The organism is Burkholderia sp. AW49-1, from assembly GCF_053427845.1.
This window is the reverse complement of the sequence record NZ_JBSAXF010000009.1, coordinates 113017-167723: the sequence shown is the minus strand read 5'-3', so window position 1 is coordinate 167723 and position 54707 is coordinate 113017. Positions and strand designations below refer to the sequence as shown.

Annotated in this window: 58 protein-coding genes and 1 tRNA gene (2 of these 59 only partly in view); 23 read left to right on the top strand and 36 right to left on the bottom strand. The window is 66.8% G+C overall.

Annotated elements, in window-relative coordinates; translation table 11 throughout:
* The 5 genes in view from ACV22W_RS16615 to ACV22W_RS16595 are tightly spaced (at most 12 nt apart) and all read left to right on the top strand, a layout consistent with a single transcriptional unit that may run on beyond the window.
* A protein-coding gene (locus ACV22W_RS16615) for a glycosyltransferase family 4 protein (protein ID WP_448020509.1) crosses the window boundary here: on the top strand, window positions 1–159 show its 3' end. The gene continues 918 nt to the left of window position 1, outside the view; only the last 159 of its 1077 coding nucleotides appear in the window; the start codon falls outside the window, past its left edge; its stop codon occupies window positions 157–159.
* An 8-nt stretch (window positions 160–167) separates the two neighbouring features.
* On the top strand, window positions 168–1424 hold the full coding sequence (locus ACV22W_RS16610) for a glycosyltransferase (protein ID WP_448020508.1): 1257 nt from the start codon (window positions 168–170) through the stop codon (window positions 1422–1424).
* Window positions 1421–2386: a UDP-glucose 4-epimerase family protein gene (locus tag ACV22W_RS16605; RefSeq protein WP_448020506.1), complete on the top strand. Its 966-nt coding sequence runs from the start codon at window positions 1421–1423 to the stop codon at window positions 2384–2386. Before ACV22W_RS16610 ends, ACV22W_RS16605 begins: the two co-directional genes overlap by 4 nt.
* A 5-nt stretch (window positions 2387–2391) precedes the next feature.
* Complete coding sequence (locus tag ACV22W_RS16600; RefSeq protein WP_448020504.1) at window positions 2392–3408, top strand: MraY family glycosyltransferase; 1017 nt, start codon at window positions 2392–2394, stop codon at window positions 3406–3408.
* Between the two features lie 12 nt (window positions 3409–3420).
* Window positions 3421–5313, top strand: a complete 1893-nt coding sequence (locus tag ACV22W_RS16595) for a polysaccharide biosynthesis protein (protein WP_448020502.1) — start codon at window positions 3421–3423, stop codon at window positions 5311–5313.
* Between the two features lie 100 nt (window positions 5314–5413).
* Here the strand turns inward: ACV22W_RS16595 and ACV22W_RS16590 are convergent, their stop codons facing one another.
* Window positions 5414–6316, bottom strand: a complete 903-nt coding sequence (locus ACV22W_RS16590; RefSeq protein ID WP_448020500.1) for a hypothetical protein — start codon at window positions 6314–6316, stop codon at window positions 5414–5416.
* A 660-nt stretch (window positions 6317–6976) separates the two neighbouring features.
* Here ACV22W_RS16590 and ACV22W_RS16585 point away from each other — a divergent pair.
* The gene (locus ACV22W_RS16585; RefSeq protein WP_448020498.1) at window positions 6977–9304 is read left to right on the top strand and encodes a protease pro-enzyme activation domain-containing protein; all 2328 of its coding nucleotides are present in this window, start codon (window positions 6977–6979) and stop codon (window positions 9302–9304) included.
* Between the two features lie 89 nt (window positions 9305–9393).
* Here ACV22W_RS16585 and ACV22W_RS16580 read toward each other — a convergent pair whose 3' ends face one another.
* Genes ACV22W_RS16580 through ACV22W_RS16560 form a run of 5 tightly spaced genes read right to left on the bottom strand, consistent with a single transcriptional unit; the run spans window position 9394 to window position 14822 of the window.
* Window positions 9394–10500 (bottom strand): MraY family glycosyltransferase, encoded by a 1107-nt coding sequence (locus ACV22W_RS16580; RefSeq protein ID WP_448020496.1) that lies wholly within the window; start codon window positions 10498–10500, stop codon window positions 9394–9396.
* 27 nt (window positions 10501–10527) lie between these two features.
* On the bottom strand, window positions 10528–11550 hold the full coding sequence (gene galE / locus ACV22W_RS16575) for a UDP-glucose 4-epimerase GalE (protein WP_059530331.1): 1023 nt from the start codon (window positions 11548–11550) through the stop codon (window positions 10528–10530).
* Between the two features lie 14 nt (window positions 11551–11564).
* Window positions 11565–12701 carry a glycosyltransferase family 4 protein gene (locus tag ACV22W_RS16570; protein WP_448020494.1) on the bottom strand — a complete coding sequence of 379 codons (1137 nt, stop codon included), beginning with the start codon at window positions 12699–12701 and terminating at the stop codon, window positions 11565–11567.
* Between the two features lie 43 nt (window positions 12702–12744).
* Window positions 12745–13569 (bottom strand): glycosyltransferase, encoded by an 825-nt coding sequence (locus tag ACV22W_RS16565; protein WP_059530325.1) that lies wholly within the window; start codon window positions 13567–13569, stop codon window positions 12745–12747.
* Window positions 13566–14822 carry a lipopolysaccharide biosynthesis protein gene (locus ACV22W_RS16560; RefSeq protein ID WP_448020491.1) on the bottom strand — a complete coding sequence of 419 codons (1257 nt, stop codon included), beginning with the start codon at window positions 14820–14822 and terminating at the stop codon, window positions 13566–13568. Before ACV22W_RS16560 ends, ACV22W_RS16565 begins: the two co-directional genes overlap by 4 nt.
* Window positions 14823–15064: 242 nt before the next feature.
* Here ACV22W_RS16560 and ACV22W_RS16555 point away from each other — a divergent pair, with 242 nt between their 5' ends.
* The 4 genes from ACV22W_RS16555 (at window position 15065) to waaA (ending at window position 19953) form a co-directional block, all read left to right on the top strand.
* Window positions 15065–16459 carry a phosphomannomutase/phosphoglucomutase gene (locus ACV22W_RS16555; RefSeq protein WP_059690756.1) on the top strand — a complete coding sequence of 465 codons (1395 nt, stop codon included), beginning with the start codon at window positions 15065–15067 and terminating at the stop codon, window positions 16457–16459.
* A 177-nt stretch (window positions 16460–16636) separates the two neighbouring features.
* Entirely contained in the window at window positions 16637–17632 is a 996-nt protein-coding gene (gene waaC, locus ACV22W_RS16550; protein ID WP_059530317.1) for a lipopolysaccharide heptosyltransferase I, read from the top strand.
* Window positions 17633–17675: 43 nt separating this feature from the next.
* Window positions 17676–18560 (top strand): Kdo hydroxylase family protein, encoded by an 885-nt coding sequence (locus tag ACV22W_RS16545; RefSeq protein WP_059605588.1) that lies wholly within the window; start codon window positions 17676–17678, stop codon window positions 18558–18560.
* 37 nt (window positions 18561–18597) lie between these two features.
* Window positions 18598–19953, top strand: a complete 1356-nt coding sequence (waaA, locus tag ACV22W_RS16540) for a lipid IV(A) 3-deoxy-D-manno-octulosonic acid transferase (protein ID WP_448020489.1) — start codon at window positions 18598–18600, stop codon at window positions 19951–19953.
* Between the two features lie 60 nt (window positions 19954–20013).
* On the opposite strand, the gene ureG is transcribed toward waaA, so the two are convergent.
* The 16 genes from ureG to hemN all read right to left on the bottom strand — a co-directional run bounded on the left by ureG (window position 20014) and on the right by hemN (window position 34806).
* Window positions 20014–20661, bottom strand: coding sequence for an urease accessory protein UreG (gene ureG, locus ACV22W_RS16535; protein WP_059820176.1), 648 nt, complete (start codon window positions 20659–20661; stop codon window positions 20014–20016).
* A 14-nt stretch (window positions 20662–20675) separates the two neighbouring features.
* On the bottom strand, window positions 20676–21356 hold the full coding sequence (locus ACV22W_RS16530) for an urease accessory protein UreF (protein ID WP_059530307.1): 681 nt from the start codon (window positions 21354–21356) through the stop codon (window positions 20676–20678).
* On the bottom strand, window positions 21343–21975 hold the full coding sequence (ureE, locus tag ACV22W_RS16525; RefSeq protein ID WP_448020487.1) for an urease accessory protein UreE: 633 nt from the start codon (window positions 21973–21975) through the stop codon (window positions 21343–21345). The genes ACV22W_RS16530 and ureE overlap by 14 nt, the downstream gene beginning before the upstream one ends.
* Before the next feature lie 18 nt (window positions 21976–21993).
* On the bottom strand, window positions 21994–23700 hold the full coding sequence (gene ureC / locus ACV22W_RS16520) for an urease subunit alpha (protein ID WP_448020486.1): 1707 nt from the start codon (window positions 23698–23700) through the stop codon (window positions 21994–21996).
* Between the two features lie 28 nt (window positions 23701–23728).
* Window positions 23729–24034, bottom strand: a complete 306-nt coding sequence (locus ACV22W_RS16515; protein ID WP_448020485.1) for an urease subunit beta — start codon at window positions 24032–24034, stop codon at window positions 23729–23731.
* Between the two features lie 14 nt (window positions 24035–24048).
* The gene (gene ureA / locus ACV22W_RS16510) at window positions 24049–24351 is read right to left on the bottom strand and encodes an urease subunit gamma (protein WP_006048588.1); all 303 of its coding nucleotides are present in this window, start codon (window positions 24349–24351) and stop codon (window positions 24049–24051) included.
* 236 nt (window positions 24352–24587) lie between these two features.
* Window positions 24588–25463, bottom strand: a complete 876-nt coding sequence (locus ACV22W_RS16505) for an urease accessory protein UreD (RefSeq protein WP_448020483.1) — start codon at window positions 25461–25463, stop codon at window positions 24588–24590.
* 185 nt (window positions 25464–25648) lie between these two features.
* Window positions 25649–26341: an urea ABC transporter ATP-binding subunit UrtE gene (gene urtE / locus ACV22W_RS16500; protein WP_448020482.1), complete on the bottom strand. Its 693-nt coding sequence runs from the start codon at window positions 26339–26341 to the stop codon at window positions 25649–25651.
* Between the two features lie 4 nt (window positions 26342–26345).
* Window positions 26346–27203, bottom strand: a complete 858-nt coding sequence (gene urtD / locus ACV22W_RS16495; RefSeq protein WP_059530295.1) for an urea ABC transporter ATP-binding protein UrtD — start codon at window positions 27201–27203, stop codon at window positions 26346–26348.
* A complete protein-coding gene (gene urtC, locus ACV22W_RS16490) occupies window positions 27200–28387 on the bottom strand; it encodes an urea ABC transporter permease subunit UrtC (RefSeq protein ID WP_448020481.1) in 1188 nt (395 codons plus the stop codon). The genes urtD and urtC overlap by 4 nt, the downstream gene beginning before the upstream one ends.
* Window position 28388: 1 nt before the next feature.
* Window positions 28389–30008, bottom strand: a complete 1620-nt coding sequence (gene urtB, locus ACV22W_RS16485) for an urea ABC transporter permease subunit UrtB (protein WP_448020479.1) — start codon at window positions 30006–30008, stop codon at window positions 28389–28391.
* Window positions 30009–30129: 121 nt separating this feature from the next.
* Window positions 30130–31437: an urea ABC transporter substrate-binding protein gene (gene urtA, locus ACV22W_RS16480; protein ID WP_059699402.1), complete on the bottom strand. Its 1308-nt coding sequence runs from the start codon at window positions 31435–31437 to the stop codon at window positions 30130–30132.
* Window positions 31438–31985: 548 nt separating this feature from the next.
* Complete coding sequence (locus ACV22W_RS16475) at window positions 31986–32309, bottom strand: rhodanese-like domain-containing protein (protein ID WP_006758748.1); 324 nt, start codon at window positions 32307–32309, stop codon at window positions 31986–31988.
* A gap of 14 nt (window positions 32310–32323) precedes the next feature.
* Complete coding sequence (locus ACV22W_RS16470) at window positions 32324–32980, bottom strand: protein-L-isoaspartate O-methyltransferase family protein (protein ID WP_448020477.1); 657 nt, start codon at window positions 32978–32980, stop codon at window positions 32324–32326.
* Between the two features lie 104 nt (window positions 32981–33084).
* Window positions 33085–33342: a hypothetical protein gene (locus tag ACV22W_RS16465; protein ID WP_059448113.1), complete on the bottom strand. Its 258-nt coding sequence runs from the start codon at window positions 33340–33342 to the stop codon at window positions 33085–33087.
* A 72-nt stretch (window positions 33343–33414) separates the two neighbouring features.
* A complete protein-coding gene (gene hemN / locus ACV22W_RS16460; protein ID WP_448020476.1) occupies window positions 33415–34806 on the bottom strand; it encodes an oxygen-independent coproporphyrinogen III oxidase in 1392 nt (463 codons plus the stop codon).
* Window positions 34807–34976: 170 nt separating this feature from the next.
* Here hemN and ACV22W_RS16455 point away from each other — a divergent pair, with 170 nt between their 5' ends.
* From ACV22W_RS16455 to ACV22W_RS16445, 3 genes are all read left to right on the top strand, one after another.
* Entirely contained in the window at window positions 34977–35294 is a 318-nt protein-coding gene (locus ACV22W_RS16455; RefSeq protein ID WP_448020475.1) for a YkgJ family cysteine cluster protein, read from the top strand.
* A 141-nt stretch (window positions 35295–35435) separates the two neighbouring features.
* The gene (locus tag ACV22W_RS16450; RefSeq protein ID WP_448020473.1) at window positions 35436–36017 is read left to right on the top strand and encodes a DUF1439 domain-containing protein; all 582 of its coding nucleotides are present in this window, start codon (window positions 35436–35438) and stop codon (window positions 36015–36017) included.
* A gap of 77 nt (window positions 36018–36094) precedes the next feature.
* Window positions 36095–36925: an undecaprenyl-diphosphate phosphatase gene (locus tag ACV22W_RS16445; RefSeq protein ID WP_448020472.1), complete on the top strand. Its 831-nt coding sequence runs from the start codon at window positions 36095–36097 to the stop codon at window positions 36923–36925.
* A gap of 110 nt (window positions 36926–37035) precedes the next feature.
* Here the strand turns inward: ACV22W_RS16445 and trmB are convergent, their stop codons facing one another.
* Both trmB and ACV22W_RS16435 read right to left on the bottom strand, forming a co-directional pair.
* Window positions 37036–37803: a tRNA (guanosine(46)-N7)-methyltransferase TrmB gene (trmB, locus tag ACV22W_RS16440; protein WP_059530270.1), complete on the bottom strand. Its 768-nt coding sequence runs from the start codon at window positions 37801–37803 to the stop codon at window positions 37036–37038.
* A gap of 132 nt (window positions 37804–37935) precedes the next feature.
* Window positions 37936–38010, bottom strand: a tRNA-Gly gene (locus ACV22W_RS16435).
* 290 nt (window positions 38011–38300) lie between these two features.
* Between ACV22W_RS16435 and ACV22W_RS16430 the strand changes: the two genes are divergently transcribed.
* Window positions 38301–38645, top strand: a complete 345-nt coding sequence (locus tag ACV22W_RS16430) for a cupin domain-containing protein (RefSeq protein ID WP_059466993.1) — start codon at window positions 38301–38303, stop codon at window positions 38643–38645.
* Window positions 38646–38944: 299 nt separating this feature from the next.
* Here the strand turns inward: ACV22W_RS16430 and ACV22W_RS16425 are convergent, their stop codons facing one another.
* The 4 genes from ACV22W_RS16425 to ACV22W_RS16410 are packed head-to-tail and all read right to left on the bottom strand — an operon-like array spanning window position 38945 to window position 39949.
* A complete protein-coding gene (locus ACV22W_RS16425; RefSeq protein WP_059530263.1) occupies window positions 38945–39151 on the bottom strand; it encodes a hypothetical protein in 207 nt (68 codons plus the stop codon).
* 9 nt (window positions 39152–39160) lie between these two features.
* Window positions 39161–39373: a 30S ribosomal protein S21 gene (gene rpsU / locus ACV22W_RS16420; RefSeq protein WP_059530260.1), complete on the bottom strand. Its 213-nt coding sequence runs from the start codon at window positions 39371–39373 to the stop codon at window positions 39161–39163.
* 34 nt (window positions 39374–39407) lie between these two features.
* Window positions 39408–39617, bottom strand: a complete 210-nt coding sequence (locus ACV22W_RS16415) for a hypothetical protein (protein WP_059530257.1) — start codon at window positions 39615–39617, stop codon at window positions 39408–39410.
* A 47-nt stretch (window positions 39618–39664) separates the two neighbouring features.
* Window positions 39665–39949 carry a hypothetical protein gene (locus tag ACV22W_RS16410; protein ID WP_448020469.1) on the bottom strand — a complete coding sequence of 95 codons (285 nt, stop codon included), beginning with the start codon at window positions 39947–39949 and terminating at the stop codon, window positions 39665–39667.
* 243 nt (window positions 39950–40192) lie between these two features.
* On the opposite strand from ACV22W_RS16410, the gene ACV22W_RS16405 reads away from it, so the two are divergent.
* The gene (locus tag ACV22W_RS16405; protein ID WP_448020468.1) at window positions 40193–40351 is read left to right on the top strand and encodes a hypothetical protein; all 159 of its coding nucleotides are present in this window, start codon (window positions 40193–40195) and stop codon (window positions 40349–40351) included.
* A gap of 79 nt (window positions 40352–40430) precedes the next feature.
* Window positions 40431–41591, top strand: a complete 1161-nt coding sequence (locus ACV22W_RS16400) for an enolase C-terminal domain-like protein (RefSeq protein WP_448020466.1) — start codon at window positions 40431–40433, stop codon at window positions 41589–41591.
* Between the two features lie 240 nt (window positions 41592–41831).
* On the opposite strand, the gene ACV22W_RS16395 is transcribed toward ACV22W_RS16400, so the two are convergent.
* Window positions 41832–42587, bottom strand: coding sequence for a DeoR/GlpR family DNA-binding transcription regulator (locus ACV22W_RS16395; RefSeq protein ID WP_448020464.1), 756 nt, complete (start codon window positions 42585–42587; stop codon window positions 41832–41834).
* A gap of 81 nt (window positions 42588–42668) precedes the next feature.
* On the opposite strand from ACV22W_RS16395, the gene ACV22W_RS16390 reads away from it, so the two are divergent.
* Both ACV22W_RS16390 and ACV22W_RS16385 read left to right on the top strand, forming a co-directional pair.
* Window positions 42669–43274, top strand: coding sequence for an NUDIX domain-containing protein (locus tag ACV22W_RS16390; RefSeq protein ID WP_059530245.1), 606 nt, complete (start codon window positions 42669–42671; stop codon window positions 43272–43274).
* A 79-nt stretch (window positions 43275–43353) separates the two neighbouring features.
* A complete protein-coding gene (locus ACV22W_RS16385) occupies window positions 43354–44229 on the top strand; it encodes an SIR2 family NAD-dependent protein deacylase (RefSeq protein WP_448020463.1) in 876 nt (291 codons plus the stop codon).
* Between the two features lie 37 nt (window positions 44230–44266).
* Here the strand turns inward: ACV22W_RS16385 and ACV22W_RS16380 are convergent, their stop codons facing one another.
* Entirely contained in the window at window positions 44267–45478 is a 1212-nt protein-coding gene (locus tag ACV22W_RS16380; RefSeq protein WP_448020461.1) for a S53 family peptidase, read from the bottom strand.
* Window positions 45479–45879: 401 nt separating this feature from the next.
* On the opposite strand from ACV22W_RS16380, the gene crcB reads away from it, so the two are divergent.
* Together crcB and ACV22W_RS16370 are read left to right on the top strand one after the other, a co-directional pair.
* Window positions 45880–46266 (top strand): fluoride efflux transporter CrcB, encoded by a 387-nt coding sequence (gene crcB, locus ACV22W_RS16375; RefSeq protein ID WP_059530237.1) that lies wholly within the window; start codon window positions 45880–45882, stop codon window positions 46264–46266.
* A gap of 24 nt (window positions 46267–46290) precedes the next feature.
* A complete protein-coding gene (locus ACV22W_RS16370; protein WP_059530233.1) occupies window positions 46291–46641 on the top strand; it encodes a DUF190 domain-containing protein in 351 nt (116 codons plus the stop codon).
* A 9-nt stretch (window positions 46642–46650) separates the two neighbouring features.
* Here ACV22W_RS16370 and ACV22W_RS16365 read toward each other — a convergent pair whose 3' ends face one another.
* Window positions 46651–47214, bottom strand: coding sequence for a YggT family protein (locus tag ACV22W_RS16365; RefSeq protein ID WP_448020460.1), 564 nt, complete (start codon window positions 47212–47214; stop codon window positions 46651–46653).
* Window positions 47215–47290: 76 nt separating this feature from the next.
* Entirely contained in the window at window positions 47291–48220 is a 930-nt protein-coding gene (locus tag ACV22W_RS16360) for a Rossmann-like and DUF2520 domain-containing protein (protein ID WP_448020458.1), read from the bottom strand.
* A gap of 514 nt (window positions 48221–48734) precedes the next feature.
* Between ACV22W_RS16360 and ACV22W_RS16355 the strand changes: the two genes are divergently transcribed.
* Entirely contained in the window at window positions 48735–49031 is a 297-nt protein-coding gene (locus ACV22W_RS16355) for a hypothetical protein (protein ID WP_059467009.1), read from the top strand.
* Between the two features lie 103 nt (window positions 49032–49134).
* Here ACV22W_RS16355 and ACV22W_RS16350 read toward each other — a convergent pair whose 3' ends face one another.
* Together ACV22W_RS16350 and ACV22W_RS16345 are read right to left on the bottom strand one after the other, a co-directional pair.
* Window positions 49135–49806 carry a LysE family translocator gene (locus ACV22W_RS16350; protein ID WP_448020457.1) on the bottom strand — a complete coding sequence of 224 codons (672 nt, stop codon included), beginning with the start codon at window positions 49804–49806 and terminating at the stop codon, window positions 49135–49137.
* 34 nt (window positions 49807–49840) lie between these two features.
* A complete protein-coding gene (locus ACV22W_RS16345; RefSeq protein ID WP_448020456.1) occupies window positions 49841–51397 on the bottom strand; it encodes a UbiD family decarboxylase in 1557 nt (518 codons plus the stop codon).
* Here ACV22W_RS16345 and ACV22W_RS16340 point away from each other — a divergent pair.
* Both ACV22W_RS16340 and ACV22W_RS16335 read left to right on the top strand, forming a co-directional pair.
* Window positions 51369–51563, top strand: coding sequence for a hypothetical protein (locus ACV22W_RS16340; protein WP_448020455.1), 195 nt, complete (start codon window positions 51369–51371; stop codon window positions 51561–51563). The two genes, ACV22W_RS16345 and ACV22W_RS16340, sit on opposite strands and share 29 nt — an antisense overlap.
* Before the next feature lie 430 nt (window positions 51564–51993).
* The gene (locus ACV22W_RS16335; protein ID WP_448020454.1) at window positions 51994–53121 is read left to right on the top strand and encodes a transglycosylase SLT domain-containing protein; all 1128 of its coding nucleotides are present in this window, start codon (window positions 51994–51996) and stop codon (window positions 53119–53121) included.
* A gap of 109 nt (window positions 53122–53230) precedes the next feature.
* Here ACV22W_RS16335 and ACV22W_RS16330 read toward each other — a convergent pair whose 3' ends face one another.
* Together ACV22W_RS16330 and nusB are read right to left on the bottom strand one after the other, a co-directional pair.
* A complete protein-coding gene (locus ACV22W_RS16330) occupies window positions 53231–54427 on the bottom strand; it encodes a pyridoxal phosphate-dependent aminotransferase (RefSeq protein WP_448020452.1) in 1197 nt (398 codons plus the stop codon).
* Between the two features lie 65 nt (window positions 54428–54492).
* Window positions 54493–54707, bottom strand: the 3' portion of a protein-coding gene (nusB, locus tag ACV22W_RS16325; protein ID WP_059530215.1) for a transcription antitermination factor NusB. Its footprint extends 223 nt past the window's final position; the window shows 215 of its 438 coding nt (coding positions 224–438); its start codon lies beyond the right edge, outside the window; its stop codon occupies window positions 54493–54495.

The following is a 54707-nucleotide window of genomic DNA, read 5'->3' as shown; positions in this document are numbered from 1 at the left end:
CCCCGCTCGGTGGAAGAGATGGCGGAACAGATCCGCGCGGTATGGGACGACAGCGCGCGATTCGATGTCGCGCTCGGCGCTGGCTTGAACCGCGCTCGCTCCTTTTCGGAGTCCGCGGTGCGTCCATCAATCCAGGATTTTTGGGCGCGTCTTTCATGAGTCGGGACATGAAGAAACTGCTGGTGCTGACCCCCCGGTTTCCATACCCGGTGATCGGCGGCGACAAATTGCGGATCTATCACCTCTGCCGGGTGCTGGCCCGCCATTACTCGCTGACGTTGCTGAGCTTGTGCGAGACCGAGGAGGAACTGCACGCGGAACTGCCTGACGACAGTGTTTTCGATCGCGTCGAGCGAGTCTACCTGCCGCGCTGGCGCTCCTACGTCAATACGTTGCTCGCGTTGCCCACGCGAACACCGTTACAGGTGGCGTACTACCGGAGCGGTGCCTTCGCGGCGGCTGTCTCCCGACTGCTGCCGTCGCACGACGGCGCATTGGTCCATCTCGTGCGTTGCGCAGAATACGTGCGGGGGGCGGACAAGCCGCGCATGCTCGAAATGACTGACGCGATCTCGCTCAATTACAGCCGCGTCAAGCAACTCAGGAACGCCCGCGGACTCAAGTCGCGCGTGTTCGGCATCGAGGCGAAGCGCCTGCTCGACTACGAGCGTGCCATCGTCCGCGATTTCGACCTGTCGGTGCTGGTGTCGAAAACCGATCGAGACTATCTGTTCCCCGACTCGCCTTCAAGTGACGTGATGGTTTGCTCAAACGGTGTGGACTTGTCGGCGCTACCGCTTACGCTGCGAAGCATGGCGAGCCGGATACTCATCTTCATCGGCGACATGCGCACGGTCCAGAATCAGGACATGTGCCACTTCTTCGCGGAGGCCGTGCTGCCGTTGCTGCGCAACCGTGCCGATTATCGGTTCCGGATAGTAGGGTCCATCGCACCTGCGCTGGCCGAGCGGTTTCGCGCGTACGATGGCGTGGAGGTTACCGGCCGGGTCGCGTCGGTCGCGGAGGCAGCGTCCGACGGAGCCATCGGCGTGTGCCCGATGCGCATCGGCGCTGGCGTGCAGAACAAGATCCTTGAATACATGGCGTTGGGGTTGCCGGTCGTCACCACGTCGTTGGGGCACGAGGGCCTGGGCGCGAAGGCCGGCGAGGACCTGCTGATCGCGGATACGCCAGAGGAATTTGTCGAGCGCATCGAGCAGCTTGTTGCCGACGACGCTTCCGCGGTCGAAATGGCTCGGCATGCGCGGACCTTTGTCGAGCGCGAGCACGGATGGGAGCGGATGGTCGCGCCGCTCGTCGAGAAGGTTGGTGTGCTGTTGGCCACCCCGGCGCCGCTTCGCAATCATGGAAATGCCACGTCGGCGTGCGATGGCGCCGGCCAATCGGGCAGGAGGATGCGATGATGCGTCTCGTCGTCACCGGCGCGAACGGCTTCGTCGGCCGTGCAGTCTGTCGTCGCGCGCTGGACGCCGGCCATACCGTCACCGCGCTGGTTCGGCGACCTGGCACATGCGTCGACGGCGTGCGCGAATGGGTCCACGGTGCTGCCGATTGGGACGGCCTCGACGAGAGCTGGCCCGTCGACCTCGCCGCCGATTGCGTGATCCATCTCGCTGCACGCGTGCATGTGATGCACGACAAGGCGCCCGATCCCGATGTCGCATTTGACGCGACCAATGTCGCGGGTACGCTGCGTCTTGCGGAAGCCGCACGCAAGCACGGCGTGCGCCGAATCGTATACGCGAGCAGCATCAAGGCGGTCGCCGAGAGCGATGGGGAAGCGCCGCTGTCCGAAAGCACCCATCCCGATCCACAAGACGCATACGGCCGTTCGAAACTCCGTGCCGAGCAGCAACTCGCGCGCTTCGGCGCGTCTGCCGGACTCGACGTCGTCGTCGTGCGTCCACCGCTCGTCTACGGCCCGGCCGTCGGCGCCAATTTCTTGAGCATGATGAACGCAGTCGCACGTGGCATGCCGTTGCCGCTTGGCTCCATCACCGCTCGCCGCAGCATCGTCTATGTCGACAACCTTGCCGACGCGCTGTTGCGGTGCGCGATCGATCCGAGGGCGGCTGGCGAGTGTTTCCACGTCGCCGATGACGATCCGCCATCGATCACGGATCTGCTGCGCCTGGTGGGTGACGCTTTGGGCAAGCCGGCGCGGCTTCTGCCGGTACCGGTGGCGGCACTACGCGCGCTCGGCAGGCTGACCGGCCGCAGCGCGGCAATCGACCGCCTGACAGGCAGCCTTCAGCTCGACACGGGCCGGATCAAGCGCGTGCTCGGCTGGCAGCCGCCCTATACGACTCGCCAGGGCCTCGAAACGACGGCGGCATGGTATCGTTCGCGCGATACACAACAATAGTCGACATGCTTTTCCCGATATCCACGTGGCCTGCTACGGTCGCGGTGGCGCTGGCCGCCACCCTCGCATCGACGGCCATCCTGCGCGTGTTGCTCGCGACCGGCCTCGCATGGCGCCTCGCCACCGACATTCCAAACGACCGTTCGCTCCATTCCTTGCCGACGCCGCGCGTCGGCGGCTGGGGCATCGTGCCGGTCTGCGTCGTCGCGCTGCTGACGCTGGCGCCGTGCCTCTGGCTGATCGCAGTTGCAGCCGCGGGGCTCGCTGCGTTGTCCCAGGTCGACGACCGGCGCGGCTTGCCGGCCCGGGTCCGGTTCTCGGCGCATCTCGCGGCGGTCGTCGGACTGATCGCCGTTTTTCCGGCCGACGCGCCGTGGTGGCTGCTCGTGGGCGTCGGTTTCGTGATGGTCTGGCTGACGAACCTGTACAACTTCATGGATGGCGCCGACGGCCTCGCAGGCGGCATGGCGCTGTTCGGCTTCGGTGCATACGCCGCTGCGGCGCTCACCGGCGCGAATCCGTCCCCCGATCTCGCGGTGGCCGGCGCAGTGGTGGCCGGGGCAGCGTTCGGCTTTCTACTGTTGAACTTTCATCCGGCGCGTCTGTTTCTCGGCGACGCGGGCTCCATTCCGCTCGGTTTCCTCGCCGGCGCGCTCGGCTACTGGGGCTGGCGTACCCACGTGTGGCCGATCTGGTTCCCGGCACTGGTGTTCGCCCCCTTTATTGCTGACGCATCTGTAACACTTTTGAGACGTCTGTTACGTGGCGAAAAGTTCTGGCAAGCGCATCGGGAGCATTATTATCAAAGGATGGTCCGGGCGGGCGTAGGTCATCGCCGGACTGCTCTTTATTGGTACCTCATCATGCTCGCGGGCATAATCGTTGCCGTGTGGGCAAAGGGCCGCCCGGAACGGGAGCAATGGCTGTCGTTCTTCGCGTGGTACGGCGTCCTGGCATGCATCGGATTGGTGATCGACATGCACTGGCGTCGATTTCAGTCGGCCGCCGAAAACAACTCTTGAGGTCTCCCGCCAATGTTGCGATCCAAAGCATCGTGGCTGTCGCTGAGTGCTTTCCTGTTCGACCTGACGGCGGTTGTCGCGTCATGGTTGTTCGCTTATCTCGTTCGTTTCAACGGCAGCATTCCGTCTGATTTTCTCGGCGGTGCGCTGACCGCGCTCGTGTGGGCGTTGCCCGTCTACGCGCTGATGTTCCATCTGTTCGGCCTGTACCGCGGCCTGTGGGTGTTTGCGAGCCTGCCCGACCTGATGCGCATTTCCAAGGCGGTCGCTGGTGGCGGCGTGATCGTGATGATCGGCGCGGTGATGTTCCAGCCAGTTCCGATCATTCCGCGCTCGGTGTTGATCGTGTCGCCGCTTATGCTGTTTCTCGCGATGGGCGGCGCCCGCGCGCTGTACCGCGCGACAAAGGAGTTTTATCTGTACGGCGGGCTGGTCGGGCAGGGCAAGCCGGTGCTGGTGCTTGGTGCCGGCACGGCGGGCGCGAGTCTCGCGCGCGAGCTGTCGCGCTCGGGGGAGTGGCGTCTGGTCGGCCTGCTCGACGACGATGTCACGAAGCACGGGCGAGAGATCTATGGCTACAAGGTGCTCGGTTCGTTCAACGACCTGAAGCACTGGACCGACGCAATGAAGGTCGAATACGCAATCATCGCGATTCCGTCGGCATCCGTCGAAACGCAGCGTCGCGTTGCGACGCTCTGTGTGCGGGCGGGCGTGAAGGCGATGGTGCTGCCCTCGCTGACGGCGCTGATGCCGGGGCAGGGGTTCCTGTCGCAAGTGCGCAATATCGACCTCGAGGATCTCCTTGGACGCGATGCGGTGACGATCGACACGCCGCACGTCGAGGCGTTGCTGCGCGGCCGCGTCGTGATGGTGACGGGTGCGGGCGGCTCGATCGGCTCGGAGCTGTGCCGGCAAATCCTCCGGTTTGCGCCCGCACAACTCGTTGCGTTCGACCTGTCTGAATACGCGATGTACCGTCTCGCCGAAGAATTGCGCGAGCGCTTCCCCGACCAGCCGGTGGTGCCGATCATCGGCGACGCTAAGGATTCGCTGCTGCTCGATCAGGTGATGTCGCGTCATGCGCCGCACATCGTGTTTCATGCGGCCGCATACAAGCACGTGCCGCTGATGGAAGAGCACAACGCGTGGCAGGCGCTGCGCAACAACGTGCTCGGCACGTACCGCGTCGCCTGCGCCGCGATCCGCCACGACGTGCGCCATTTCGTGCTGATCTCAACTGACAAGGCAGTCAATCCGACCAACGTAATGGGTGCGAGCAAGCGTTTGGCGGAAATGGTCTGCCAGGCGCTACAGCAGACGAGCGGCGGCACGCAGTTCGAGACCGTGCGCTTCGGCAACGTGCTCGGGAGTGCCGGTAGTGTGATTCCGAAGTTTCAGCAGCAGATAGCCAAGGGCGGCCCGGTGACGGTTACGCACCCTGAGATCACGCGATTTTTCATGACGATTCCCGAGGCGTCGCAACTCGTGCTGCAGGCATCGAGCATGGGGCACGGCGGCGAGATCTTTATTCTCGAGATGGGGCAACCGGTCAAGATCGTCGATCTCGCGCGCGACCTGATCCGCTTGTACGGTTTCTCGGAAGGGCAGATCCGGATCGACTTTACCGGGTTGCGACCAGGCGAGAAGCTCTACGAGGAACTGCTCGCCGACGACGAAACGACGACGCGGACGCCGCATCCAAAGCTGCGGATTGCCAGGGCGCGCGAAGTGCCGGACCACCTGCTCGACGAACTACTGCCGTGGCTGATGCAGCATCGCGTGCTGAGCGACGATGAAGTGCGGCGTGATCTGCGGCGTTGGGTGCCGGAATATCAGACAGCCGCAATTCCTGCGCTTCAAACCGTATCCGCATTGTTCCCGCCGAAGTCCGTGGCGCGAGGATAGCGGACGCGCATTCCTTCAGGCGCGACCGCCGGGCGTATCCGTTTTGCAATCATTCCTCGATAAAGGGCGCCATGCATCGAATACGCGATGCAACCTGGCTTTACGGGGCCAGTAGTGCCCCGTATCGGGCAATTGCTCTCATGGTGATTTGACGCTGGAGCGACGGGATATTCGCGCCCTTAGGGAGTCGACGTATCGCCAGCAGAGACCAGAGTTTCGCATCGAGCCTGCATCGGTCATCCAGCAATGACAGAGTTTCCTGATCGAGTTCCTTGTCGAGGCGCATGCGCAGATTCTCCGGCACGCGCGCGGTCGGATTAAGATGCATCATTGGCAGATCGGTGTTGAACCACCGACTCAAATTTTGATGAAACTGTGGGTTCTCGATAATATCGCTGTAAGCGACTGAATTGAGTCGATTCAGCGCATCTCTCAGTAATCTGGGCTCCTGATCCGGGGCGATGAACGAATCATTGCCGATACGCTCGTCCGGCCACAATAGCATGCGCGTGGCCAGATTGTCTGTCTGGCACGCAATGCGTGGATCCGTCAGGAATTCCTTAAGAGTGCCACGCGATAGTTTGATGCAATCTCGCCAACTGCCCCAACGCACGAGATATTCGTCCGACATGCATCGCCAGTACACCCAGTGAGACAGCAGACGGGATAACGGCTCGCGAAGGAACGTCAGTAATTGCGCGCGAGGGTATCGATTCGTCAAAGTGCTGTAAGAGAAATGGCCCATGATCAGCTTCGATTCGGGCATCTTGCTTTCATCAAGATGGATCGTGCGCGCAACCTCATCATCGAACTCCGAGAGTCGATCGAATGTGCCGAGCAGTAGCCGATCGATTCCTCGAACTTCGTCATTCGTTTGCAAGGATTGCGAAATGCCGGTGACTACTGATGTGCCTGCCGTTTTCGGGATATGCATGACTGCAAGCGGTTTCTCGCTGCTGCGCGGCTCATTTTGAAATCTGGGCGTGGCGAAATAGTTGAACACGATCTAATCGGAGATGATTTATCAAAGATCGCCTTGGACAGGCGGTTTCTTCATGGTGACTTGCGACAGGCACAAGGCCGGCGGGGTGTATCGATCCAAAGGAGCGGCTATGTCCGGCTGTCAGTTTATCGACAACAAAATGCGCCTGCCACAATACCAGCGTCAAGGACGGGCGACAGCAACCCGAATCCATCCTCGACATGGGTGAACCGGTCGAGATCGGCGATCTCGTATGCGCCCTGATTCCTCTCGTCGATCTTTTGCTTGCACGACCGGATCCCATTCCCGCGAACGGCCCCTTTGCGCGAAATCATACGGCGACCCGCATACCGGGTGCCAAACCGGCGATCGTGCGTACGCGGAAAGTGCCTGATCATTCGGCCGACGTGCCGCGGGCATGATCGAATCGCGTGCGCAGCGATGAGGGAAGTCCGACGGGATCTGCTCCGCCGGGTGTCGGAATGCCGATCATGGACCATTTCACCCCGCATCCCACCGGTTGCATTCATTTGACTACCAGCCGATTCCTTCCTATGTTTTCCTCAAGGTAGCCGTGCGATTGCCGTAAAGAACAAAGGTGAAAAGCCAGATACGAGCTCAACGGTACATACCAATATGATGAAAGCGGAACATCTTGCCAGGGGAATGAGCGCAGCCCTCATGGTGATCGCGCTCGCAGGCTGCGGCGGCGGCGACGATGCAAGTCCGGCAGCGGCCACGGCACAGGCCGGCAAACTGTCGGCGCTGCAGGCGACCGGCAACGCGGTGAGCGCGGCGCCGATGAGCGCAACGGCGCCGGTCCATGTTGCGCTCGTGCTCAAGCTGAATGATGAGGCCGGGCTGAATCGCTTCTTGCAGCAAGTACGAACGCCCGGTAGCGCGAACTTCGGGGCCGTGCTGACCTCGGCGCAGATTGCCGCGCAGTACGCGCCTACCACCGGCCAGGTCGCCACCGTGAAGGACTATCTGGCAAGTAAGGGCTTTACGAACATCAGAGTGGCCGTCAACAACCTGATGGTCGAAGCCGATGCCCCGGCGAGCGTCGTCTCCGGTGTATTCCAGACGACGCTCGTGTCGGTCGCGATGGCGGACGGTACCAGCACGCACATCAACACCGCCCCGGAGACGGTGCCCGATGCGATCAGCGGGGTCGTCCAAGGGGTTCTGGGCCTCGATACCGCCACCCGTCTGCACCCTAATTTCGTGCGCGCCTCCAGTGCCGCTGCTGCGCCGGCGGCAAATGCGTCGCCGACCATATCTGCAGTCACGGTCGACCACAACCCAACGCAGTTTCCCGCCATCTATTCCGTGGGCAGTACTCCGGGGGCCGTCAACACCACGGTCGGCATCATTGCCGTAGGAGACGTGACGCAGCCAGTCATCGACCTGGCGACGTTCGAAAACAACAACCAGTTGCCCGCAGTGCCCGTTTCAGTGATCCATGCCGGGCTGTCGAGCACGGACACGAGTGCGAACGTCGAATGGTCTCTCGATAGCCAGACCATCGTCGGGATGTCCGGCGGCCTCAAGCAACTGAACTTCTACGTTGCACGTTCGTTTGCATGGAGCGATATCGCGCTTGCAATCAACCGTGCCGTGAGCGACAACACCGCCCGGGTCATCAACATGTCGATCGGCGGTTGCGAGAACTGGGCGCCGACGGCGGCCATCGACTCGTTGTTCCAGGTCGCCGTTGCGCAAGGTCAGACTTTCTCGGTCAGTTCCGGCGATTCAGGCAGCGTGGCATATGGCTGCACCGGCACTTCCGTGCAATACCCGGCGACGTCCCCGTATGTCGTGGCCGTTGGGGGCACGACGCTCTATACGAACGGGAACGGCAGCTACGCTGGCGAGACGGCCTGGAACGACAGCGGCGGCGGCATCAGTGGCATCGAGCCGATTCCGTCATGGCAGTCGAATGTTCCGGCGTTGAAGGGTCGCGTTTTCCGCGGTATGCCGGACATTGCGTTCGACGCCGATCCGAACAGCGGCGAAGTCGTCCTCGTAGGCGGACAACTCGAGATCGTGGGTGGTACGAGCTTGTCCGCGCCGCTGTTTGCCGCGACCTGGGCTCGCATGCTGTCCGGCGGCTGTGCGACGAGTCTCGGTTTTGCGGCGCCCACGCTGTACAGCGCCCAAGCCACGACGCCGTCGATCTTTCGCGATATTACCTACGGGACGAACGGCGCATACAGTGCGAGTTCTGGATGGGACTTCGTGACCGGCTGGGGCACGCCGAACATCAGCATGCTGTATTCGTCGGTATGCAATTCGACACCGGCCGTCTACAGCGGCGGAATCAACGAAGGGACGACGCTAAAGCCACGGCAAGCCGTGTATTCCGCGTCCGGGACTCACGAGCTCCTGATGCAGGATGACGGGAACCTGGTGCTTTACAACACGACGAATGGCGCTGCGGTGTGGAATACCGGGACATATGGAAACCCCGGGGCGTATGCCGTCTTCCAGACCGATGGCAACTTCGTGGTCTACAGTGCAAATGGCACGGCGCTTTGGTATTCGGCGACCTACGGCCATTCGGGTGCGCAATATCTTGCGGTGCAGGACGATGGCAACATGGTGATGTACCAGTCGTTCGTACCCGTATTTGCTACCGCGACCGGCACGTCGAGCTACACGATTTCGGCGACCGGTTCCGCTATCTGGAAGGGCGGTGTCGTCCTCAGTAGCGGTCAGAGTCTCACGTCCGGTAACGGGATCAATGTACTCGTGATGCAAGGGGACGGGAATCTGGTGCTGCTTCGCCAGGGCGCTCCCGTATGGAATTCGGGCACCTTCGGTCATTCGGGCGCCTTTGCGGTGATGCAAACGGATGGCAACCTCGTGGTCTACGGCGCGGACGGCGCACCGCTGTGGAATTCCGGCACCGGCGGCGATCCAGGCGCGGCCACTTACGTTCAGGACGACGGCAACGTCGTGATCTATACGCAACGGCCGAGCTGGAGCACGAATACTGCCGGCGCCTAGCAGTTCGCTCAACGCTTCGCGGCTGCACAGTGACGGCCCGCCAGTATCGGCGGGCCGTGCGAGCCGGCAACACGCCGGCTACGCGCCACTCACTGCCCCCGCTTCTCCTTCCTCACCACCATCCACCGCGGCACCCTGAACCTGACGATGCTGAGATAAAGCCACACATAAGTCAGCGCGAACAGCACGACAAACACGAACAGATGCACGGTATGCCGCCAGAACAGCGTCGCCGGAATCACGGCAACGAGGCACAGCAGCCAAAGATATGGTGAGGTGAGCGAATTGCGCCGCGTGAGGTCATGCGCATGCTTCGTCCCGACGGCCCATCGCATCAGCCGCTTGTACACGAGCATGTGCAGGTGCACGCCATCCGGAATTCCCGGCGACATCCCCCGAATGAATTTCTTCCGGTAGATCGAGAAGCAGGTCTCGAAGATCGGATACATGAACAGCAGCACCGGGTACCACGCCGACACTTCGCGATTGCGCATCACCAGCATGATCGCGAGCTCGGCGAGCATGAAGCCGATGAAATACGCGCCGCCGTCGCCGAGGAAGATCAGCCCCGCGGGGAAATTCCACAGGAAGAAGCCGAGCACGGCGCCCATCATGATGATCGACGCGGACATCACGACCGGATCGTTGACGTGGAACGCGACGTAGGCGAGCGACGCGAACATCATGAAGCTGACCATCGACGCGAGGCCGTTGAAGCCGTCGATGATGTTGATCGCGTTGGCCAGCGCCGCGACCGCGAGCACCGTGATGAACGCGGAAATGGCTACGTAGCCGAGCAGGAAGTCGAGCGGCGGCACGCTGATGCGCTTGACGGCGATGCCCAGCAGCCAGAATGCCAGCGCGGCCGCGCCCATCGTGCACAGCAGCCGCGCGCGCGGTGACACGCGCTTGGTCAGGTCCTCGACGAGCCCGGACAGGAACGCCGGCATCCCGCACGCGACGATTCCGAGAATGCTGCCGGCGATCGTCGGATAGCGCCGGGTCAGGAGCAGCGCGGCAATGACGACGCCGGCGAGGATCCCGATGCCCCCGACGCGCGGCACGGGCCGCACGTGGAATTTCTGCACGCCGGCCAGATCGCTGTCGACCGAGAATTTCTCGTGCAGATGCGCATAGCGCACGATGAACAGCGTGACGAGCAGGGAGACGATGAAGCCGGACGCGAAGCTGAGCATGGGATCGCTCGAAAAATGGACAGCGGATTATACAAAACCGCGGGGGTTCCCCTCCTGCCATTTCCAGTGGTCGGCGCACATCTCCTCGATCCCGAGCGTCGCGCGCCAGCCGATGAGGTCGGCGGCGGCCTGCGGATTCGCGTAGCACTCGGCGATGTCGCCCGGGCGGCGCGCGACGAGTTCGTACGGCACCGGGCGGCCCGACGCCTTCTCGAACGCGCGCACGACTTCCAGCACGCTGTAGCCCTGGCCCGTGCCGAGGTTCACGACGAAGCTCGCATCGCGCTTCGCGAGCGCGTCGAGCGCGGCGATGTGCCCCTTCGCGAGATCGACGACGTGGATGTAGTCGCGCACGCCGGTGCCGTCCGGCGTTGGGTAGTCGGAGCCGAACACGCGCAGCTTCTCGAGCTTGCCGACCGCGACCTGCGCGACGTACGGCATCAGATTGTTCGGGATGCCGGCCGGATCCTCGCCGATCAACCCGCTCGCATGTGCGCCGACCGGGTTGAAGTAGCGCAGCGTCGCGATGCGCCACGACGGGTCCGATACCTCGAGATCGCGCAGGATCTGCTCGGCGATCAGCTTCGACTGGCCGTACGGGTTGGTCGCGGACAGCGGGAACGATTCGTCGATCGGCGAGCGCTCCGGCACGCCGTACACGGTGGCGGACGAACTGAACACGAACTGCTTGACGTTGCGCTCGCGCATGATCTTGAGCACGGAGAGCAGCCCGCCAAGGTTGTTCTGGTAATACTCGAGCGGCTTCGCGACCGATTCGCCGACCGCCTTGAGCGCCGCGAAATGGATCGTGCCCGTGATCGGATGTGCGTCGAACACTTTTGCGAGCGCGGCTTCGTCGCAAACGTCGACCTGGTGGAACGCGGGCGTCCTGCCCGTGATCCGCTCGATGCGCCGGACGGACTCGGCCTTGCTGTTGACGAGGTTGTCGACGATCACGACATCGTAGCCGTTGTCGAGCAGCTCGACGGCCGTGTGCGAGCCGATGTAGCCCGCACCGCCGGTAACGAGGATGGTGCCTTTAGCGGTCATGCTGATGCGCTCCTTCAGAGTGTGATGCCGGTCAATGTATGAATGGTCTGCCGGTAGCGTTCGACGACCTGCTGCTCGTCGAATTCGGCGGTCACCTTGCGGCGGCCGCGCGCGCCCATCGCATCGCGCCCGGCGGTCCCGAGTTCGATCATGCGGATCAACTGCTCGGCGAGGCTCGCGCTGTCGCGCACGCGGCACAGGAAGCCGGTTTCGCCGTCGGCGACGACGTCGCGGCAGCCCGGCACGTCGGTCGCCACGATCGGGCGGCCCATCGCGGACGCTTCCATCAGCGTGCGCGGCACGCCCTCGCGGTACGACGGCAGCACGACGCAATCGGCCGCCGCGATGTGCGGGCGCACGTCGTGCGCCTCGCCGAGATACTCGACGACGCCTTCGCCGACCCACGCGTCGACGTCCGCGCGGCCGATCGCGCTCGGATTGTCGACGCCGAGCGGCCCGAGCAGCTGGAAGCGCGCGTCCGGGTAGCGGGCCCGCACGACGCGCGCGGCCTCGACGTATTCGCGCACGCCCTTGTCCCACAGCAGCCGGCCGATCAGGATGAACACCGGGCCACGGCCGGCGGGCAGCGGCGCCGGCGCGAACTGTTCGAGGTCGACGCCTTCGCCGTGCAGCAGCCGCGCGCGGTCGGGGTGTGCAAGCAGCTGCTCGTCGGTGAAGGTCGCGAGATCGTCGCGGTTCAGGAACCAGACTTCACGCGGAAAGCGGAACGCGAACCGGTACAGGCGCTTCGCGACGCTGGCCGCGCGGCTTTTCTGGATGAACACGTAGCCGAGGCCGGTGGTGACCGCGATCGACGGCACGCGCGCGAGCCACGCCGCGATCGACCCGTAGATGTTCGGCTTGATCGTGTAATGGAACACGAGATCGGGCTTGAGCGCGCGGTAATGGCGCACCAGCGCGGCAAGTGTGCCGAGATCCTCGCGCGGGCTCGTGCCTTTCGACGCGACGGCGAGCGCGACGTAGCGGCAGCCCATCTGCTCGAGCAGCGGCACCGTGCGGTCGTGCGGCGCGATCACGATGACCTCGGCGCCGCGCGCGACGAGCGCACGGATCAGCCCGTGGCGGTACGTGTAGATCGCCCAGGCCGTGTTGCAGACGAGCGCGATGCGCAGCGAGGAGGTAGCGGACATGAAAAAAAAGGAAAAATAAAGCGTCGAAAATGCCGGATGAGGACTACGCGGACGGGCGCGCCGCGAACAGCGTCCGCTTGATCCGCTGCAACGTGCGGTACGGCGTCACGAAATGCAGCAGGTTCTTGGCGAGGCCGGCCCAGTCGTACGGGTTCAGAACGTTGAAGTGCCGCAGCAGCAGCGATAGCGTCGATATCAGCTGTCGGCGGCGCTTGGTCGCGCTGATCCCGCCCTCGTTGAGCTCGTAGTAGAGGCCGAGCTCGGGCAGGTTCGCGCAATCGTAGCGTTGCATTAACCGTAAAAAAAGATCGAGATCTTCGGCCGCGCGGTACTTCGCCCGATAGTTGCCGACTTCGCGCACCGCGTCGATGCGCAACATGACCGACGGATGCACGAGCGGCGAGCGCAGGAAGCGCGTGCGGCGCAGTGTGCGCGGATCGGCGGGCGGCGTCAGCATGAAGCGCGGCTCGCCGGCGCGCGACACGACCTGGGTCCACATGCCGACGCAGGCCACGCGCGGGTGGGCGTCGAGATACGCGCGCTCTTTCGCGAGGCGCTGCGGCGCGGCGAGGTCGCCGGCGTCGATGCGGGCCGCATAGCGGAAGCCGCGCGCCGCGAGCGCGTCGATGCCGGCCTCGAGCGCGCGCTCGATGCCGCCGTTTTGCGGCATGCGCAGCACCTCGACCGCGAGGCCGGGCAGGTCGGGCGCCGCGATCGGCGGCGTGCTGCCGTCGTCGACGATCAGCACGTGCACCGGCGCGTCCTCACGAAACGACGCGAGGGTGCGCACGACGTCGTCGTGGCCGTTGTAGGCCGGCATCAGCACGGCCACGTCGTCGAGCGGGGGCGGGCAATCGGGAGACGTCATGGGCGCAGCTTGAAACGAATGTAATAAAAATTAACGGCGGCGGCGGCAACATAGCCGGCCGCCAGCCCGACGAGCGCGCCGTACAGGCCGAGCCGGGGGATGGCGAACACGTTGACGAGCGCGGCGATCGCGAGCGCGAGCACCCATTTCGCCAGCAACACGAATTTTGCTTGATATTTGAGAACGATAAGATTGCCTATCGCCTCGATGCCGGCCGGCACGGACAGCCAGACGGCCCAGCGGAAGATGTCGACCGACGCCTCGTAGCCGCGGCCGAACACCTTGCCGACGATGAGCGGCGCGGCCGCGTCCAGCACCAGCGCGCCGGCCGTCATCAGGCCGGCGGTCATCGCGATCAGCCGGACGATGTTGCGGCGCAGCCGCGCGACGTCCTGCACGCGGTACACGAACGCGGGCGCGATGGTCTGCGCGAGCATCAGTGCGAGCGTGATCCAGTTCTCGTTGAGCTGCTGGGCCGCCGAATAGCGGCCGAGGTCGGCGAACGACACGTGACGCTCGAGCATCAGGCGGTCGAGCTTCAGGAACAGATACATGCAGATCAGGCCGAGCCAGAACACGGTGCCTGCGGTGGCGAAGTGCCCGAACAGCGGTTTGTCGAACGTCCAGCCGAGCGTGCCGCCGTTACGATGGCGGTAGTAGAGCAGCAGCGCGAAGCCGATCGCGGCGGCCTCCAGCGCCCACAGCCACGCGAAGCGGGCAGGGCCGGCGGCCGCGCGGACCAGCAGCCAGACGCACATCGCCTTCGCCAGCGCGGTGACCATGCTGGTCACGAGCTGCGGCTTGCTGTAGGTCATGCTCTGCAGCCACGCGTTGATCACGCCGACGAACGGCTCGCGGAACACCATCGTGACTGCGAGGCCCGCGAGCATCGCGCCGACGAGCGGATCGAACGCGCCGGCGCCGATCGCGACCCAGGTCGCGACGAGCGCGGCGGCGGACACGCCGATGCGCAGCGCAAAGGCGCTGCCGAGCACCGCGCCGAGTTGTGCGGGCGGGCGCTGGACGATGGTCGGAACCAGGATTTCGGCGCCGCACACCCAGGTGAGCGGTGCCAGTACGAGGAGAAGCGTATTCGCATACTGCCATTTGCCGAACACGTCCGGCCCGAAATAACGGGCCAGAAGACCGCTGATCGCGATCGCGACGCCGATCTGCGTGAGCCGTTCGAGCCCCAGCCAGACGAGGTTCGCGACGGCCTTCGCGACGTCCGGGTTGCCGAATCGCTTCAGCATGCGGGGCAGCCGCACGCGCGCGAGGCGGCCGGCAGGGCGCCCGGAGGCGGCAGGGTGGCGGCGGCGGAACGGCTAGGCATTAAAATGGACGGAATCCGCGTCATCAAAACCCGCGATTATAAGTTGGATCGGGGCCGCTCCAGCCGTCCCGTTCCTTGCAGCGCCGGGCCCGCATGTATGATGCCGGGCATGCGCGAAAGGCGGCCAGATTATTTTCCATGCACGCAACCGAGAGAGAATCGATGATCTCCCAATCCATCTTCAAGGCATATGACATTCGCGGTGTGGTCGGCAAGACGCTCGACGCCGACACGGCGCGCGGGATCGGCCGGGCATTCGGCAGCGAAGTGCGCGCACAGGGCGGCGACGCGGTCGTCGTCGCGCGCGACGGCCGCCTGTCGGGGCCCGAGCTCGTCGGCGCACTCGCCGATGGCCTGCGCGCGGCGGGCGTCGACGTCGTCGACGTCGGCATGGTGCCCACGCCGGTCGGCTATTTCGCGGCGAGCGTGCCGCTTGCGCTGAAGGGCGGCGAGCGTCGCGTCGATTCGTGCATCGTCGTCACGGGCAGCCACAACCCGCCCGACTACAACGGCTTCAAGATGGTGCTGCGCGGCGCGGCGATCTACGGCGAGCAGATCCAGGCGCTGTACCGCCGCATCGTCGACGAGCGCTACGAGACGGGCAGCGGCTCGTACGAGGCATTCGACGTCGCCGACCAGTACATCGAGCGCATCGTCGGCGACGTGAAGCTCGCGCGCCCGCTGAAGCTCGTCGTCGACGCCGGCAACGGCGTCGCGGGCCCGCTCGCGACGCGCCTGTTCAAGGCGCTCGGCTGCGAACTCGTCGAGCGCTTCACCGACATCGACGGCACGTTCCCGAACCACCACCCCGATCCCGCGCACCCGGAAAACCTGCAGGACGTGATCCAGGCGCTGAAGGACACCGATGCCGAGCTCGGCTTCGCGTTCGACGGCGACGGCGACCGCCTGGGCGTCGTCACGAAGGACGGCCAGATCATCTTCCCGGACCGCCAGCTGATGCTGTTCGCGGAGGAAGTGCTGTCGCGCAACCCGGGCGCGCAGATCATCTACGACGTGAAGTGCACGCGCCATCTCGCGCAGTGGGTGAAGGCGAAGGGCGGCGAGCCGCTGATGTGGAAGACGGGCCATTCGCTCGTGAAGGCGAAGCTGCGCGAGACGGGCGCACCGCTCGCGGGCGAGATGAGCGGCCACGTGTTCTTCAAGGATCGCTGGTACGGTTTCGACGACGGTCTCTATACGGGCGCGCGCCTGCTCGAGATCCTCGCGAAGGCGGCCGATCCGAGCGCGCTGCTGAATGCGCTGCCGGACGCGATGAGCACGCCCGAACTGCAGCTCTGGCTCGACGAAGGCGAGAACTTCCGCCTGATCGAGAAGCTGCAGAAGGAAGCGAAATTCGACGGTGCGGACGAGGTCGTGACGATCGACGGCCTGCGCGTCGAATACCCGGACGGCTTCGGTCTCGCGCGTTCGTCGAACACGACGCCGGTCGTCGTCATGCGATTCGAATCCGAGACCGAGGAAGGGCTCAAGCGCATCCAGGACGACTTCCGCCGCGTGCTGACGGCCGCGAAGCCGGACGTCAAGCTGCCGTTCTGAACCCCGGCGGCCTGCGGGCCGCCGCCGGCGCGACGATGGTCGAACGATCGTCGCGCCATCCCCGAAAAGCGGCGCACGCCGACGGCGTGCGGCCGCTTTTTGCCTGTGTGGTCCCCCGGGCGCGATAAAATCGCGTCTTTATGCCTGTCGCCGGCCGTCCGCCGGCGTTTTTTCAGCGTGCAAAAGATCCTGATCGTGCGCGTGTCGTCGCTGGGCGACGTCGTGCACAACATGCCGGTGATCGCCGATATCCGGCGTCGCCACCCCGACGCGCAGATCGACTGGCTCGTCGAGGAAAGCTTCGTCGACCTCGTGCGGCTCGTCGACGGCGTGCGCGACGTGCTGCCGTTCTCGCTGCGCCGCTGGCGCAAGAAGCCGTTCTCGGGTGCGACGTGGCGCGAGATCCGCGCGTTCCGCAAGCGTCTCGCGGCCGAGCAGTACGACCTCGTGATCGACTGCCAGGGGCTCATCAAGACGGCGTGGGTCGCGAGCTGGGCGCGCGGCCCGCTCGCGGGCCTCGGCAACCGCACCGACGGCGCGGGCTACGAATGGCCGGTGCGTTTCTTCTATCGCAAGCGCGTGCCGATCGCGCCGCGCACGCACGTGGTCGAGCGTTCGCGCCAACTGGTCGCGGCCGCGCTGGGCGACCCGGCGCCGACGCCGGCCGATCCGGTCGACTTCGGCCTCGATACGCGTGCGGCGGCGCTCGCGGTCGCGGCGCTCGGCCTGAACCTGCCGGTGCCGTACGTGGTGTTCGTGCATGCGACGTCGCGCGCCGACAAGCAGTGGCCGGACGCTGCCTGGATCGAGCTCGGCCAGGCGCTCGTGCGGCGCGGCGCGTCGCTCGTGCTGCCGTGGGGCAACGACGCGGAGCGCGCGACCAGCGAGCGGCTCGCGAAGGAGTTCGGCGCGGCGGCGATCGTGCCGCCGAAACTGTCGCTGCCGGCCGTCGTCGGCCTGATCGACGGCGCGGCCGCGACGGTCGGGGTTGATACAGGTCTGGTTCACATCGCGGCCGCGCTGAAGCGTCCGACGGTCGAACTGTACAATTTCGCGACGGCCTGGCGCACCGGCGGTTACTGGTCGCCGAACGTCGTCAACCTCGGCACGGCGGGGCAGCCGCCGTCGATCTCGCAGGTGAAGGCGGTGCTCGCGGGCTTCGGTCTGCTGTGATGCCCGTCATGCCTGCCCTGCCCGTCACGCACGCGAACCGATCATGAGCGAATCCCAGATCATCGAAGTCCCGTCCGCCGACTGGAGCGGACACAACCTGTCGGCGCCGCGCGAGCAGCTGCTCGCCGCGGTCGAGGAAGGCAAGGTGCTGTATTTCCCGCACCTGCGCTTCGCGATCGAAGGCGGCGAGGAAGCGCTGCTCGATCCGGCGCTCGCCGATCCGAAACGCAAGAACATCAGCCTCGCGCCGAACGGCGGTGCGCTCGCCGGCGTGCTCGGCGACAGCGTCACGCAGTCGGCCGTGCGCGCGCTGGTCGCGCGCTTCCAGCAGCAGGCCGGCACGCTCGTCGACGGCCTCTTTCCCGAATACCGCGGCAAGCTGCGCGTCGCGCCGACGAGCCTGCGGCTGATGCAGGTCGAGACGCGCCAGACGTCGTGGCGCAAGGACGACAGCCGGCTGCACGTCGACGCGTTCCCGTCGCGGCCGAACTACGGCGAGCGGATCCTGCGCGTGTTCACGAACGTCAACCCGGCAGGCCAGCCGCGCGTGTGGCGCGTCGGCGAGCCGTTCGAGGACGTCGCGAAGCGTTTCCTGCCGAAGATCCGGCCGCAGTTCCCGGGTTCCGCGTGGCTGCTGAACCTGCTGCACGTGACGAAATCGCCGCGCAGCGCATACGACCACCTGATGCTGAATCTGCACGACAGCATGAAGGCCGATCTCGACTATCAGAAGACCTGCCCGCAGCAGACGATGCCGTTTCCGCCGGGTAGCGTGTGGATATGTTTCTCGGATCAGACTTCGCACGCTGTGATGTCCGGCCAGTTCATGCTCGAGCAGACCTTCTTCCTGCCGGTCGACGCGATGGTGCGTCGCGAATGCGCGCCGCTCGGGATTCTCGAGCGCCTGCAGGGCAGGGCGCTGGTTTGAGCGCGCACCGCATCCTTCACGGTTTCGGAGCCCGCGCATGCTGAGGGCGATCTATCGCGCGCTGTGGTGGCTCGTCGCGCCGATCGCGGTCATCCGGCTCTATGTGCGTTCGCGCAAGGAGCGCGGCTATCGCGAGCATATCGGCGAGCGCTTCGGCCACGTCGCGGGCCGGTCGCCGGACGATCGCACGCCGCTGATCTGGGTGCATGCGGTGTCGGTCGGCGAGACGCGCGCCGCGCAGCCGCTGATCGACGCGCTGATGCATGCGCGTCCCGACGCGCGCATTCTGCTCACGCACATGACGCCGAGCGGTCGCGCGACCGGCGAGCAGATCTTCGGCGATCGCGTGCTGCGCTGCTATCTGCCGTACGACATGCCGGGCGCGGTGCGGCGCTTCCTGCGCGCATGGCGGCCGACGCTGGGTCTCGTGATGGAAACCGAAGTGTGGCCGACGCTGATCGACGAGTGCCGCCGCGCGGACGTGCCGCTCGTGCTGACCAACGCGCGGATGTCCGCGCGCTCGCATCGACGTGCGGCGAAGTTCGGCGCGGCGACGCGCGACGTGTTCGGCGGTTTCTCGCGCGTGCTCGCGCAGAGCCCGGCCGACGCGGAGCGGCTGACGTCGCTCGGCGCACGCAACGTGACGGTGCTCGGCAACCTGAAGTTCGACATGACGACGCCGCCTGAGCTGGCGGCGCGTGGCCATGCATGGCGCGACGCGATCGGCACGCGGCCCGTGTGGGTCGCCGCCAGCACGCGCGAGAACGAGGAGGCGCTGGTGCTGCAGGCGTTCGCCGCGATGAAGACGCCCGGCGCGCTCCTCATTCTTGTGCCGCGTCATCCGCAGCGCTTCGCCGAAGTCGAGGCGCTGGTCGAGCGCAACGGGTTCAAGTGTGTACGACGTTCCGCGTGGGCCGCCGACGCGGCGGCGCTCGCGGCAGGCCGGTCGGCCGCCGAACCGTTGCCGGCCGACGTGACGGTGCTGCTCGGCGACTCGATGGGTGAGCTCGGCGCGTACTACGCGGCCGCCGACGTCGCGTTCATCGGCGGCAGCCTGCTGCCGCTCGGCGGGCAGAACCTGATCGAGGCCTGCGCGGTCGGCGTGCCGGTGCTGATGGGCCCGCACGTGTTCAACTTCACGCAGGCGACCGCCGATGCGGTCGCGGCCGGCGCGGCGATGCAGGTCGCGGATCCGCTCGATCTCGCGCACGTGCTCGACGCGCTGTTCGCCGACAAGGCACGGCGCATCGCGATGGGCGCGGCGGGCGCCGCGTTCGCGTCGCGCCATCGCGGCGCGACCGCGCGCTCGGTCGACGTGCTCGCGGCGCTGCTGCCGCCGGTGGAGCGGGGCGGGCGTGCGATGCACGGCGCAGCCGACGCGTCGGACGACTAAGCTAACGGCGCAAGGCCGTTTCCCCCGGGCAGACGTGGCGGCATGCAGCCGTCGCGTCGCTCAAACCGTCAACAATCCCTTCTTCTCGATGAACGCGACGACGTCCGCGACGCCGTCGAGCGCCTTCAGGTTCGTCATCACGTAAGGCCGCTCGCCGCGCATCTTCTTCGTGTCCGACGCCATCACGTCGAGGTTCGCGCCGACGAGCGGCGCAAGGTCCGTCTTGTTGATCACGAGCAGGTCGGACTTCGTGATGCCGGGGCCGCCCTTGCGCGGAATCTTCTCGCCGCCCGCGACGTCGATAACGTAGATCGTCAGGTCCGACAGCTCGGGGCTGAACGTCGCCGCGAGATTGTCGCCACCCGATTCGATGAACACGATGTCGGCGTCGGGAAAGCGCGACAGCATCCGGTCGACGGCCTCGAGGTTGATCGACGCATCCTCGCGAATCGCCGTATGCGGGCAGCCGCCCGTCTCGACGCCCATGATGCGTTCCTCGGGCAGCGCGCCCGCGACCGTCAGCAGGCGCTGGTCTTCTTTCGTGTAGATGTCGTTCGTGATCGCGACGAGGTCGTAGCGCTCGCGCATCGCCTTGCACAGCATTTCGAGCAGCGTGGTCTTGCCGGAGCCGACCGGGCCGCCGATGCCGACGCGCAGCGGCGGCAGTTTCTTGGTGCGGCGGGCGGAGGAGAGAGCGGGTGCGTTCATGGCGTGGGTGGGATTCAGGAGCGGAACAACCGCGAATACTGGGTTTCGTGCCGCGCGGACAGGATGCCGAGCTGCGGCGCGAACGTGTTGATGGCGTCGGGCGGCGTCGCGAGCGCGCGGCGCACGGCCGCGTCGATCGCGCCGCGCAGCGCGACGATGATGCGCTGGCCGGCGAGCTGGCCGAGCGGCACGGCTTTCAGCGCGGCCGACGTCTGGTTCTCGACCCAGCCGAATGCGTAGGCGGCGAGCGTCGCGTCGGCGCCGGCATCGTGTGCGGCGGCCGCGTAGGCGAACGCCGTCGGCAGCGCGATCGGCGAGATCGACGCGAGCGTCGCGCGGCGCGCGGCATCGCCCCATTCGAGCGACGCGCAGAGTTGCGCGAGCGACCAGCCCATCTGCTCGGTTTCGCGGCGCAGCTCCGACGATTCGCGGCTCGCGACGAACCATGCGTTCTCGCGTGCGAGCGCATCGGCGTCGTGCGCGTGCCAGCGCGCGAGCTGGTGCGCGAGGAACGGCAGCTCGCCGTGCGCGAGCACGTCGGTCAGCCCGCTCGCGATCCAGTCGCGCGCGGTGTCGGCGTCGCGGATCAGGTTTGCGTCGAGCGCGGCTTCGAGTCCCTGCGAATAGCTGAACGCGCCGATCGGCAGCGCGGGCGACGCGAGATGCAGCAGCGCGACGAGCTCAGTGGTGGTCATGACCGTGGTGGCCGTGCGCGCAGCCCGGGCCATGCTGATGATCGTGATCGTGATCGTGATCGTGATCGTGCGAGTGCGAGTGCGAGTGCGAGTGCGAGTGGCCGTGATGTTCGCCGAATACCTGCTGCGCGAGTGCGTAGTCCTCGGCGAACGTCGCGTCGTGTCCGTGCTTGTGGCCGCCGCCGTATGCGCCGGCTTCCGGCTGGAACGGTGCGCTGGTTTCTTCGACCTGCGTTCCGAGCCGGCGCAGCATGTCCGCGAGCACGGGATCGGCTTCGAGCTTCAGGTAGCCGTCGCCGATCTCGACCGGCGTGTGACGGTTGCCGAGGTGATACGCGGCGCGCATCAGCGTGAGCGGATCGGCCGCGCGCACGCGCAGCACGGTCTCGGGCGCCGCGGCGACGCGCACGAGCGCGCCGTCGTCGGCGACGAGCACGTCGCCGTCGCGCAGCACGGTGCCGCGCGGCAGCAGGACCGCGACGTCCTCGCCGGTGTCGAGCGTCGCCGCGAGGCGGCTCTTGCAGCGGGCGTCATAGGCGAGCGTGAGCGTCGGCGCGCGCGCGACGAGCGACGCGGCGAGCTTCACGTTCGGGGCAATGCGTTTGTCGAGGGTGCGCATGGAACGAAAAACCGGAAATCAGAACAGGAAATAGCGCTGCGCCATCGGCAGCACCGTCGCCGGCTCGCAGGTGAGCAGCTGGCCGTCGGCGATCACGTCGTAGGTTTCGGGATCGACGCTGATCGACGGGCGCCATGCGTTGTGGATCATGTCGGCCTTCGTCACGTTGCGACAGTTGCGCACGGGCACGACGCGCTTCGCGAGCCCGTAACGTTCGGCAATGCCCGCATCGGCGGCCATCTGCGACACGAAGGTCAGCGACGTGCGCGCGAGCGCACCGCCGCGCGTGGCGAACATCTCGCGGTAGTGGACGGGCTGCGGCGTCGGAATCGACGCGTTCGGATCGCCCATCTGCGCCATGGCGATCATCCCGCCCTTCAGGATCATCGACGGCTTGATCCCGAAGAACGCGGGCTCCCACAGCACGAGGTCGGCCCACTTGCCGGGCTCGATCGAACCGACTTCGTGCGCGATGCCGTGCGTGAGCGCCGGGTTGATCGTGTACTTCGCGACGTAGCGTTTCGCGCGGAAGTTGTCGTTGCGCGCGCCGTCTTCGGGCAGCGCGCCGCGCTGCACCTTCATCTTGTGCGCGGTCTGCCAGGTGCGGATGATCACTTCCCCGACGCGGCCCATCGCCTGCGAGTCGGACGACAGCATCGACAGTGCGCCGAGATCGTGCAGGATGTCCTCGGCCGCGATCGTCTCGCGGCGGATCCGCGATTCGGCGAACGCGAGATCCTCGGCGATCGACGGATCGAGGTGGTGGCACACCATCAGCATGTCGAGATGTTCGTCGAGCGTGTTGATCGTGTACGGGCGCGTCGGGTTGGTCGACGACGGCAGCACGTTTGCCTCGCCGCACACCTTCAGGATGTCGGGCGCGTGGCCGCCGCCCGCGCCTTCGGTGTGGTACGTGTGGATCGTGCGGCCCTTGAACGCGGCGACGGTCGATTCGACGAAGCCGCCTTCGTTCAGCGTGTCCGTGTGAATTGCGACCTGGGTGTCGGTGTCGTCGGCGACCGACAGGCAGTTGTCGATCGCGGCGGGCGTCGTGCCCCAGTCTTCATGCAGCTTCAGGCCGATCGCGCCGGCCGCGATCTGCTCGACGAGCGGCAGCGGCAGGCTCGCGTTGCCCTTGCCGAGGAAGCCGAGGTTGATCGGCCAGCCTTCGGCGGCCTGCAGCATTCGCTCCATGTGCCACGGGCCCGGCGTGCAGGTCGTCGCGTTGGTGCCGGTGGCCGGCCCCGTGCCGCCGCCGAGCATCGTCGTGACGCCCGAGGCGAGCGCCTCGTCGATCTGCTGCGGGCTGATGAAGTGGATGTGCGTGTCGATGCCGCCGGCCGTCACGATCAGCCCTTCGCCGGCGATCACTTCGGTCGCCGCGCCGATCGCGATCGTCACGCCCGGCTGAATGTCGGGGTTGCCCGCCTTGCCGATCGCGGCGATGCGGCCGTGCTTGATCGCGATGTCGGCCTTCACGATGCCCCAGTGATCGAGGATCACCGCATTCGTGATGATCGTGTCGGGCACGTCGGCGGCCACCCGCTGCGACTGGCCCATCCCGTCGCGGATCACCTTCCCGCCGCCGAATTTCACTTCCTCGCCGTAGGTGGTGAAGTCGCGTTCGATCTCGATCATCAGTTCGGTATCGGCGAGCCGCACGCGGTCGCCCGTCGTCGGCCCGAACATTTCCGCGTATGCGCGGCGGCTCAAGCGTAGTGTCATGTGCTGTTCCTGAAGAGCGGGGCGCGGCTTACAGCGGCCCCATCACCTTGCCCTGAAAACCGTAGACGGCGCGGTCGCCGGCCAGCTCGACGAGCTCGACGGTGCGCGTCTGGCCCGGCTCGAAGCGCACGGCCGTGCCGGCCGCGATGTTGAGCCGGAAGCCGCGCGCGGCGGCGCGGTCGAAGGACAGCGCGTCGTTGACTTCGAAGAAGTGGTAATGCGAGCCGACCTGCACCGGGCGGTCGCCGGTGTTCGCGACGACGAGCGAGACCGTCGCGCGGCCCGCGTTCAGTTCGTGCTCGCCGTCGTCGGTGAGGATTTCGCCGGGAATCATGCGTGCTACCTCGGTCACGGAATCGGGTGGTGGACGGTGACGAGCTTGGTGCCGTCGGGGAAGGTCGCCTCGACCTGGATGTCGGGAATCATCTCCGGCACGCCTTCCATCACGTCGTCGCGCGTGAGCAGCGTCGTGCCGTAGTGCATCACCTCGGCGACGGTCTTGCCGTCTCGCGCGGCTTCCATCAGCGCGGCGGTGATGAATGCGACCGCTTCCGGATAATTGAGCTTCAGCCCGCGCGCGCGGCGGCGCTCGGCCAGCAGCGCCGCCGTGAAGATCAGCAGCTTGTCCTTTTCTCGGGGAGTCAGTTTCATGAAGGAAATCGTTCAGGAAAACGTAATTTTTATCGGCGCGCGGGGTTCCGGCCGGGGCGCGGGTCATCGTAGCACCGCGCCGTTTTTCGTGCGTCGTGTAGCCGTTATGTAAGCAGCAAGGTGCGTGCCATGTCGATGGAACGCGCCTCGATGCGCGATCCTGGTGCGCGATGCATGAATCGTGGGCAGGGCGGGCGGCGCGGCTGCGCCGAAACGGTGCGTGCCGGGCCGCGCGCTCAGGTCTGCCAGAGGCGCAGCGGCCGTGCGTCGACGCCGTGCACGAGCGGCCGCAGGTAAAGCCAGCAGTCGGCGAAGTGACGCTGCAGCGCTTCCATCGACGTCGATACCGCGCGCACCAGCACGACGCCCGGCGTCACGCAGGTCGCGCCCGCGCGCAAGGCGTCGTCGAACGGCATCCGCGCGGCGAGCGCTTCGGCGAGCGCGGCATCGCACGCGGCGCCGGCCGCCCACAGCGTGCCGTACACGGGAAAGCCGCCGAGGCCCTGCAGCGCGCCGCGCAGCGGATCGTGCGCGTCGAGCAGCGCGCGCTCGGTCCATAGCGGCCGTCCGGCGGCATCGACGAGTGCCGAATCCGACGCGATGCGGCCGGCCGACCACGTTTCGCCGGCCGCCTGACGGCCGAGCTGCGTCGCGTCCCAGCCGATCGCGCTCGCGCCGGCGCCGAGCGTCACCGTGAAGTCGAGCGCCGCGTGGGCCGCGTCGAAGAACAGGTTATTCTGCGGCAGCCAGTCGAGCTTCGCGTGCTCGCCGACCGTGATGTCAATGCGCTGCGTCGCATCAAGGCCGTTCGACTTGTACCACTTGGTCGCGCCGGGTGTCGTCAGCACCGCGTGCGTGCGGTCGCCGAGCGTGATGTCGATGTCGAGCCGGTCGCCACCCGCGACGCCGCCCGGCGGGTGAACGATGACCGCGTGGCAGATCGCGTCGCCTTCCGGATACAGCGGCCGCTGGACGCGCAGCGGGCCGTCGTGCAGCCGGTGGACGAGCGTCGTGCGCGCGCCGTGAGGTTCGAAACCGAGTTCGAGACGGCCGCGCCACGACTTGGCGGCGGCGGGGCGGGACAGCGGGGCGTGGGAATCGAGGGCGGACATCGGCGGGAAGCTGGAGACGGGCGCGGTGATCGGGGAATGCTACCGCAACACAATACGCTCGGGTGTTCGGGATGCCGAACGTGGCGACGGGGAGGGGCGGCCGCGCGGCGGCGATGCCGACGTTCGTCCGACATGCGTCGATCGCCGGCACTTTGCGGCAACGTCATCGCGTGCCGTATTCCTCGCTACACCGCGATCAGCTCGCGCACGCCGTGGGTTTCCATGTCGCGCGCCTCGCCGCCCGCGATGACCTCGCCGCGGCTCATCACCCAGTAATGGTCCGCGATCGAGCGCGCGAAGTCGTAATACTGCTCGACGAGCAGCACGGTCATTTTCGATTCGTCGACGAGCTGGCGCAGCGTGCGGCCGATGTCCTGGATGATCGACGGCTGGATGCCCTCGGTCGGCTCGTCGAGGATCAGCAGCTGCGGCTCGCTCATCAGCGCGCGGCCGATCGCGAGCTGCTGCTGCTGGCCGCCCGACAGGTCGCCGCCGCGCCGTGCGCGCATGTCCCTCAGCACCGGGAACAGGTCGTAGATACGGTCGGGCACTTTCGACGGGGCCTTGCGGCTCGCCGCGCCGACGAGCAGGTTCTCCTCGACGGTGAGGCGCGGAAAGATGTCGCGGCCCTGCGGCACGTACGCGAGGCCGGCCGCGACGCGCGCATACGGCGGCAGTGCGCCGAGCGCCGTGCCGCGCCACGACACGCTGCCGCTCTTCGCGGCGACGACGCCCATCAGGCAGCGCAGCAGCGTGCTCTTGCCGACGCCGTTGCGGCCGAGCAGCACGGTGAGCTTGCCGTCGTCGGCGGCCAGCGTGACGTTGCGCAGGATATGGCTGCCCCCGTAATACTGGTTCAGTGCATCGATCTTCAGCATTGGATTACCGTCCGAGGTAGGACTCGATCACCGCGTCGTCGCGCTTGACCTGGTCGAGCGTGCCTTGCGCGAGCACCGCGCCTTCGGCCATCACCGTCACGCGGCCCGTGTCGCCCGCGAGCGCCGCGACGAACTCCATGTCGTGCTCGACGACCATCATCGAGCAGGTGCCGCGCAGCGTGTTCAGCAGCTTCGCGAGTTCCATCGTCTCGTGGTCGGTCATCCCGGCGGCCGGCTCGTCGAGCAGCAGCAGAGCCGGGCGCTGCATCAGCAGCATGCCGATCTCGAGCCGCTGCTTCTGCCCGTGCGACAGCTCGCCGGCGGCGCGATATGCGTCGCTTTCGAGGCCGATCAGCGCGAGCGTCTCCTCGATCTTCGCCTGCGCGGCGCGGTCGAGCCGCGCGCGCAGCGATGCGAGCCAGCCCTTGTCGGTCTGCATCGCCAATTCGAGGTTTTCCCACACCGGATGCTGTTCGAACACGGTCGGCTTCTGGAACTTGCGGCCGATCCCCGCTCGCGCGATCTCGGGTTCGTTCATCCGCGCGAGGTCGATGGTCTGGCCGAGAAACACCTTGCCCGCATCGGGCCGCGTCTTGCCGGTGATCACGTCCATCATCGTCGTCTTGCCCGCGCCGTTCGGGCCGATCACGCAGCGCAGCTCGCCCGCGTCGATCGCGAGCGACAGCTTGTTCAGCGCGCGAAAGCCGTCGAAGCTCACCTCGATGTCCTCGAGGTAGAGGATCGTGCCGTGCGACGTGTCGATGCCGGGCGGCACCACGCGGCCCATCGATGCGGTGCCGCTGACGGTCAGCAGCTCGTCCTCGGCCGGTGGCGTGAACTGGTAGAGGGCCGTGCCGTTCATGCGCGTTTCCCCTTTGCGAGCAGCGTGTCGACGAGGCCCATGATGCCGCGCGGCAGCAAGAGCGGCACGAGCACGAAGATCAGCCCGAGAAAGAACAGCCAGTATTCGGCGAAGTACGCGGTAAAGAGGCTCTTCGCGCCGTTCACGGCGAACGCGCCGACGATCGGACCGATCAGCGTGCCGCGCCCGCCCACCGCGACCCAGATCGCCATTTCGATCGAGTTGCCGGGCGACATCTCGCCGGGGTTGATGATGCCGACCTGAGGTACGTACAACGCGCCCGCGATTCCACACAGCACCGCCGACAGCGTCCATACGAACAGCTTGTACGCGAGCGGGCTGTAGCCGAGGAACATCAGCCTCGTCTCGCCGTCGCGCACCGCGGTGACCACGCGCCCGAGCTTGCTGGTGACGATCGCGCGCGCGGCGATGAACGCGAGCACGAGCGTCGCGAAGGTCAGCAGCAACAGCACCGTGCGCGTACCGGGCGACGTGATCGGAAACCCGGCGATGCGCTTGAAGTCCGTGAAGCCGTTGTTGCCGCCGAAGCCCGTCTCGTTGCGAAAGAACAGCAGCATCGCGGCGAACGTCAGCGCCTGCGTGATGATCGACAGGTACACGCCCTTCACGCGCGAGCGGAACGTGAAGAAGCCGAACACCCATGCGAGCACGGCCGGCGCGAGCACGACCAGCGCGAGCGCCCAGGCGAGGTGCTGCGTGCCGCTCCAGTACCAGGGCAGCTGATGCCAGTCGAGGAACACCATGAAGTCGGGCAGGTCGCTGCCGTACTTGCCGTCGCGGCCGATCTCGCGCATCAGGTACATGCCGATCGCATAGCCGCCGAGCGCGAAGAAGAGGCCGTGGCCGAGGCTCAGGATTCCGCAGTAACCCCACACGAGATCGAGCGCGAGCGCGGCGATCGCGTAGCACATCAGCTTGCCGGCGAGCGTCATCGCATACGCGGACAAATGGAACGCGCTCGACTCGGGCGCGACCAGCGCGGCGAGCGGCACGCCGATGCCGATCGCGATGCACAGTACGACGAGCGCGAGCCACGCGCGGCGCGACAGCAGCGCGGGGCGGGGCGGCAGGCCGAGCGCGAAACCCTCCTCCGCACGCGCGGCGGCAGCGGGCTTCGGCGAGTCGGCGATCGGGTTCGACAGCGAATCGGTGATTAAAGTCATGTCAGGCCTCCGCGCTGCGTCCCTTCGGGGCGAACATGCCCTGCGGACGTTTCTGGATGAACAGCACGATCATCACGAGCACCGCGATCTTCGCGAGCACGGCGCCCCAGAACGGCTCGATCGCCTTGCTGACGAGGCCGAGACCGAAGCCGCCGAGCACGGTGCCGGCGATCTGGCCGACGCCGCCGAGCACGACCGCCATGAACGAATCGATGATGTAGTTTTGCCCGAGGTCCGGGCCCACGTTGCCGATCTGCGACAGCGCGCAGCCGCCGAGGCCCGCGATGCCCGCGCCGAACGCGAACGCATACGCGTCGACGCGCGCGGTCTTCACGCCGACGCACGCGGCCATCCGGCGGTTCTGCGTGACCGCGCGCACGAACAGGCCGAGCCGCGTCTTCGTCAGCACACCCCAGGCGATGCATACGACCGCGAGCGCGAACGCCAGGATCGCGAGCCGGTTGTACGGCAGGATCAGGTTCTGCATCACGGTCACGCCGCCGCTCATCCACGACGGGTTCACGACCTGCACGTTCTGCGCGCCGAACAGCATGCGCGTCGCCTGGATCAGGATCAGGCTCACGCCGAAGGTCGCGAGCAGCGTCTCGAGCGGGCGGCCGTACAGGTACCGCAGCACGAGCCGCTCCAGCACGATGCCGACCAGCGCGGCGGCCGCGAACGATACCGGCACCGCGACGAGCGGATACCAGTCGAATGCCGCCGGCGCATAGCGCTGGATCAGCGTCTGCACGACATAGGTTGCGTACGCACCGATCATCAGGAATTCGCCGTGCGCCATGTTGATCACGCCGATCAGCCCGTATGTGATCGCGAGGCCGAGCGCCGCGAGCAGCAGCACGCTGCCGAGCGACAGGCCCGCGAACACGGTGCCGGCGATCTCGCTGCGGCGCTGCAGCGCGTGCAATGCGTCGAGCCCTTGCTGCGCGGCTTCGCGCACGCGCGCGTCGGGCTCGGCGAAACTGCCGTCCGCGTTGTTCGCGACGAGCGGACGCAACTGTTCGATCATGTCGAGGTCGCGGCGCGCGGCCACCACCTGCACGGCTTCGAGACGCTTCACCGGATCGGCATCGTGCAGCGCGGCGATCGCCCATAGCGCGTCGAGGCGGCGCTTCAATGCCGGATCGGTTTCCTTCGCGCGGGCACGATCGATCATCGGCTTGAGTGCCGGGTCGGGCGACTTCAGCAGCGCATCGATCGCGTCGCGGCGCGCGGCGACGTCGGGCGACGCGAGGGCGAGACCCGACAGCGCGCCGGCGATCTTCGTGCGCAGCAGGTTGTTCAGCATCACGGGCTGCGCGTCGCCGGCCGGCGTCGCGGCCTGCGTGAGCGCGTCGTGCGCGGTGTCGCCAGTCTGGATCAGCAGGCGTCCGTCGCCGGTCGCGAGCGCGTCGCCGGTCGACAACGCATTGAGCAACGCGACGGCGCGCGGATCGGCATCGGCGGCGAGATGGTCGATCGCGGTCGTCTTCGCGTCGAAGTCGTCGCCGGCGAGCGCGGCGGTATCGGCGGCCGTCAGGGCGAACGCGGCGCGCGGCAGCGCGCCCGCCAGCGCGGCACAGGCGACGACCGCGACGGCGGCCCGGCGAAAGCGTGTAGGCATCGGGAAATCCTGTCGGGCATGGGAAAGCGAGTGCGTGCGGCGCGTTACCGCAATCGCGGCGGCGTGCGTGCACCGGCGTGCGAACGGAGCGCCACGCCGGTGCGCAGCGCTCCACATCGCATCAGGCGAGCGCCGCGCGCTGCCGGCGCAAGAATGCCGGGATCGAGCTGACGATGTCCGGCTTGCCCTGGTTGCCCGCGATGAACGGGCTCCACGGCTGCGCGCGCACGGCCGTCTTCGTCTTCCACACGACGTTGAATTGCCCGTCGCCGCGAATCTCGCCGATCATCACCGGCTTGTGCAGGTGATGGTTGCCGTCCATCGAGAGCGTGAAGCCCGACGGCGCGGCAACCGTCTGTCCGATCATCGCGACGCGCACCTTGTCGACGTCGGTGCTCTTCGCCTTCTCGACCGCCTGCTTCCACATGTGGATGCCGACGTAGGTCGCTTCCATCGGATCGTTGGTCACGCGCTTCGCGCCGCCCGGCAGGTTGTTCGCCTTCACCCACGCGGCGAACTGGTCCTTGAACTTCGTATTCGTCGGGTTCTTCACCGACATGAAGTAATTCCAGGCGGCGAGATGGCCGACGAGCGGCTTCGTGTCGATCCCGCGCAGCTCTTCCTCGCCGACCGAGAAGGCGACCACCGGCACGTCGGTCGCCTTGATCCCCTGGTTGCCGAGCTCCTTGTAGAACGGCACGTTCGAATCGCCGTTGATCGTCGAGATCACGGTCGTCTTGCCGCCCTGCGCGAAGTTCTTGATGTTCGCGACGATCGTCTGGTAATCGCTGTGGCCGAACGGTGTGTAGACCTCCTGAATGTCGGCGTCTTTCACGCCCTTCGATTTCAGGAACGCACGCAGGATCTTGTTGGTCGTGCGCGGATACACGTAGTCGGTGCCGAGCAGGAAGAAGCGCTTCGCGCCGCCGCCTTCCGCGCTCATCAGGTACTCGACGGCGGGGATCGCCTGCTGGTTCGGCGCGGCGCCCGTGTAGAACACGTTGCGCGACATTTCCTCGCCTTCATATTGCACCGGGTAGTAGAGCAGGCCGTTCAGTTCCTCGAACACCGGCAGCACCGACTTGCGCGACACCGACGTCCAGCAGCCGAACACGCACGCGACCTTGTCCTGCGTGAGCAGCTGGCGCGCCTTCTCCGCGAACAGCGGCCAGTTCGATGCGGGATCGACGACCACGGGCTCGAGCTTGCGCCCCATCACGCCGCCGCTCTTGTTGATGTCGGCGATCGTCATCAGCGCCGTGTCCTTCAGCGACGTTTCGGAGATTGCCATCGTGCCCGACAGCGAATGCAGGATGCCGACCTTGATCGGACCCGTGCCCGCATCGGCCGCGTGCGCGAACGGGCTCTTGCCCGCCAGCGCGAGTGCACCGGCCATCGAACCGAACTTCAGCAGACTGCGACGTTTCATCGAGTTCCCCTTGACGTGTTGGATAGGCGTGCGCCGTGTCGGCGCCGGCATCGGACTAACGCAAGGCATGTGCCAGTCGCACCGATGCACGCCGGGCGTGCCTGTGCGGGGTGGCGCGGGGCGTCGGCGTGGTGCGCGTGACGCGTCGTGCAGCATGCGCGATCCGTTGCGGTGCAGTCGCGCGGGCGCAAATGGTGCACGGCGTGCGCCCTGTGCGAGCGCGTGCGTCACGTGTCGAGGGGTGTGCGGAACGTGATCGATGCGCATGCATCCAGCCGCGTGGTGTCGCCGTCGCCGAGCACGGCATGATCGTGAAGTACGACGGGAAGGGCGAGACGATCCGCTCGACGGGCTGCCATGCTCGGGTGCCCACCGTTCGTCATCGAACGGACGCGGGCGGCCGACGCGCTGAAGCAACCGGAGGAGGAGGGAGGCGCAGATACGCAAACGGGCGCGCCATGCGCGCCCGTTCGGCGGATCGGAGCGATCGGCTGCAACGTGCCGGTCGCCGTGGCGGCGCGCGATGCGCCGCCGGGAAGCTCGGTAACTCAGTAACGCGGCACGGACGGATCGACGTCGCGCGACCACGCGTCGATCCCGCCTTGCAGGTTATACAGCTTCGTGAAGCCGCGCGATTCGAGGAACATCGCGACCTGCGCGCTGCGCATCCCGTGATGGCACACGCAGACGATTTCCGCTTCGTCGTCGAGCTCCTCGCTGCGCGCGGGGATCTGCTGCATCGGGATCGACACGCTGCCGGCGATCTGCGCGGTCGAGATTTCCCACGGTTCGCGCACGTCGAGCACGACCGGCGCGGGGCGCGCCGGATCGCGAAGCCATTCCGCGAGCATCGCGGGTGTCAGGATCTGCATGGAAGCTCCGCCGCTCAGAACTTGAAGCGCGACGGCTCCATCGCGTTGACGAGGTGATTGACGTAGGTTTCGAACACGTCGGCGACTCGGTACTGCTTGTCGTCGATGCGCGTGATGATCTGCGCCTTCATCACCGGACGGCCGCCGACGAACGCCGACAGGCGGCCGCCGATCTTCAGCTGTTCGAGCATCTGCTGCGGCACGACCGGCAGGCCGCCTGCGACGCAGATCACGTCGTACGGTGCCTTGGCGGGCCAGCCGAGCGAGCCGTCGCCGAGCACGACTTCCGCGTTCGTCACGCCGTCGTTGCGCAGGTTGTCCGCCGCGAACTTTGCGATGGTCGGATCGATATCGACAGCCGTCACATGCTGTGCGCGATGCGCGAACAGCGCGGCCAGGTAGCCCGAACCCGCGCCGATCACGAGCACGTTCTCGTGCTTCTTGACCGCCAGTTCCTGCAGCACGCGCGCTTCGACGCGCGGGAACAGCATCTTGCTGGTGCCGCCGGGCAGCGGCAGCTCGAGGTCGGCGAACGCGAGATCGCGGTGTTCGGGCAACACGTAGTTTTCACGCTTGACGATCGCCAGCAGGCCCAGGACGTCCAGATCCAGCACGTCCCACGGCCGGATCTGTTGTTCGATCATGTTGAAACGCGCGTTTTCGATATTCATGGTGTGGTCACGCAGCCAGGTCGGCCATCAGCGGGGGTAGAGAAACTTCGTGATTGTACCAAACGGGGCGGCGGCGAAGCCTTCAGGCGGCCTGCAACAGACCTTTACCCCTTGCTCTTCTTGATCTGCGCCTCGAATGCGAGGTCGAGCTTGCTCGCCTTGCGCGGCTTTTTGGGGCCGAATTCGTCGACGAACCTGACGAATTCGTCGAGCGGCAGCGGCTCGCTGCGCTTCTCGGCAGTGCCGCCCGAGCGGTCGACCAGATAGAACAGGCCGCCCGCCATCGCGACGGCCGCGAATTGCGGGTTGCCGGAACGGGTCTTCAGGCGTTCGACCGCGTTGGTTGCTTTGGTGGTGCGCATCGTGCGGATTCTTGCAGGGGCGTTGAGCCCGTTACTTTATCAAACCGGCCGCCCGCATGCGGCCGTGCGGCGTCAGACGGTGCGCGAGTAGCGTTGCCGCGGCGTCTGGCCGAGATAGGCGTCGAACGCCATTGCGATGTTGCGCACGACCATCCGGCCGGCGGGGTGGATCGTCAGGCGGTCGCCGGCGATGGTCAGCAGGCCGTCCTGCTCGAACGCGCGCAGCGCGTCGAGCTCGCGTGCGAAGTGATCGGCGAAGCGGATCCCGTGCGCTGCCTCGATATGCGAGAACGGCAGTTCGAGGTTGCACATCAGCTGGGTGATCACGTCCCGGCGCAGCCGGTCGTCGGGCGTGAGCCGCACGCCGCGCGCGATCGGCAGCCGGCCCGCGTCGAGCGCGGCGCCATACGCCGGCAGGTCCTTCGCGTTCTGCGCATAGACGTCGCCGACCTTGCCGATCGACGACACGCCGAAGCCGATCAGGTCCGTATCCGCGCGTGTGCTGTAGCCCTGGAAATTGCGCTGCAGCGTGCCGTTGCGCTGCGCGCGCACGAGTTCGTCGGTCGGCCGCGCGAAGTGATCCATCCCGATGTACACGTAGCCGGCCTGCGTCAGCATGTCGATCGCGAGGCCGAGCAGCGCGACGCGCGTCGCGGGCGGCGGCAGCGTCGCGTCGTCGATCTGCCGCTGCATCTTGAACAGGTGCGGCATGTGCGCGTAGCCGAATACCGAGAGGCGGTCGGGCGCGAGTTCGATGATCGTCTCGAGCGTGCGCGCGAATACGGCGACCGTCTGGTGCGGCAGTCCGTAGATCAGGTCGACGCTCACCGAATGGAAGCCCGTCGTGCGCGCGGCCGACAGCAGGTCGGCCGTCATCGCGAGCGGCTGGATCCGGTTGATCGCCTGCTGCACGACCGGATCGAAATCCTGCACGCCGAGGCTCAGCCGGTTGAACCCGATGTTGCGCAGGTGCACGAGCGTCGCGGGCGTGACCGTGCGCGGGTCGATCTCGATCGAGAACTCCGCGTCGGCGTCCGGCGCGAGCGCGAAGTGTTCGCGGGTGGCCACCATCAGCTCGGCCGTTTCGTCGTCGGACAGGAAGGTCGGCGTGCCGCCGCCCCAGTGCAGTTGCGTGACCGGGCGCGCGGGATCGAACAGCGCGGCCTGCAGCGCCAGCTCGCGCTTCAGTTGCTCGAGATACGGGCGCGCGCGGCGGCGGTTGTTGGTCGCGATCTTGTTGCAGCCGCAATAGAAGCAGGCCGTGTTGCAGAACGGGATGTGGAAGTACAGCGACAGGTCGCTCGACGATGCGCCGGGATCGCCTGCGGCGCGCACATAATCGGCCGGGTCGAAATCGTCGCGGAACTGCAGCGCGGTGGGGTAGGACGTATAGCGCGGCCCGTTCGCGCCGTACTTCGCGAGCAAATCGGGACGGAACAGGGTGTCGGCAGAACCGGAACTCATGATGGTCTCGCGCTTTTTAGATGCTTTCGAGTATATAAACGCGCATTCCGGCTGCATTGTGTAATAACGTCGCAGCCGACGGTGGCACAATGCGCAGTGGGCTGCCGCACGCTGCGTCCGGTTGCCGCACCGTTTTTCGTTGTTCGTGAGAGAGCAGAGTGTCCGTCGAAATGCCTGTCCGTCCGGCGCCCGCCGATGTCCCGCCGCCGCATGCCTGCCGCGAGGCGTGCGGCGCGTGCTGCATCGCACCGTCGATTTCCTCGCCGATTCCGGGGATGCCCGACGGCAAGCCGGCCGGCGTGCGCTGCGTGCAACTCGGCGACGACCTGCGCTGCCGGATCTTCGGCCGGCCGGAGCGTCCCACGTGCTGCTCGGGGCTGCAGCCGTCCGCCGAGATGTGCGGTGCGTCGCGCGACGACGCGCTCGCGTGGCTGACGCGCCTCGAGGTCGCGACGCAGCCGTCGCCTGGCGCCGGCGCGGCTCGCTGACGCATTGCCCGCGCGGCCGTCCACCGGCATGCGCATGGAACCGGCGACATGCGCCGAAGCACTAACTCCGGTCCCCGGCACCGCTTGCGGCCGAGCCGGTAACCCGGCGGCCGCCTCGCCCGATACAGGAGATTGTCCAGCATGACCGCATCTTGCACGCCCGGCCGGCGCCGCTTCCTCGCCGCCTGCGCCGGCGCCATCGGCGTGTCGGTATCGCTCGCCGCCTGCGCGTCGACGTTCCCGTTCATCCCCGATCACTACACGTTCTCGCGCGGCGACGTGCAGAAAGCCGTCGCGCGCAAGTTTCCGTACCAGAAGACGGTCGCGCAGGTCGTCGACGTGTCGCTCGCCAATCCGGCCGTCAACCTGCTGCCCGACCAGAACCGCGTCGCCGTGCAGCTCGACGCGCATTTCGCGAGTCCGTTCCTGCGCGAACCGGTGAGCGGCAAGTTCACCGTGTCGGGCCAGCTGGCCTACGATGCGCCGAGCCGGTCGGTCGTGCTGAAAGCGCCGGCCGTCGACAGCCTCGTGCTCGACGGCAACGCGCAGACGTATGCGCAACAGGTCGGCGCGGCCGCCGGCCTGCTCGCCACGCAGGTGTTGACCAACTACCCGATCTACACGTTCAAGCCCGAGCAGCTGCAATTTGCCGGCGTGAACTACGAACCCGGTACAATTACGATTCTTACAAACGGCATACGCGTGGCGATCGTCGAAAAGTGACGGCGCATCGCGCGCGGCCGGGCGGGCCGCGGCGGTGACGCGGCCTTTCTTTCGACTACTTCGGAGTTGGGCCACGGATGGACTGGATCCTGATCTGCAAGGCATTGATCCTCGGCGTCGTCGAGGGGCTGACGGAATTCCTCCCGGTGTCGAGCACCGGCCACCTGATCGTCGCGGGCAGCTTCCTGAATTTCAACGATGCGCACGCGAAGACCTTCGACGTCGTGATCCAGTTCGGCGCGATCCTTGCGGTCTGCTGGGAATATCGGCAGCGGATCGTGTCCGTCGTGACCGGGCTGCCGAGCCGGCCTGACGCCCAACGCTTCACGCTGAACGTCGTGATCGCGACGATTCCCGCGATCGCGCTTGGCCTGCTGTTCGAGAAGAAGATCAAGGCCGTGCTGTTCTCGCCGGTGCCGGTCGCGTTCGCGCTCGTCGTCGGCGGCGCGATCATCCTGTGGGCCGAGGCGCGGCAGCGCGAACGCGGCGAGCCGCCGCGCGTGCAGTCGGTCGATGCGCTCACGCCACTCGACGCGCTGAAAGTCGGCATCGCGCAATGTTTCGCGCTGGTGCCGGGCATGTCGCGCTCGGGCTCGACGATTATCGGCGGGATGCTGTTCGGCCTCGACCGGCGCGTCGCGACCGAATTCTCGTTCTTCCTCGCGATTCCGATCATCTTCGGCGCGACGCTCTATGAAACCGTCAAGGACTGGCAGGCGTTCACGGTCGATTCGCTCGGCCTGTTCGCGCTCGGGCTCGTGGCCGCGTTCGTCAGCGCGTTCGTGTGCGTGCGCTGGCTGCTGCGTTTCGTCGCGACGCACGACTTCACCGTGTTCGCGTGGTACCGGATCGCGTTCGGCCTGTTCGTGCTGCTGGTGGGTTACAGCGGGTGGCTGAACTGGGCGTGATGCCGGTGCGGGGGCGAGGGCGCATCCAATAGAAAACGGCCCGGTCGGCAGCAGATGCCGGTCGGGCCGTTCGTCATTGCGCGGCGAGTCGCGTGCGTTGCGCGCCGTGTTCAGCTGGCGCGTTTGCGGAACACCAGATCCCACACGCCGTGACCGAGCCGCAGCCCGCGCCGTTCGAACTTCGTGACGGGGCGGTAATCGGGGCGCGGCGCGTAGTCGGCGGCCGTGTTTTCGAGCGTCGGTTCGGCGCCGAGCACTTCCAGCATCTGTTCCGCGTAGTTTTGCCAGTCGGTCGCGCAGTGCAGGTATGCACCGGGCTTCAGGCGCGACGCGAGATGCGCGACGAGCGGCGGCTGGATCAGCCGGCGCTTGTGGTGGCGCGCCTTGTGCCACGGATCCGGGAAGAAAATGTGTACGCCGTCGAGGCTTTCCGGCGCGAGCATGTGCTCGAGCACCTCGACCGCGTCGTGCTGGATGATGCGGATGTTCGGCAGGTCCTGCTCGCCGATCAGCTTCAACAGCGCGCCGACCCCCGGCTCGTGCACCTCGACGCCGAGGAAGTCGTCGCCCGGGCGGTGCGCGGCGATTTCCGCGGTCGATGCGCCCATCCCGAAACCGATCTCCAGGATGCGTGGCGCGCGGCGGCCGAATACGGCGTCCCAATCCGGGATTTCCGCCGCGTACGGGACGACGAAGCGCGGGCCGAGATCGTCGAGCGCGCGGCGCTGGCCGGTCGACACGCGGCCGGCGCGCGTCACGAAGCTGCGGATGCGGCGGCGGTGCAGCGGGTTGACTTCATCGGCGCCGTCGGCGGCTTCGTCGGGAAGGGCGGCGTCGTCCGGCGGCAGGCCGGCTTCGTTCGGATCGTCGTGCATCATCGGTGACAGAGAAAGGCTTGGTTCGGGCGCGGGCCCGTCATGCGCAGCGGCGCTACCGGATGAACCGGCAGATGGTACAAAAAAGCCGCCTTCGACGAGGCGGCTCTTGCGCAGGCTGCGAGCAGCCGAAGGTGGAGCGGGCGATGGGAATCGAACCCACGTCATCAGCTTGGGAAGCTGAGGTAATGGCCATTATACGACGCCCGCAGAACGCGTAATTCTACAGGGTTTGGTGCAGATGTTGCAAGCGAGCCGTTTTTGGCCGCCTGCGTCGAAGCACGGCACGCGCTCGGTGGTTGGCCGACGGATCGCCGGGAGCGGGTGTCAAGGATCGGCCCGAATCAGTCCGTCAACGCAAGGCCGACCGGAACACGACGCGCGCCGCACGCAAGCCCGTGTCGAAAATTGACGAGTCGGTGTCGGACGCATACAAGCCCCGGTGAAGCTTTCGAACTAACGTGACAGACCTCTTCCCCGATCGTTAGTCTGGAGCCGACATGTCCGATTTCATCACCGTTCTGCGCAAAACCTGCCCGACCCCGGTCGTCGACGCGACCAAGTGGAAGCGCATCGGCGGCGATCCGCACACCGTGAACCTCAACGCGTACCTCTCGAAGGATGGCAGCAAGATCATGGGCACCTGGATCTGCACGCCGGGCAAGTTCGAGGTGAACTACGAGAAATGGGAGTACTGCCACTTCCTCGACGGCTATTGCATCATCACGCCGGAAGGCGAGGAGCCGGTGCACCTGAAGGCCGGCGACGTGTTCGTCATCGAACCTGGTATGAAAGGGACGTGGGAAGTGGTGGAGACGGTACGCAAGTACTTCGTGTTTGCTTGAGCGGGCCCGTCGATTCGACTCGCGTACGAGCGCCGGCTGAATCGATGCGTTGAAACGCATTCCGGTTCGGAAACAACTCGCCGAGCGTGATCGCACGCTCGGCCGGTTCCGCTATCCCGTCGAACCCATCGATCGCGCCGACTGCCTGTCGCTTGCGAGAGCGGTGGTGACGGGAGCCTGTGGATCGAACCCGCAGGTTCGACGATGAGAAAGAAGCGCGGCCAGTCCTGAGTCGGTCAGGCCGCTCGCATGCGCCGCACCGACCAGCACAACGCGATTCGACGTCGTCGAGGCGGCGTTCAATGCTCGATGCTCAACGCCTTTTCGATCGCGGCAATCAATCTGAATGCATCGTCTCGGCCGATCAGGAGGCCGCGACTGGTGTACTCGCAGCCGAACGCGTAGAAGCTCGGCAGAAGCGTGATCGCATCGTTCTGTCGATCGAAATCGACCTCGCATTTCGTCAACGGGAAGAATGGAGGATCCTCGACGGTCGGCTGGTACACGGCGTTCTCCTAGTAGAGCTTGCGAGGCGGCAGCATGCGTTTCGCGCGCAGGCGCTGTCTCGCGACGGCGCTGGCTTTCTTGCGCTTGCGCTCGGTGGTCGGCTTTTCATAGCTGGTCCGACCGCGCAACTCGCGGATCAGGCCCGTCTTCTCGATGTTTCGACGGAAGCGCCGGAGCGCGACGTCGACAGGTTCGTCGGGCTTGAGGATGATCGTCGTCATGTAGGTCCTGTTTCAAGACATGCGTGGAGGAAAACTAGCCGAGTCGGGTCATGACGGCACTCGCGATCTCGTCGGATTCGAATTCGGAGTATCCGGCGCTGATCGACAATGCGCGTACGGCAGCGAACATCTGCAACTCGGGTTGGTGACGCAACGCAGAACCGGCGAGGCCGTCGTTCGGGACCGCGTCGGTCCTGGAAATCTCGCGCCGTTCGATCAGGCGGAGGAGTTCATCGATGATCATTTCGCCATCCGAATCAGAGTGCCGCAGCGCTGTCGCGGCAGGAAGCGTCAATGGGAATCGGCGAAGAGCGGCTGCTCGCCGCGATTGCCGTCGATGATCTCCTCCGCGTAGCGAACGGACGCGCGGCGCGCTTCGCCCGCCGATTCGAACGGTGCGTGCTCGAGCAGCCGGAATGTTTCGCTGCGGGTCAGCGTGTCTGCGGTGCCGCGCAGGCAGATCTTCACGGCCGCGTCGAAGCCACCTTCGTAGTTGTGCGGATTACCGTTCAGTGACGGAACGTGCGGGTAGATCAGCGGATAGATTTCGAAGCCACGATAGAGATGCATGCTCATGATGAACTCCTGGGTTCGGTCGCGATAAATCGCGTGGACGAACGCATCCGACCGGTATCGCCGCGGCGCGGCGTGACGGGTGGGGTGAAAAGGGCGGCAATGCGTGCGGGTAACGGCGCGACGCAGTGAGAGGGTAGACGGCGGGGCGAGCGGCGAATGGGGTGGCGCGGGCTCGGACGAAATTCATCATACGCGCTTCGCGTCGGTTGTCCATCTAATTCGCGGCCGTGCCGGTGCGGTGCGATGACCGGCGTCGAGGCCGCAACACGCGTCGAGCATGACGCGGCATTCGTCCGCACTTCGACGTGGCACGGCGCGATCCGGATGATGCCGATCGAGTCCGATCCCTTCGCCGCATCGCGACAGTGGCACGCCTGCACGACATCGCGCAAGCGCCTATGATGCAGCGATCCGCCAGTCGCGCCGGCCCGCAATGCGCGCATGGCCCGCGAACGCCGAACGTTTTCCCGGAACCCCGACCATGCGCATCCTCGACATCCGCGAGCAAGCGATCCCGGTTTCCCGCTATGCCGATCCGGCGATTTCGTCGGGCGGCCTGACGACGAGCGTCGTCGCGATCGTCACCGATGTCGTGCGCGATGGCCGGCCGGTCACGGGTTACGGCTACGCATCGGTCGGCCGTCATGCACAGGGCGGGCTGATTCGCGAACGGTTCGCGCCGCGTCTGCTGGCCGCCGCGAACGCCATCGCAGACGATGCCGGCACGAACCTCGATCCATTTCGCGCATGGCGAGCGATGATGGCAGGCGAGAAGCCCGGCGGGCACGGTGAACGCTGTGTCGCGGTCGGCGTGCTCGACATGGCGATCTGGGATGCCGCCGCGAAGATCGCGGGCCTGCCGCTCAGTCGCTTCGTCGCCGACCGGCTCGCACGCGACGCGGCACCTCGCGTGCGTGTCTACGCGGGCGGCGGTTACCGCTATCCGCACGACGATCTCGCGCGCCTGTCCGACGAGATGCATCGCATCGCCGATCTCGGCTACACGCACGCGAAGAACAAGATCGGCGGCGCGGATGTCGATCACGACCAAAGACGCATCGAAGCTGCTGCGGCGTGTCTTGCCGGCAGTTCGCATCTCGCGGTCGATGCGATGAACGCGTACGACGCGACGAGCGGCCGCGCAGCCGCCGCGATGCTGGCACCGTTCGAACTCTGGTGGTTCGAGGATCTCTGCGATCCGCTCGACCTGCCGCTTCATGCGGACCTGGCCGCGCAATACGCGCCGCCGGTCGCGGCCGGCGAGGCGTTGTTCTCGCTCGCGGAAGCGAAGCTGCTCGAACGCTACGGCGGTCTGCGCCCGGACCGCGACGTCCTCGTGTTCGATCCGGTGCATTGCTATGGCCTGCCGGGCTATCTGCGGATCGTCGACCATTTCGTGTCGAACGGCTGGCGGCGCGATGCGTTCTGGCCGCACGGTGGTCATCTGTTCTCGTTGCACGTCGTGTCGGCGCTCGGGCTCGGCGGCGCCGAAGTCAGCCCGTTCGCGTTCCGTCCATTCAACGGGCTGGCGGACGGCGAATCGGTCGACGCAGGCCGCGCGGCCGTGCCACAGGCGCCGGGCATCGGCTTCGAGCTTCATGCCGATGCGTACGACGCGTTTCGCGCGGTAGCCGGCTTGTGAACGGCGCGGCCGGTTTCAGCGCGCGTCGATCGTGACGCGGGCCGCGAATCCGAGCATCGTCGCCGCGATGAACCGGTCGAGCACACGTCACGTGAGCGCGTGGTCGAACCACGCGCGGCATGACCGTACGCCGTAGGCGAGCCGCCGTTACCTGATCACGTGCACGCCGACCAGCAGCAACGCGCCGGCGACGATGTCGGTGCAGCGCCGCCGACGTGCAGACGTCGAAGCGCCGCTCGGCTATGCGCGCACGACCGTCACGCCCGCGGCCTCGATCGGCTCGATCAGCGCTGCATCGGTTTCCTGTTCGACCACGATCGCTTGCGCGAGCGCGAGCTCGCCGATCACGAATTGCGATGCCGCTCGCAGTTTGGATTGCGAGGCCAGCACGACCGTCTCGCCCGCACGCCCCGCCAATGCGCGCTTGATCGCCGCTTCCTCGAAGTCGCCGGTGCTCAGCCCCGCGACCGGATGAACGCCGGTCACGCCCATGAAATACAGGTCCGCGTGGATGCGAGAGATGCCTTCCATCGCCGCGGCGCCCACCGCGACGATCGAATGCTTGTACAGCCGTCCGCCGATCAGGATCACGTCGATCGACGGATGCGCGGCCAGCGCGACGGCGACGCTCGGGCTGTGCGTGACGATCGTCGCGCGCAGGTCGGGCGGCAGCTGGCTGACGAGCAGTGCCGACGTCGTGCCGCCGTCGACGATCGCGACCTGTCCGGGCGCGATCATCTGCGCGGCCCGGCGCGCGATGCGTCGTTTTTCCGCGGTTTCGATCGCCTCGCGCTGCGCGAACGGCGCGACCGCCGGCGACGCCGGCAATGCGCCGCCGTGCACGCGCTGCAGCAGGCCCTCGGCCGCCAGTTCGCGCAGGTCGCGCCGGATCGTGTCCTCGGACACGCCGAATTGCGCGCTCAGCTCGACGGCCAGCACCTGGCCGTCGCGGGCGAGCGCGTCGAGGATCGCCTTCTTGCGTTGGGTGGTCAGCATCAAAATTGCACGAAATTTCTTGAAATTGCACGAATGTGCACGCTACCATGAGTGCCGTCACTTGTCGAATGGGAGACCACCATGGCCGCAACGCGGGACCGCGTCCGCATCGTCGATACGACGGTGCTGTCCGATGACTGGTATGTGCTGAAGAAGGTGACGTTCGATTTCCTGCGCCGCGACGGCACGTGGCAGCGCCTGAGCCGCGAAACGTACGACCGCGGCAACGGTGCGACCATCCTGCTGCGCAACGCGGCGACGGGCGACGTGCTGCTCACGCGGCAGTTCCGGATGCCGGCGTTCGTCAACGGACACGACGGGATGCTGCTCGAAGCCGCCGCCGGCCTGCTCGACGACGCGACGCCCGATGCACGCATTCGCGCGGAGGCCGAAGAGGAAACCGGCTATCGCGTGCGCGGCGTGCGCAAGGTGTTCGAGGCGTTCATGAGCCCGGGCTCGGTGACCGAAAAGCTGCATTTCTTCGTCGGCGAATACGATGCATCGCTGCGCACGGGCGACGGCGGCGGCATCGCGGAGGAGGGCGAGGATCTCGAGGTCGTCGAGATGCCGCTGCACGCGGCGCTGGATGCCGTCGAGCGGGGCGAGATCGTCGACGCGAAGACGATCATGCTGCTGCAGTACGTCGCGCTGCGGGAACCCGCGGGCGGGCGCGCCGCGGCGGCGTGATGTCGCGGCGCGGCGCCCGAACCGGCGTATGATCGCGCGACGCCACTCCCGCGTCGCTCGTCGCCTCCGCCGCTCCACCATGCCGATTTCCGACTCGTCCGATTTCACCGATTCCAGCGCCGCTGCCGCACCACTGCCGGCTCATCTGGTCGCGTCCGCCATCGAGGCGCTCGCGCGCGCCGATGCGCTGCTCGTGACGGCCGGCGCCGGCATCGGCGTCGATTCGGGGCTGCCCGATTTCCGCGGCACGGATGGCTTCTGGCGCGCGTATCCGGCGCTGCGCCACGAGCGTTTCGAATTCCACGAGATTGCCTCGCCGCAGGCGTTTCGCGCGCATCCGCAGCTTGCGTGGGGCTTTTACGGCCACCGTCTCGGACTCTACCGGCAGACGGTGCCGCACGCGGGCTTCGCGATCCTGCGGCGCTGGATGGACGCGATGCCGAACGGCGGCTTCGTGCTGACGAGCAACGTCGACGGCCAGTTCCAGAAGGCCGGTTTCGATCCGGCGCGTGTCGTCGAGATCCACGGTTCGATTCATTCGATGCAGTGCCTGCGACCCTGCTCGGACGACACCTGGGACGCCGCGTCGTTCACGCCCGACGTCGACGCGGCCGCGTGCCGGCTGGTCGGCGAGTTGCCGCGCTGCCCACGTTGCGGCGGCCTCGCGCGACCGAACATCCTGATGTTCGGCGACAACGGCTGGCTCGGCGAACGCTACGACGCGCAGGAGCGGGCCCTGCAGGACTGGATCGCGCAGGCGGGATGGGTGACCGTCGTCGAGATCGGCGCGGGCACCGCGATTCCCACCGTGCGTCTCTCGAGCGAACGGCTCGGAGCCGACGTGATCCGCATCAACGTACGCGAGGCCCATGCCCGCCGTGCGGACGTGATCGGGTTGAAGGGCGGCGCGCTCGCGACGCTCGTGGCACTCGACCGTGCATGGCACGGCGGCTGAGCGGCGCGGGACGAATCGGCCGGCCGCGGCCGCGCGATCACGGCTGTGCGACGAGCGCCTGGACGAGCGCCGGCGCGATCGGCGAGCCGAGGCCCGTCACGTAGTCGTAGCCGCCCGCTGCGTTGCAGATGCTGCCGCAAGTGCCGTTGGATCCGGTCGTCACGTCGTGATAGTCGCTGCCGTAGGCGTTTTTCCCGATCGTATAGAGCGTGTCGTAGGTGCCGCTCAGCGAGTGTTTGCCGGCCGCCGCACGCAGCGAATTCGCGATCGCGACGAGCGCCGACCATTGCGGCGCGCCCGCGCTCGTGCCGCCGACCTGGAACCAGCCGGCCTGCCCCTGATAGGTGACCGAGTCGTACACCGCAAAGCCGCTTGACGGATTCGCGTCGTAGCTGACGTCGGGCACGCCGCGCTTGCCGGCCACCGGCACCGGCCAGCCGGTTTGCCCGGCCGGCTCGGCCTCGATCGAGCTGACGCCGCCGCCGCTGCCGCTCCACGCGGCCTCGCCGACGTAGGCACCGGACGCGTCGGTGGACAACGTGGTGCCGCCCACCGCCACCACGTACGGCGACGCCGCCGGGTACTCGGTGCCGGTGCCGCTGTCGCCGGACGACGCGACGAACGTGACGCCCGATACGTTGAAGTGGCTGTCGAAGCCGGTCTCGCTGCTGAACTCGTTGCCGCCGAAGCTCATCGACACGACCGATGCGCCGCGCTTGACCGCGACGTCGACCGCGGCCATCAGGTCGCTGAAGCTGGCCGACGCGGCCTCGACGAGCACGATCTTCGCCTTCGGCGCGATCGCATGCACCCATTCGACGTCGAGCGACATCTCGAGCGACCAGCCCGCGTCCGTCTTGGGTCGCGCGCCGCGCGCGTAGACCTTGGTGAAACAGCCGTTCGACGAAGTGCAGGCCGGCAGCGAGAACGCGTTGCTGAATACGCCGAGATCGGACTCGATTTTCGGATCGTCGTACGCGTCGACGATCGCGACGACCATCCCGTCGCCCTGGTTGGCGATCGAATCGAACCCGTACGCATGCCGTACGAGCGCGGGTGTGAGGCCGGCCACCGTGGCGGTGTTCGCGCGCTGTTTCGTATGGAACGGGGGGCGCGCGTAGCCTTTCGGCGCGCGGTTGCCTTCGACGTAGGACGGGGGGCCGTTGCCCTCGGCGAGCGCGACGCTCGATGCGAGCAGCGACGCGCACAGTGCCGGAATCAACATGGATGACAGGCGGTAATTGTTCATTTTTCGAGTCTCCATGTCGTTGGAGTGTGGGAGCGAAATAATTTTACGAAATCGGTGGAATAAATTGCATGGAATATCGGCGTGATTCGGGAATGTCTGGATTAGGGAAAACATGCGGGATGCCCATGAAGCAAGGCTTGCAGGGCTGACGTGCGGGCGCGCAGCCGAATTTTTCAATTCCAGAAAGTCTGATGAATAAGTAATCCTATTGTGCGATTTGTAATGTCCTGCGTAATGCATTGGAAAATGTCGAATTCGGCGGCACGTGGAAATAATGAAATGCGTGATTCCGGCGCGACATGATCCGGTGCGCGCCGGCCGGCATTGCCGGCGCGGCGCGATTCCGCATACAGTTCGGCGTAGGCCCATCCGCCATGCGGCTTCGTCAGCGAGGAGCTCCCTTGTTCTATTCGATCGTCGCGATCTTCGTCGGCGCCGGGCTCGGCGCATTGCTGCGCTGGTTCCTGAGCCTTGCGCTCAACGCGTTCTTTCCCGCCGTGCCGCTCGGCACGCTCGCCGCGAACCTGATCGGCGGCTACGTGATCGGCATCGCGGCCGTCGCGTTTACCACGCGCGTCGGGCTGCCGCCCGAGTGGCGGCTGTTCGTGATCACCGGCTTCCTCGGCGGCCTCACGACGTTCTCGACCTATTCGGTCGAAGTGATGACGCACGCGGTGCAGGGCGAATTGGGATGGGCGTTCGCGGTGGCTGCCCTACACTTGACTGGATCGTTCACGCTGACGGCGCTCGGCATGTGGACCGCGCGCGCGTGGTTCGCGGCGGCCTGAGCGCGTCGGCATCGGGAGGACGCGATGGACAGGGTCTTCTTGCGCTTCTACGTGCACGAGCAGCACCGGCTGCACTGGAAGCCGCTGTGGGAGTGGTTGCTGGAGGAGGGAAACCGGATGGGCGTCGCGGGCGGTTCCGCGTTTCGCGCGATGGCCGGCTTCGGCCGGCATCGGGTGCTGCACGAGGACCGCTTTTTCGAGCTGCAGGGTTCGCTCGCAATCGAGGTCGAATTCATCGTCACCGAGGACGAGGCGCAGCAACTGCTCGAGCGGCTGGCGCGGGAGAAGGTACGCGTGTGCTACGCGATGATTCCCGCGCGCTTCGGGGTGATCGACACGCTCGAGGCGCCGCCGGCGCAGGGGCCGGCGGCGTAGCGCAATACGTCAGATGCCGAACATCGTCAGCGACACGGCGGCGCGCGTGACGATCATCAGCAGCACCTGGACGATCACGAACAGCAGGATCGGCGACAGGTCGATGCCGCCCAGGTTCGGGATCACGCGGCGCAACGGGTTCAGGAACGGGGCGGTGAGCTGGTAGAGGATCGGCATCGCCGGCGAGCGCGGATTGAGCCACGACAGCAGCGCCATCAGGATCGTCATCCAGATCACGAGATTGAGCGCCCACTTCACGACGGTGAGCAGCGCGACCACGACGAGCGTCGCGATCACCGAGGCCGGATCCAGGCCGGCCATCACGACCATCAACACCACATAGACGAGCGCGGTGAGGAGGGCGGCGACGACGCTTGCCCAGTCGATGCCGCGCACGCCCGCGATCACGCGGCGCAGCGGCAGCACGAGCCAGTTGGTCGCCTGCAGCACTGCCTGCGTGACGGGATTGTACGGCGGCACGCGGACGGCCTGCATCCAGACGCGCAGAATCAGCGCGGCGCCGAACAGCGTGAAGATGGTATTGAGCAGAAAACGGGCGATCTCGCCGAACATCGTTGGCATCCTTTTTATACAGTCGAGTAGCGTGCGGCCGCCAACGCCGGATGGCGGCGCATCGGCCGACACCTTATCACGCCTCGTCTCGCGGCGGGGAGGGGTGCCCGATCGTGCGCTCGAGCGACGTTTCGACGGCGTGCGCAAGCGCCGGCAACGCGGCCGGCGGTGCCGCGCGCTTCGCCGCGAGCGCGACCGCGCGGCGGGTCATCAGCGCATACAGCGTCGCGTGGTCGCTGCCGCGCGCCTCGAGCAGCGCGAGCTGACGCTCGACGATGCCGGTGTCGCCGCGCGACACCGGGCCTGCCAGCGCGTTCGCGAGGCCCTTGTCGCGCGCGGTTTCGATCGTGCCGGCGAGCATCGGCAGCAGCGCGCGCAACGCGGCTTCCTCGTCGAAGCCGAGTCCGCGCCACAACTCGACCGCTTCGGACAGCCCGCACAGCGCGAAGCTCGCCGCGTAATGCGCGGCCGCGTGATACAGCATTCGGCCGCCGGCCGGAATCGATAGCGGATGGCAGCCGAGTGCGGCAGCAAGTCGCAGCAGCGTCGCGTGCAGCGCGCCGTCGGCTTCGAGCGTGACCGAGCAGCCGTCGATGCGGGCGAGATCGGCGTCCGTGCCGCCGAACAGATAGAGTGGATGGAAGCCGCCCGTGGCCGCGCCTTGCCGCTTTGCCGGATCGAGCAGCTCGACCGCCGACGCGCCGCTGCAGTGGACGAGCGCCTGGCTTGCCGCGCGCGCCGCGTCGAACCGCAGCGCCGCGGCGGTCGGCGCGAGATGGTCGTCGGGCACGGTCAGGAAGATCAGGTCGGCGGCGTCGACGACCTGCTGCGGCGTGTCGACCGTCCGGCAGCCGTCGATGCGCGCGGCAAGCACCGCGGCCGATTCCGCCGTGCGGCTTGCGATCGCGACGACCGGAAAGCCGGCCGCCGCGAAGCGCAGCACGAGGCAGCGCGCCAGGCGGCCGGCGCCGATGAAGCCGAGGCGGGGAGTGTCGGGTAGGGGCATGGCGGGTCACGAAGCGAAAACGGAGCAGACGCCAGTATCGCAGGAATGAAGGAGCGGTCGCTGACAGGCGGCGATGCGGGACGGAGACGGTCTGGACGGGTGCGTTCGGTGCAGACAACCGGAAAATTCGCGCCGCGGTTTCGCTTCCGTTGGAGGTCGTGCAATCCGGCCCCAAATCGCGCGAAGGTCATGTCCCGCCTGGATTGTCGGCGTCCTGTCGCAAATTTGTAATCGTTCATTACGTGCGCATGCCCGCCGCGCTTACCGGATCCGGTAAGACTGACCGGCCGGCATCTCGCGATTTCGCTGGTCGGACGGAATCGCGGGACGCGCGAGGCGGCCCGCCGGCCCGCGCAGCGCTGCCGCACGGTGGCTGCAGCCACGTGGAATTGCAATTTGCAACAAATGCGCCATACGCGAGCGGCGGGTTTTCGCTACATTGCATCCATGCGACGTGCATGCCCGCCGTTGCCGACAGGAGCGCACAAATTTCCGCTCCAGCAGGAGAATCGAAGTGAAAAAGCTCATTCCGTTCATCGCCGCCGCCGCGCTGGCCCTGGGTGCCGCAAGCGCCGCGCAGGCTCACGTGTCGATCGGGGTCGGCATCGGTGTCCCGGTCGCGCCTGCGTATCCCGTGTATGCACCGCCGCCGCCCGTGTATTACGCACCGCCCCCGCCCGTGTATTACGCGCCGGCGCCGGCTTACTATGCGCCGCCCGCCGTGGTCGTCGGCGGCTACGGTGGCTACTACGGCCGTCCGTACTGGCGTCACGGCTACGGCGGCTGGGGTCACCACGGCTGGCGTCGTTGACGCATTCCGCGCGGCGGCCTGACCGCGCGCGGCAAAACGGCGCAATGTCCCTCGCGGGGCGTTGCGCCGTTTTTCATTCGATGTGCGGCTCGGTGCGTGGCGGTCACGCCGCGTGGGCAATCAGGTCGCGGTAGCCGCCGACGATCACGCTGTACGAGAAATACGCGAACAGCAGCGCCGACGCGACGTGGCACGCGCGCATCATCCCCGCACCCGCGCGCTTGCGGCCCTGGCTCGCGAGCGTGCACATGAAGAGCGTCCACGCGAGGCCGCCGAGGAAGAAGCCGGACAGGAATACCGATGCCGTCGCCGGCGTGGTGGCGCCGGCTTTCGCGATCAGCGCGCCGCCGACCGCCGCGAACCACAGGATCGCGCTCGGCGACGACATCGCAAGCAGCATCCCGCGCACGAAGCTGCGCCGCGCGCTGGCACGCGGCTGCGGTGTTTCGTCGGCCGTGCCGTCGCCGGCGCTGCCGGCCGGCGCGAGCGCTTCACGCGCCATCTTCCACGTGAGGAACAGCAGCACCGCACCGCCGCCGATCCAGACGATCCAGCGCACGGCCTCGAACTGCAGCAGCACGGCCATGCCCGCGAGCGCGAGCGCCGCGTAGACGAGATCGCCGAAGCACGAGCCGACGCCGAGCCAGAAGCCCGGCCGGAAGCCGTGCGACAGCGTCAGCGACAGCATCGCGACGTTGACGAGGCCGATGTCGAGACACAGCGACAGCGACAGGAAGAACCCGTCGGACAGCATCGAGGCTGGGGGAAAGCTCATCGTCATTCTTGTCGGGTGCGTTCAAGGCGTGGACTTACAGTCCGATTTCCTGCCAGAGCCGGTCGACGCGCGCTTTCACGGCCGCATCCATCTCGATCGGGCGACCCCATTCGCGGTTCGTCTCGCCGGGCCACTTGTTGGTCGCGTCGAGCCCCATCTTCGAGCCGAGGCCCGCGACGGGCGACGCGAAATCGAGATAGTCGATCGGCGTGCTGTCGACCATCACGGTGTCGCGCACGGGGTCGACGCGCGTCGTGATCGCCCAGATCACCTCGTTCCAGTCGCGGATGTTCACGTCCTCGTCGACGACCACGATGAACTTCGTATACATGAACTGCCGCAGAAAGCTCCATACGCCGAACATCACGCGCTTCGCATGGCCGGCGTAGCTCTTCTTCATCTGCACGATGGCCATCCGGTAGCTGCAGCCTTCCGGCGGCAGGTAGAAGTCGGTGATCTCGGTGAACTGCTTCTGCAGCAGCGGCACGAACACCTCGTTGAGCGCGACGCCGAGCACGGCCGGTTCGTCGGGCGGCTTGCCCGTATAGGTCGAGTGATAGATCGCGTCGCGGCGCATCGTGATCCGCTCGACGGTGAACACCGGGAACCACTCCTGCTCGTTGTAGTAGCCGGTGTGGTCGCCGTACGGGCCTTCGAGCGCGTGTTCGTATGCGGCGGCCGCGTTGCCGGCCGGCCGCGGCGGTGCGCCGGCCGGGGCCGGGGCGGGCGTGCCTTCCTGCGGATGGATGAAGCCTTCGAGCACGATCTCCGCGCGCGCGGGCACCTGCAGCGTATCGACGCCGGGCGTCAGGCACTTGGCGAGCTCGGTGCGGCTGCCGCGCAGCAGGCCGGCGAACTGATACTCGGACAGCGAATCGGGCACGGGCGTCACCGCGCCGAGCGTCGTGGCCGGATCGGCGCCGAGCACGACCGCGACCGGATACGGCTTGCCGGGGTTCTGCAGTGCGAATTCGCGGAAGTCCAGCGCACCGCCGCGATGCGCGAGCCAGCGCATGATCAGCTGGTTGCGGCCGATCAGCTGCTGGCGGTAGATGCCGAGGTTCTGGCGCGGCTTGTTCGGCCCGCGCGTGACCGTGAGGCCCCACGTGACGAGCGGCCCCGCGTCGCCGGGCCAGCAGGTCTGGATCGGCAACTTGTTCAGGTCGACGTCGGCGCCCTCCCAGACGATCTCCTGGCACGGCGGCGACGACACCGATTTCGGCGCCATGTCCCATACGGCCTTCGCGAGCGACAGCAGCTTGCCGGCGTCCTTCAGGCTCTTCGGCGGATCCGGCTCCTTCAGCGCGGACAGCAGTCGCCCGAGGTCGCGCAGCGAGCCGAGCGCGGCGTCGTCGCCCGCATCGACACCCATGCCGAGCGCCACGCGGCGCGGCGTGCCGAACAGGTTGCCGAGCACCGGGAACGCATTGCCGGGCGGCGCTGCGAACAGCAGCGCCGGGCCGCCGGCACGCAGCACGCGGTCGCACAGTTCGGTCATTTCGAGCACGGGCGACACGGGCTGCGTGACGCGCCGCAGTTCGCCGAGCGCCTCGAGGCGCTGGATGAAATCGCGTAAGTCTTTGTATTTCATGAAGAAGGTCCGGGCCGCCCGCAAGGCGGGCAGCGATGGGCGGGCGCAGCGGCCGGCTGCGGCCCTGAATCGACCGACGATTTTACCCGGGCGGCCGCTCGCACGCCCGGCGGAGAAAAAAGTCGACGGCGCGCAGAGCCCCTACGGCAGGGGGCTCGCGATCTGAAGGGCGATCCAAAATTACTTTTTGTTATGAGTTTCAGGTTTTATAGTGTTGACGATCTATAAAACCCTGCTAGAATCCGCTCACATTGGTTGCAGGGTAAAAGGCTTCGAGCCGCCAATCACCGATCTTTGACGCAGCGCGTCACCGTCCGCCGAAACCTGCACGGCGTATTCGACGGCATTTGTCGTAGTCCCAGCCAGCGCCACCAGACGCTGGTTTTTTGCGTGGGTGCCACCGCGTATGCCCGCCTCGCCCAGTGTGCGAAGGCGCCGGCCCTCTTACACCGTGGCCTCGAACGGTACTTATACCGTTTCCCCGATGCTTGCGCGTCCCAACCAAGGCGTGCGGTGTCGTGATTCCGCGGCGCGTTTTCCGTCTCGCCATCGAGCAGAGCGAGCCGCACGAGTCATGTTCATGGGAGATGATCTGAATGAACGCTTGGTTATCGTGGCGTCCCAGTGAGCAGCATGCGCAAATCGTGCGCAACATGCTGCGTCGCGGGACGCGTGTCAGTCACCATTTATTCAGCGTTGTCGGCTGTCTCGCTGTCGCGGTGGCACTTGCCCTGTGGCTGCTGCCGACCGTGCGCGGGGACCTCGCCGCGAAGCTGATGCCGGTCGTATCCGCGGCCGTGCAGGCCGGTCCGGCCCGTTTGCTGACCGGTCATCCGCTGCCGAACTTCGCGCCCGCTGGCGCGCAGCCGCAGCAGGAAGACGCCCCTGAAACGGATGCGCTCGCCGTCGGTCTCGACGTCGCGCCGGAAACCGCCGCGCAGAACGATGCGTCCGATCCGGCCCGTAACGGCCCGTCGCCCGTCGCGTTGGCGAAACTGATCCCGACCCAGCGGGTCCCGGCCGATGCGCGCGACGATCGCGCGCTCGCGTCGAACCGCGAACAGGCGCTCGTCGCCACCTACCTGTCGCGCCGTTACCGGGTCGCGCAGGAGCCGCTCGGCCAGCTCGTCAAGGCTGCGTTCCAGACCGGCCGCGACGTCGGCCTCGATCCGCTGCTGCTGCTGTCCGTGATGGCGATCGAATCGGGCTTCAACCCGTACGCGGAAAGCGGCGTCGGCGCACAAGGCCTGATGCAGGTGATGTCGAAGGTTCATTCCGACAAATTCGAGTATTTCGGCGGTACCGACACCGCGCTGCAACCGCTGGCGAACCTGCAGGTCGGCGCGCTCGTGTTGAAGGACTGCATCGCACGCGGCGGCTCGCTCGCGAATGGCCTGCGCCTGTACAACGGCTCGACCAACCCGGACGACACCGCCTACGGCTCGAAGGTCATGGCCGAGCGTGGCCGCCTGCGCGACGTCGCGCATGGCCGCAGCGTCCCGGTCAATGCGCCGCAGGCGCCGGCCCAGCCGTCGAAGCCGATCGTGACCGCGGCCGTGACGGCATCAGCCGGCGGCGCCAAGCGCGTGCATGCGACGCTCGACGGCGCGCAGCCGATCACCGCGAAGGCGGCTGCCGCGCCGAAGGCCGCACCGCAGCAGGACGACGCGAGCGTCGACACCGCGAAGCAGTCGCACGGCGACCACTCGGAACTCGGCGCGTAACGTCCCGCAGTTCCGGCCAGGCTCCAGCAAAAAGGCATCCGATTCGGGTGCCTTTTTCCTTTTTGCGCAGGGAAAGGCCGGCGTGCCGGCCGGGAAAGCAGATCGGCGGTCAGTGCTGGCCGAATAGTGCCGCAAGCCGCTCGACGGCCTCTTCGAGGCGCGAGTAGGCGGTCGCATAGGACAGCCGGATGTAGTCGCGCGGTGCATGCACGCCGAAATCCATGCCCGGCACCAGCACGACGCCAGCGTCGTGCAGCATCGCCTGCGTGAGCGCCGCGCTGTCGCCGGCCGCGGGATGAGCGACGCCGCCGCAGTGCGCATACACGTAGAACGCGCCGTCCGGCATCACGGGCACCGTGAAGCCGAGCTTCTCGAGCGCTGGCGCGATGAAGTCGCGGCGACGCTTGAATTCGAGGCGGCGCGCCTCGTAGATGTCGAGCGCCGCCGGCTCGAAGCACGCGAGTGCTGCGTGCTGCGCGAGCGCGGACGGACAGATGAACAGGTTCTGTGACAGCTTTTCGAAGGTGCCGACGAGCGCTGGCGGAACGACGAGCCAGCCGAGCCGCCAGCCGGTCATGCTGAAGTACTTCGAGAAGCTGTTCACGGTGACGACATCGTCGCCGAACGACAGCGCCGACACGGGCGCCGCGTCGTAGCTGAGCCCCTGGTAGATCTCATCGACGATCGTGAAGCCGCCGCGTGCGCGCACCGCCTCGACGATCCGCTTCAGCTCATCCGGTTCGAGCGACGTGCCGGTCGGGTTCGACGGCGACGCGAGCAGGACGCCGCGCGTGCGGCTGCCCCAGCGCGTTCGAACGTCGTCCGCGGTGAGCTGGAAGCGCGCTTCCGGGCCGCTCGGCACGAGCACCGGCCGGCCTTCGGCCGCCGCGACGAAGTGCCGGTTGCACGGATACGACGGGTCGGGCATCAGCACTTCGTCGTCACGGCCGACGAGCGCGAGGCACGCGAGCAGCAGCGCGGCGGAGGCGCCGGCCGTCACGACGATCCGCTCGGGGCTGATCGTGAGGCCGTAGGCGCGTGCATAGTGCGCGGCGATCGCTTCGCGCAGCGGCGCGATGCCGAGCGCGCTCGTGTACTGCGTGACGCCGCGGCGCAGCGCGGCCGCCGCCGCCTCGACGACGGGCTCCGGCGCGGTGAAATCCGGTTCGCCGATGCCCATGTGGATAACATCGCGCCCGGAGGACTCGAGCCGCTGTGCCTCCTTCATCAGTTCCATCACGTAGAAGGGCTGGATCGCGTCGACGCGTGCGGCGAGCGTGACGAGCGAATCGGCGGTGGTATTCATCGGTCGGGCGGAGCGGGGGAGGAAGAACGAAAAACGGGCGCTTGCGCGCCCGTCTGCCTGCGGAATCAGCCGTTGCGGCGCGCCTGCGTTTCGGCGGGGCGCAGCTTCGCGGCGAGCTTGTCGAGCACGCCGTTGACGTACTTGTAGCCGTCGGAGCCGCCGAACGTCTTCGCGAGTTCGACTGCTTCGTTGATGATCACGCGATACGGCGTTTCGACATGATGCGTGAGCTCGAACGTCGCGATCAGCAGCACGGCGCGTTCGACCGGCGACAGCTGAT

Bases quoted from the DNA above. Each gene is read 5' to 3' on its own strand.
- ACV22W_RS16610 (WP_448020508.1), top strand. From the start codon at position 168: ATGAAGAAACTGCTGGTGCTGACCCCCCGGTTTCCATACCCGGTGATC.
- ACV22W_RS16605 (WP_448020506.1), top strand. From the start codon at position 1,421: ATGATGCGTCTCGTCGTCACCGGCGCGAACGGCTTCGTCGGCCGTGCA.
- ACV22W_RS16600 (WP_448020504.1), top strand. From the start codon at position 2,392: ATGCTTTTCCCGATATCCACGTGGCCTGCTACGGTCGCGGTGGCGCTG.
- ACV22W_RS16595 (WP_448020502.1), top strand. From the start codon at position 3,421: ATGTTGCGATCCAAAGCATCGTGGCTGTCGCTGAGTGCTTTCCTGTTC.
- ACV22W_RS16585 (WP_448020498.1), top strand. From the start codon at position 6,977: ATGGTGATCGCGCTCGCAGGCTGCGGCGGCGGCGACGATGCAAGTCCG.
- ACV22W_RS16580 (WP_448020496.1), bottom strand. From the start codon at position 10,500: ATGCTCAGCTTCGCGTCCGGCTTCATCGTCTCCCTGCTCGTCACGCTG.
- galE (WP_059530331.1), bottom strand. From the start codon at position 11,550: ATGACCGCTAAAGGCACCATCCTCGTTACCGGCGGTGCGGGCTACATC.
- ACV22W_RS16570 (WP_448020494.1), bottom strand. From the start codon at position 12,701: ATGTCCGCTACCTCCTCGCTGCGCATCGCGCTCGTCTGCAACACGGCC.
- ACV22W_RS16565 (WP_059530325.1), bottom strand. From the start codon at position 13,569: ATGACGTCTCCCGATTGCCCGCCCCCGCTCGACGACGTGGCCGTGCTG.
- ACV22W_RS16560 (WP_448020491.1), bottom strand. From the start codon at position 14,822: ATGCTGAAGCGATTCGGCAACCCGGACGTCGCGAAGGCCGTCGCGAAC.
- ACV22W_RS16555 (WP_059690756.1), top strand. From the start codon at position 15,065: ATGATCTCCCAATCCATCTTCAAGGCATATGACATTCGCGGTGTGGTC.
- ACV22W_RS16545 (WP_059605588.1), top strand. From the start codon at position 17,676: ATGAGCGAATCCCAGATCATCGAAGTCCCGTCCGCCGACTGGAGCGGA.
- waaA (WP_448020489.1), top strand. From the start codon at position 18,598: ATGCTGAGGGCGATCTATCGCGCGCTGTGGTGGCTCGTCGCGCCGATC.
- ureG (WP_059820176.1), bottom strand. From the start codon at position 20,661: ATGAACGCACCCGCTCTCTCCTCCGCCCGCCGCACCAAGAAACTGCCG.
- ACV22W_RS16530 (WP_059530307.1), bottom strand. From the start codon at position 21,356: ATGACCACCACTGAGCTCGTCGCGCTGCTGCATCTCGCGTCGCCCGCG.
- ureE (WP_448020487.1), bottom strand. From the start codon at position 21,975: ATGCGCACCCTCGACAAACGCATTGCCCCGAACGTGAAGCTCGCCGCG.
- ureC (WP_448020486.1), bottom strand. From the start codon at position 23,700: ATGACACTACGCTTGAGCCGCCGCGCATACGCGGAAATGTTCGGGCCG.
- ACV22W_RS16515 (WP_448020485.1), bottom strand. From the start codon at position 24,034: ATGATTCCCGGCGAAATCCTCACCGACGACGGCGAGCACGAACTGAAC.
- ureA (WP_006048588.1), bottom strand. From the start codon at position 24,351: ATGAAACTGACTCCCCGAGAAAAGGACAAGCTGCTGATCTTCACGGCG.
- ACV22W_RS16505 (WP_448020483.1), bottom strand. From the start codon at position 25,463: ATGTCCGCCCTCGATTCCCACGCCCCGCTGTCCCGCCCCGCCGCCGCC.
- urtE (WP_448020482.1), bottom strand. From the start codon at position 26,341: ATGCTGAAGATCGATGCACTGAACCAGTATTACGGGGGCAGCCATATC.
- urtD (WP_059530295.1), bottom strand. From the start codon at position 27,203: ATGAACGGCACGGCCCTCTACCAGTTCACGCCACCGGCCGAGGACGAG.
- urtC (WP_448020481.1), bottom strand. From the start codon at position 28,387: ATGACTTTAATCACCGATTCGCTGTCGAACCCGATCGCCGACTCGCCG.
- urtB (WP_448020479.1), bottom strand. From the start codon at position 30,008: ATGCCTACACGCTTTCGCCGGGCCGCCGTCGCGGTCGTCGCCTGTGCC.
- urtA (WP_059699402.1), bottom strand. From the start codon at position 31,437: ATGAAACGTCGCAGTCTGCTGAAGTTCGGTTCGATGGCCGGTGCACTC.
- ACV22W_RS16475 (WP_006758748.1), bottom strand. From the start codon at position 32,309: ATGCAGATCCTGACACCCGCGATGCTCGCGGAATGGCTTCGCGATCCG.
- ACV22W_RS16470 (WP_448020477.1), bottom strand. From the start codon at position 32,980: ATGAATATCGAAAACGCGCGTTTCAACATGATCGAACAACAGATCCGG.
- ACV22W_RS16465 (WP_059448113.1), bottom strand. From the start codon at position 33,342: ATGCGCACCACCAAAGCAACCAACGCGGTCGAACGCCTGAAGACCCGT.
- hemN (WP_448020476.1), bottom strand. From the start codon at position 34,806: ATGAGTTCCGGTTCTGCCGACACCCTGTTCCGTCCCGATTTGCTCGCG.
- ACV22W_RS16455 (WP_448020475.1), top strand. From the start codon at position 34,977: ATGCCTGTCCGTCCGGCGCCCGCCGATGTCCCGCCGCCGCATGCCTGC.
- ACV22W_RS16450 (WP_448020473.1), top strand. From the start codon at position 35,436: ATGACCGCATCTTGCACGCCCGGCCGGCGCCGCTTCCTCGCCGCCTGC.
- ACV22W_RS16445 (WP_448020472.1), top strand. From the start codon at position 36,095: ATGGACTGGATCCTGATCTGCAAGGCATTGATCCTCGGCGTCGTCGAG.
- trmB (WP_059530270.1), bottom strand. From the start codon at position 37,803: ATGATGCACGACGATCCGAACGAAGCCGGCCTGCCGCCGGACGACGCC.
- ACV22W_RS16430 (WP_059466993.1), top strand. From the start codon at position 38,301: ATGTCCGATTTCATCACCGTTCTGCGCAAAACCTGCCCGACCCCGGTC.
- rpsU (WP_059530260.1), bottom strand. From the start codon at position 39,373: ATGACGACGATCATCCTCAAGCCCGACGAACCTGTCGACGTCGCGCTC.
- ACV22W_RS16415 (WP_059530257.1), bottom strand. From the start codon at position 39,617: ATGATCATCGATGAACTCCTCCGCCTGATCGAACGGCGCGAGATTTCC.
- ACV22W_RS16410 (WP_448020469.1), bottom strand. From the start codon at position 39,949: ATGAGCATGCATCTCTATCGTGGCTTCGAAATCTATCCGCTGATCTAC.
- ACV22W_RS16405 (WP_448020468.1), top strand. From the start codon at position 40,193: ATGACCGGCGTCGAGGCCGCAACACGCGTCGAGCATGACGCGGCATTC.
- ACV22W_RS16400 (WP_448020466.1), top strand. From the start codon at position 40,431: ATGCGCATCCTCGACATCCGCGAGCAAGCGATCCCGGTTTCCCGCTAT.
- ACV22W_RS16395 (WP_448020464.1), bottom strand. From the start codon at position 42,587: ATGCTGACCACCCAACGCAAGAAGGCGATCCTCGACGCGCTCGCCCGC.
- ACV22W_RS16390 (WP_059530245.1), top strand. From the start codon at position 42,669: ATGGCCGCAACGCGGGACCGCGTCCGCATCGTCGATACGACGGTGCTG.
- ACV22W_RS16385 (WP_448020463.1), top strand. From the start codon at position 43,354: ATGCCGATTTCCGACTCGTCCGATTTCACCGATTCCAGCGCCGCTGCC.
- ACV22W_RS16380 (WP_448020461.1), bottom strand. From the start codon at position 45,478: ATGAACAATTACCGCCTGTCATCCATGTTGATTCCGGCACTGTGCGCG.
- ACV22W_RS16370 (WP_059530233.1), top strand. From the start codon at position 46,291: ATGGACAGGGTCTTCTTGCGCTTCTACGTGCACGAGCAGCACCGGCTG.
- ACV22W_RS16365 (WP_448020460.1), bottom strand. From the start codon at position 47,214: ATGTTCGGCGAGATCGCCCGTTTTCTGCTCAATACCATCTTCACGCTG.
- ACV22W_RS16360 (WP_448020458.1), bottom strand. From the start codon at position 48,220: ATGCCCCTACCCGACACTCCCCGCCTCGGCTTCATCGGCGCCGGCCGC.
- ACV22W_RS16350 (WP_448020457.1), bottom strand. From the start codon at position 49,806: ATGAGCTTTCCCCCAGCCTCGATGCTGTCCGACGGGTTCTTCCTGTCG.
- ACV22W_RS16340 (WP_448020455.1), top strand. From the start codon at position 51,369: ATGAAATCGCGTAAGTCTTTGTATTTCATGAAGAAGGTCCGGGCCGCC.
- ACV22W_RS16345 (WP_448020456.1), bottom strand. From the start codon at position 51,397: ATGAAATACAAAGACTTACGCGATTTCATCCAGCGCCTCGAGGCGCTC.
- ACV22W_RS16335 (WP_448020454.1), top strand. From the start codon at position 51,994: ATGAACGCTTGGTTATCGTGGCGTCCCAGTGAGCAGCATGCGCAAATC.
- ACV22W_RS16330 (WP_448020452.1), bottom strand. From the start codon at position 54,427: ATGAATACCACCGCCGATTCGCTCGTCACGCTCGCCGCACGCGTCGAC.